This is a genomic window from Cysteiniphilum litorale (genome assembly GCF_003428165.1).
Classification (GTDB): Bacteria; Pseudomonadota; Gammaproteobacteria; order Francisellales; family Francisellaceae; genus Caedibacter; species Caedibacter litoralis.
This window is the reverse complement of the sequence record NZ_QLIQ01000027.1, coordinates 1-43,582: the sequence shown is the minus strand read 5'-3', so window position 1 is coordinate 43,582 and position 43,582 is coordinate 1. Positions and strand designations below refer to the sequence as shown.

Here is a 43,582-nt window from a genome sequence, read left to right as displayed (position 1 = left end):
TTGATTTTTATAATAACCGTAGATTTCATGAAAGTTTGGGATACAAAAAACCAATGAACGTGTACAAAGAAGGTGCTATTGACTTTAAAAGTCAGGCGCAAAAAACATTGCAGGTTGCATGACATGTGTAGGAATAAGAATTTTTAAAAAACTGTATTGACACTTTGGGGTAGAATAGTGTACACGATGATTTTCTCATTTGACTGGTTACTGTAAGGCAATATTTTGCCTGAGCCTTGACACTTTTCACCATTCACAATTTTATTTTTTTGTCATTCTAAAAAGTGTTGTTAAATTGTAACAAAACCAATCAAGCGATATATTTCCTTATCATCGCTGTGTTGAGGTATTGGTTAATAACGCCTGCCAAAGATGTTAAATATTTGTAAAAAATAGCTCATATAAACACTGAAATTTAAACATTTTAACTAAAGTTTTCTCTCAAATCTCTTATTACAATAAGACCAACTTATTTAGCTAAACACTAATTAAGTAAATCCATATGAGATCTATCGGGATAGTCATCCTTGATGTCAGCAACTATGGGTTAAGCATCAATCATGAAAAATAAAAATATGAAAAACACAAAAAAGGAGTTTAGTATGATAAAAACATCTTTGAAATCACTCGTCATATGTCTTGGAGTAACTAGCACACTATTATTGAGTGCTTGCGGAGGAAATCATGGTGGATCAGGCTCTCGGGTCAATCCAGCACCTACTCCAACACCTACTCCAACACCTACTCCAACACCTACTCCAACACCTACTCCAACACCTACTCCAACACCTACTCCAACACCTACTCCAACACCTACACCGCCAACCCTTGAAGTAACTGAGGCACAAACACCAGGTGATACTATATTACCTTACAATAGCAGCTATAACGCATCTTACTGGATCTATCTTGCACCAAATAAGGATAGTTTGAAATCTATAGGTGACGAGCCCATCAAATACCAAATAACGGTTACATCTGATAACGATGTCATTAGCGCCGAACACATGACATGTGATGATAATCCAACTGATACGATGACTACCGGGCAACGCTGCAAAATTGATATCACATTCTCGACACCTGCCGCGGCTATCGATGACGTGAAAGCCTATAAAAAGCTTGACACAAATAACCTCATATTTTCTCTGTCTCAAACCGATCAGAAAGTGACACAATCATTTAGTTATTTGCTTTCTGAAGTGACGCAGCCTGCTGTTCTTTTTATCTATAAATATAACTATGCTTCTATTTACGATACCACAGCAAATAATGATCCGTTATCCTCAAACAGTAATCTGATTTTTAATTATCTTCCTGAGGATATAAAGTATGCGCGACTAAAAAACAATAATGACCTCATTGGCTTTGATAGCACAATGAATAAATTCACGCTATCGCAACTTACAACAAAATACACAGAAAATACCAATGCTGAGATTATGATTAGTAATCCACAACCTTTAGAAAGTGTAGGGTTTCCAAATGAAGCAGACTTTACAATCTATAAAGCACCACAAGCCGCTATTGTCGATATGCATACCAAAGACAATCAAATTGCCTTTTTGGTTTCCTCAGCAGATAATAAACAGCTGTCTATTTATATTGCTAAAGTTGATGATATAAAAAAGACACTAACATTTCAGCGTAGTATACAAAATGTATTAAGTGCAGAGGGCAATGATAACATTGGTCTGTCATTTTTAGATGATGGTTATTTTGTTTTAAGCTATCGCTCAGCGATTGATAGCAAAACAGACAATGGATCATTATTGGCGACTGAGATCTCAGCAAACGCCACAGATGGTAGTGCTGCAAAAACAATTACTCTCTTGAAAAATGGTGACAAGATCCCAGGAACGGATCAAACAAGCTATGCTATTAGTGATTTTGATTATGTTAATAGCAATAATAACAGCATTGTTTACGCCTATGTTGAGGATCAATCAACAAACTCAGAAAGTCATACTTATGTCACTAATCTCTTAAGCTACTCCTTTGATGATAGTGCAGAACCAAAATATGCTTTTATGAAAATTGCTGATAATCAAGAAACTTCTCCAACACCTACTATTACTAAGCTTGCTGATGGCAACCGCTTTTTAGTAAGTTATGAGGTAGCGTCTGAAACCTATGCCAGTAAGCTTGCACAGTACGCTAAGTATATTGATGTATCAACTTCAATGATGTTTGATGCGATAACTAATAAGGAAATTGGGATGGATAATGGCGTAAATCCTAATATAAATACTGAGCTATTAGCCCTTTAGTTTTGATGCATTAATGATGTAAGCTACGCCGATTGTCATTTGTAATAAAAACACACTTAGTTTATGGCTGCTTCTTCCGTTTAATACATGCCATAAGCTGAGCATATACATTAAATAACTACAACTTTGAAACAATTAGGGTAAATCACCCCCTATAAATCTACGCACTCAATGGAGGCTTCATGCTAAAAAAGGTAATTTCAAGATGAAATCAATAGAACAAAACAGTGACATTTTACATATAATATGTCAGCACTTGCAAATAAAGGACATCACCAACTTGCTTCTGACTAACAAAGCAATATATAAAGCAATTATTACAGAGAATAAATACAGACCCCTAATCATGAAGATGCTAGTACTCGACTACATCGCATCAGCATATACCAATACGAGTCAGGCACTTAGCGATATATGTGAAGAGCTTCACGTTAGCGCTGATATTAAAGATAATGCTAATCAGATGATAAATAATTTTTTTGCCATGTATCGATTGCAACATACTAAAACCAATGAATGGTGCTTGCATGAAGCGACACACAGCATAAAACAACTATCTTATGCAATCATGAAAAGCAAACTGGAGTTTCTTATGATGGACAATTTTGATACTCGGCTTTTTGACGGTAGGAAATACAGTAAGCACAGGGACTATCTAACTAATTTAAATAACAGGGTCCTCTCGCGACAAGAGGTCTATGATGAGTACTACTTACGTCCTATGCAAACACTTACTGATATAAATCAAACACCCCTAGCAATTCAGCAGATAGAGCAATTCAAAGTATTATATTTTGACATCAATACTACTCCGAAACTACTAAAAGTGACAAAGCTACGAGAAGCATTGATATGTCTGATCAATCTATACCATAAACACTATGGTACAGAGGCTACTGCAGAACTTACAAAAATGTTTAGCCAATGTAACAGTGCCAACTATCTTATTGATCTTCTTAATCACCCTAAAGAGAGTGTATTAATGATTCCTCCTGCCGAAGTAGATGAGGACATGATCAGAAAGGCAATTGACACAACGCTAAATATACCTAATTTTTCTAATGGAAATTACAGTTACCTACACCTCTTCAATAAAAAATAAATTTAAGTAAGGAGCACCCTAAGCGGCTTCGCCGCAACTAAACATGGGAATAACGAGGTCATCAGTGAAAAAAGAAGAAAGTTTAGAAGGTAATAAAAAAATGTTTAAACAATTAAGATCTAGTCATTTCAGAGAATTGGTTGCACCTTGGCTAGAAGATCCAACCGAATTATATATGATTTTAGTTGCTGATTTTAAAAAACTATTCTACCCCATATACGTCAAAATAGTTGACTCTAAAATTAGCACAATTAGTTCTTACGTTAATTGAATACCACTTAAGCGATGTGTTTGCTGACAAAAAAACAAATAAATAGCCGTCATAAACATGCCTAGTGCACAAAAAATCATAACATAACTAAACGCATGAAGCGTAATCGTAGAATGGGCACTAAGCTCAAACACATTGGAAAACGTTGCTAACAAAGTTGCCACCCACGCAACCGCAAAGGCACTTGATAACTGAATAACCGCACTCATAATGACACTACTAACACCGACCTCATCGTCACTTACTGTGCTATAAATACTGGAGTTAGTCACCATCGTAAAACAACCAAATGAAGCACCAATAACTGCTAACAAGCCTAAATACAGTGCAAAATCAAAATGACTAAATAACCATGCTAACCCTAGATAGCTAAAACACATAAGACCAATGATAATAAGCATATAACGATATAGCCCAAGCGCTTTTAAAATCGCCTTAACCACACGCTTAACAAGCCATGCAGGGATCATAAACGCCATAAAAGCAAGTCCTGCCTCAAAGGCACTAAAACCATGATGAATTTGCAAATACAATGGCAGCATAAACATCAGTCCCATCGTTGATAAGCGTACCATAACACTGACTAACACTAAGGCATTAAAGCTTTGATGACGGAAAATATTAAGGTTCACAATCGCACCTTGCCTTTTATATCGCGCATAGATCAAATACAACAGCAATAACACAATAGCAAAGATTAGAACCACGCCTTTCAGGCTATTTGAAATCGAATGATCAATAACGGTATCTAATACAAACATGAAAAATGCGATAGCTATGCCAAGCAAGATAAATCCCAGATAATCAAATCCAAAATCTTGTTTTTTGCCATCGATTTTAGGGATAAAGCGCCAAGCAAGTACTAATGCAAATAAGCCAATAGGCACATTGATAAAGAAAATATAGCGCCAATTAAGGTAAGTCGTAATCCCGCCACCAATCAAAGGGCCAAGCATAGGTCCTATGGTTAAAATACTCCCCATAATCGTCATTGCGTATAACAGATTTTTCTTATAGACACGCACCAGTATCATCCGCGCTACTGGCATCGTAAATGCACCAAAAAAGCCTTGTAATGCACGGGAGACTACAAGCATTGGCAAATTGGTCGATAAGCCACAAAGTACAGACGATAAAATAAACCCTATAGCTGAGATGAGTAATATTCTTTTTGTACCAAAGCGCTCAGCCACCCATGTTGATGCTGGCACAAACAGACCCAAAGTTAACAAATAGACGGTAATAGCAACTTTTAAACTAATCGGGTTCACATCAAATGACGCCGCCATTTGTGGCAAGGAGGTATTTAACGCACTGCCATCAACGAGCTCCATGAGCATAACAATAGCAACTGCATACGCCACAAAAGACTTTTGATCGCTCATAGTGCGCCTTCAAATCCTAATTGTCGCCATGCTTCAAACAGCATAATTGCCGTAGCATTAGATAGGTTTAAACTGCGACTATTTGCTAGCATCGGCAATTTGATTTGCGTTTGATGCAACTGATCCCTGACTTCTTGCGGTAGTCCTCGACTTTCAGGTCCCAAAAGTAAGATATCATCTTTTTGAAACTCAACTTGATGATAGTATTGATTGGCTTTTGTTGTACATGCCCATATTCGTTTATCAGCATGTGCTTCAACAAAACGTTGAAAATTCTTGTATCTAAGCACTGCGGCAAACTCATGGTAATCTAATCCAGCACGACGCAACTTCTTATCATCCAGATCAAAACCCAACGGCTCAATCAAATGAAGCTTTGCCCCAGTATTGGCGCACAAACGAATAATATTTCCAGTATTAGGCGGAATCTCAGGCTCATATAGCGCAATATGAATCATTTTTCAAAACTCTAGAGATGCATTGCGCAGTATTGTATACCAGACACAATACTTTTGCAGGCTTTACATGCTCTAAGCAATGATATACTGCTGGTAGCTGCCATTAGCTGTTTAGGCGTAGGCAGAAAATATGATACGATAGCCAAGTTTTATATATTTTGATAACAAAATTTAAGGATAGTGATTATGACAATAATGGTCATTGGTAGTGCCAATATGGATCTGATTATACAGGTTGAACATATTCCAAGTCCAGGAGAGACAATTTTAGGTGGACAATTTTTAACAGCCTCAGGTGGCAAGGGCGCTAATCAAGCGGTTGCAAGTGCACGCCTAGGTAGTGATGTGTGCTTTGTCTCTTGTGTCGGTGAGGATAGCTTTGGCGAAACACTTATCAATAATTACCGCAAAGATAATATTAATATCAAACATATCAAGCGCAGCTCTGAACCCTCTGGTGTCGCAATGATTTATGTTGCCCAAAATGGCGAGAACTCGATTGCTGTTGCCCCTGGCGCTAACACTTTATTAACACCTCAAGATTTAGATAAACTCACCACGCAATTTGCGCATAGTCAAATTGTCCTGACACAGCTAGAAACGCCCTTAGAAACCATTATGCGTGCTGGCGAATTAGCCAAAAGCAATCAATGCTTATTTGTACTTAATCCAGCACCTGCGCAAAGCTTACCTGATACGCTTTACCCACTGATTGATATCATCACACCTAATGAAACAGAAGCTGCATTACTCACTGGCATTGAGGTTAAAGACGAATCATCAGCGCTTATGGCTGCTAAAGTGCTCTTTAATCGAGGTGTTAGTAACGTTATTATTACCATGGGCGCACAGGGTGCTTTCTTCTATGATGGCAATACTGCAAAGCTTATTCCCACACACAAAGTAGCTGCCATTGATACCACGGCAGCAGGGGATACTTTTAATGGTGCTTTGGTCAGTGCGCTTGCTCAAAATAATACCTTGCTAGAGGCTATTGCATTTGCTAACAAAGCAGCAGCGCTCTCCGTCACTAAACTAGGGGCGCAAAGCTCTATTCCTTATCTTGATGAAATCACACACTCAACGAGTCACATATGATTGATCAAAAAGAGCTTAAAGCATATCTCAATCAACTATTAAATGTTGATATGATCAAGGATTATTGTCCTAATGGTCTACAAGTTGAGGGCATGAAAAGTATTCACACCATTGTCACAGGTGTTAGTGCCAGCCTTGAGCTAATAGAAGCCGCTATTTTAAAAAAGGCAGATGCCATTCTTGTGCATCATGGCTATTTTTGGAAAGGCGAGAACCAAACCATTGCCGGCATAAAATACCAACGCATCAAATCACTGATCAAGCATGATATCAATTTATTTGCGTATCATTTGCCGCTTGATGTTCATCCAACACTGGGTAATAACGCACAATTAGCTCAACTTCTAGATCTCAATGTGAGCGCTGAGTTTGATACAGGCACCACACCTAATTATGGGATTCTCTGTGATCATCACACGACATTAACTGAGCTTGCTCATCTTATTACTGCCAAATTGAAACGCACCCCTCTTATTGTCGGCAAGATGAATCAAAAAATTCAAAAAATTGCCATCTGCACAGGGGGGGCGCAAGATTTTATTGAACACGCCTATCATGCTGGTGCCGATGTTTATATCTCAGGTGAAATCTCTGAACGCACCACCTTAATTGCACGTGAGTTAGGTATCACCTATATCGCTGCAGGTCACCATGCCACCGAGCGCTATGGCATAAAAGCCCTTGGTCAACATCTTGCTGAGCACTTTGATTTAACACATCACTTTATTGATATTGATAACCCAGTTTAAGTCTTTTGCTTTTTTACTTTTTTCTTTCTCTGTCTTTTTAGATATTCTGCCAACATTGCCTAAAAAATAAAAATAGTGTAAATTCGCGGACTTAACCGATGAGAAACACGATGGATTTCACTTATGAAATTAGGACGCATTTTTTTTGGCGACCCTATTCCCAAAGCCCAAGCTGAAGAGCATGCTTTATCAAAAAAACATGCATTAGCTATTTTTTCTTCCGATGCACTATCCTCCGTAGCATATGCAACTGGTGAGATTTTAACTGTGCTTATCTTAGCAGGTACCGCAGCCCTAGCGATGTCGATGCATATCGCTATTTTTATTGCCATCTTGATTGTTGTCGTTGGCGTATCCTACAAACAAGCTATTGATGCTTACCCTGAAGGCGGTGGGGCATACATTGTGGCACGCGAGAATTTAGGCACCTTTATGGGGCTTCTTGCCGCAGGCGCGCTCATGCTTGATTATATTTTAACGGTGGCGGTGAGTGTCTCGGCAGGCATTTTAGCGATTACTTCGGCTTTTCCTGAAGTACAATCACATGCTGAGCTCATGGCTGTTATCGCGATTATTTTTATCATGTGGATGAACCTGCGCGGCATGAAAGAATCAGCTTCTGCCTTTATGTGGCCAACTTACGCTTTCGTTGTCGTTATATTATCGATGGTTGGCATTGGACTTTATCGCTATCTCACTGGCAATTTACCTCCTGTTGATTACTCACATGCGACAGACCTTATGGCGCCATTAACAGGGGTCTTAACCTTGACACTCATTCTGCGCGCCTTTTCATCAGGATGTTCAGCAATGACAGGGATTGAAGCCGTTGCTAATGGTGTGATGTCATTTAAACAGCCACGCGCTAAAAACGCATCGATCACCTTAATGGTATTGATCGTACTCTTGATTTCGATGTTTTTAGGAATCTCATTTCTTGCATCTAAACTAGAGTTACAGCCTTTAACCGATCAGAGTTTATTATCGCAAATCGGACACAATATTTTTGGTGGAGGCGTATTTTATTATCTATTGCAAACAGTCACTTGTTTGATCTTATTACTCGCAGCCAATACTTCTTTTGCGGGCTTCCCACTCCTAACCTCAATGATTAGTAAAGATGGTTATCTACCAAGACAACTACAAAACGTTGGTGATCGCTTAGCCTTTAGTAATGGGATTTTGGCACTTGCTGTTTTTGCTTGTGTGTTAATCATTGTCTTTCAAGCCAATACCAGTGCGCTTATTCCGCTATACTCCATTGGTGTATTTTTAGCCTTCACCCTCTGCCAAGCAGGTCTTGTGCGCGTATGGTATAACCGTCGTCGCACGGTCAAAAGCTGGTGGATCAAAGCAAGCATCAATAGCTTCGGTTGTCTTTGTACCTTCATTGCTGTAATTGTCGTTATTGAGTCTAAATTTTTTGAAGGTGCGTGGATTATCATCATTGCTTTGCCGCTATTAATTCTGATGTTTTATCGCATTGCTCACCATTATCGTTTAGCGGATCAAGAACTATCTTTAAGTGCTGATACCGGTTTGATTGAGACCTCATTACAAAAAGACACACAATTAAAAGTAATTGTGCCTGTGTCAAAATTACATAAAGGCACGATTGCAGCGCTTAGTTTTGCGCGCAAGATATCGCCTGATATCACACCAGTGACCATCAATATAAATCCTGAAAAAACCGCACGCTTACAGAAACAATGGAATGAATTAAACTTCCCTGAAGAGTTAGTTATTCTGGATTCACAATATCAATCGCTATCAAGACCACTTATCAAGTTTATTCGTCGCACGGATTTAACTGAGCCTGAGCGAGGATTGGCTGTCTTGGTTCTTCCTAAAGCAGAAACCACCAAACTATGGCATACATTCCTGCATAATCAAAAAACCGCTCTTTTACGTTGGGGCTTAAAAAGTGTCAGTAAAACCGAGACCAAAGGTCAAGCACGAATTATTGTTGAAGTTCCTTATCAACTAACTGTTTAGCACAGCTTTCTGTAGGGGCGTATTGTATACGCCCAGATATATTATTAATCTTCAATCACTCGATTTAAATCACCATGCTCTTTGCACATTGCAACATAAGACTTAGTCGTGATTAAGATATAAAAAATGACAGATATAATCGCAACAAACCAGATATTTGGCACGATGTATAATAACCATAGGTAAGCAATAAATGGCAGGATAAACAATAATAGTTTTTGCACGCCAACTTTGTGCTGTACGAAAGCATAGATAATCAACAAGATAGTTAATGAGCTATTAACTAACATCAGATCATGACTTGGAATCGTCAGCATGATAAGCCCTAAAATCACAAAGACGACCAACCCTAACCAACGTGTTTTAGGCGCAATTGCTCCCATACTAATCGGTGCTGCCATATATCCAACAACATGATAACCAGTGACCACAACCATCAACGCTGCCCAGCTCTCGGCATTAAATAAGACAATTGCTGCTAATACCCAGTTAATCATCATTGAGCGCTTTGAGAAGTTGTATACTGGATCAAGCTTCGCAATCCAACGCGGCATTTGCCCTTCTGCTGACATTGCATAAAGCATGCGCGATGAAGCACCAAGATAGGTATATCCCGTGCCCGATGGACTGACCACACTATCAGCCAATAACAAAATAGCTAAGAAATTCAAACCTAATAGCATCGCTAAATTTAATAATGGTGATGAAAAATTCATGCCTTGCCAACCACCATTTTTAACCAAAAGCTCATGTGGAACCGCTGCCATAAACGCATATTGTAAGCCCATATAAACGATCAAAATAACAAAGATCGACAAGATAATGGACAACGGCACATTACGTTTTGGATTTTTAATCTCACTGGCAAACGAGACACTGATCTGAAAACCATTAAATGAATAAATTAATCCCGCACCAATAATTGCCATCACAGCACTGCTAAAGCCATAATCACCATTTGTTGGTAAATTAAAGTTGTTACTCAATCCTGAATGATCAAATGCGGCAATTAAAAAAACAGCGATGGCAAATAATGGCGTGAAAACCTTAAGCACAGTGACCACATTGTTTACTCGTGTTAACAGCTTAATGCCATAAAAATTGACGATCAAGTAGACAAACAAAATACCTAAAGCTAAAAACTTACCACCATAAGTTAATACATGATTCTGCATCAACGCTTCAGATCCAATCGCTGCAGATAAGTACTGTGTTGTTGCTTGTGCCTCAGTGGCAATCACCACCATAATGCCAAACCAGTTAGCAAATGCAAACGGCATACCAAAGATGCCATTGTGTGATAACGCGCTTGATCGTGTTGTCGCACCACGCACTGGATAAACCGCAACAACCTTTGCCAAACATAAGCCAACCAATAAGACTAAAATAGCGGCTAGAATCCATGCAAGAAACGCCCAGTTTCCTGCGATTTTTGCGGTTAATTGCGCACTAAAAAGCCAGCCTGAGCCAACCATACAAGTGGCACTTAATAAAGTCGCACTTAATAGTGATACGCCTGATTTTTTTGGTGTGAACTCTGCACCCATATTCCTCTTCCCTCTTTTAATTCTATTATTTACATTCGTTTTTATACCTTATAAATATCACAGTGCTACAAACCTCCTTTAACGAGCATTGACGATAGATATATGTTTTAAAATACAGCATTATTTTTGTCAAATACACGCCGCCCCAAGCCGACAGACTATAGCGTTATTTTTATGGGTTGTAAATATGTAACAATATATAATAGATAAATTAACTATTTCAAAATGATTAACTTTAAATCAAATTGATTATTTATGAATCAGGATTATGCGAATTGACCAGCAGCCCACCCTGATGCCCATGCCCATTGAAAGTTATATCCACCAAGCCATCCGGCGACATCAACGACCTCGCCAATGAAATAAAGCCCTTTAATTTTGTGAGTTTCCATTGTTTTTGAAGATATTTCATCACAACTCACCCCACCTTTGGTGACTTCAGCTGTGCGATATCCTTCCGTACCACACGGTTTTATCTGCCATGATTGTAAGCATTGCATCATCTGCTCGATCTCACTATTAGCAAGATCTGCGAGCTTCTTGTTAAGTAATAATTCATCCACAAATAAAGGCAATAGCCTTTTAGGTAGGTAATTTTCTAACAGTGATTTTAAGAGTGTGGCACCTTGTGATTTTTTGTGCACATGAAGCAATTCACTTAACGAGGCTATTTCTGGCAATAAATTGATGTGCAAATAGTCTCCAAGCTGCCAATAAGATGAGATCTGCAGCATCACAGGTCCACTTAAGCCGCGATGTGTAAAGAGTAAATTCTCACGAAAGCTCTGATTATTACAACTGACCTCAGAAAATACAGAAACGCCTGAAAGCTCAGCATATTTTAATTTATCATGCTCACCAAGCACAAAGGGCACTAATGCCGCTGAAGTTGACAGCACGTGAAGACCAAACTGGCGCGCAATCTCATAGCCAAAGCCTGAGGCACCCATCGTTGGGATTGAGAGCCCCCCTGTAGCAATAACGACAGACTCGGCATGATAATCCCCTGCGGTTGTTTTAACATAAAACCTAAGCTCAGCTGGTGCAACTTGATCACATTGGCACAGCTGATTAACTGTCGTATTTAGTTTAATTTCAACCTGATATTTACGGCATTCATTTAGCAGAATATCAACAATTTCATGTGACTTACCATCACAGAAAAGCTGACCCAACGTTTTCTCATGGTAATTCAGCTGATAAGTGTCAACTAATGCGATAAAATCCCATTGCGTATAACGCGTTAAGGCAGACTTACAAAAATGTGGGTTTTGTGATAAAAAGCGTGCCGGTTCAACATAGTAATTTGTGAAATTACAGCGACCGCCACCTGACATGAGTATCTTTTTACCAACTTTATTAGCATGATCAAGAACCAATACTTTGCGCCCTCTTTTCGCCGCTTCAATGGCACACATAAGTCCTGAGGCACCCGCCCCAATAACAATAACATCGACTTTCATTATGACGCTTTAAATACTTGCTTAATCTGAAAATGCTTATCAACAACGACCAAATCAGCATCAGCTCCTTTTTTGATATCCCCTTTACAATGATGCATATTAAGACTCTTTGCGGCATTATAGCTCGTCATCTTAACAATTTCTGGCAAACTGCAGTCACTATATGTGAGCATGTTTTTTAATGCATTATTCATCGTCAACACACTACCGGCTAATACACCATTTTCTAATCGTGCTTCATTATTTTTGACAATTACTTTCTGCCCACCAAGATCAAACACACCCTCACCATGGGCTTGTGCTGACATCGCATCAGTGACCAACAAAATACCATCAGCCCCTTTTACGCGATAAACCATATCAACAATTTCAGGTGCTAGATGCACGCCATCAACGATCAGCTCGGCAACAACCTTCTCTGACATTAATAAAGCGGTTGCGGCTCCTGGTTTACGGTGATCAATGCCACTCATCGCATTAAATAAATGCGTCGCTTGAGAGCAACCTCGATCAATTGCTACTAGTGCTTCTTTTGCTGTGCAATTGGTGTGTCCAATCGAGGCAATCACTTGCTCACTAACACACCAATCAATCACATGATTAGCACCTAACATCTCTGGCGCAAGTGTGATTTTTTTAACAAGATGATTCGCCTTATGTTGCCAGCTCTTAAGCTTAGCAATCGAAGACTCCTGCAAAAATTCAGGGTTTTGCGCACCAATTTTATCCAGTGAAATAAAAGGCCCCTCTAAATGCACACCTAAGATATTGGCAAAGTGTCGACCATGAGCATGCGACTTATTAAAGTCAGCGACATTATTAAGTGCTTTACTAATTGCGGCTTCAGTTTGGGTCATTGTCGTTGCCAAAAATGAAGTAACCCCTTGGCGATACAAGGATGATGTAATCACTTTTAAGGACTCAATTTCACCATCCATCACATCACAGCCACAACTGCCATGAATATGGGTATCAATAAATCCCGGAATCACCTTATCACTTTGGTGGTATTCGACGATGGGCAAATGTGAAAAGCTCGAGTGTGGCTCACCAACTGCCATGATTTTGCCACATTCAACGGCAATTTCGCCTTCTAGGACAGCATCTTTAGTGACGATTTGGGCGCCTGTTATTCGATAACTTTGCATCACTTACACCGTTTGTGTCACTTTATTGAGATTCTCTGGCTGATCTGGATTTAAGCCGCGTGCTGTAGCAAGTTTTGCTGCCATGGTATAAAAGCTTTGAATCAATAAAATCGGATCTAACAACGGATGCAAGCTTTTGGTTGTTTCAAGGTTATGCGTAGTATCAACATGCTGTGATCCAGGCATCGCAAACATCACATTAGCACCCATTTGATGCATTTTTTGCGCCAACTCGATTGTGCCCTTAGCTGATGCATCATTTTGTGCAAAAACCAAGGTTGGGAATGATTTTTTAATCAAAGCAAATGGACCATGCAGCACTTCAGCCGAACTAAATGGCTCTGAGTGCAAGCATGCTGTTTCTTTAAGTTTCAAAGCGGCTTCTTGTGCGATTGCATAACCGTAACCACGACCAATAACATAGGCATCTTGTTCATCTTTTAACGCATCAATCACCACTTGCCAATCAAGATTCGCCGCTAAGGACAAATACTCAGGCAATGCATTAAGTGCTTCTTGCAATATCTTATCTTCCGTATAAATAGCGATAAACTGTGCCAATGCAGTCAAGGCACAAATATAGCTTTTGGTTGCAGCAACCGCCTTTTCTTCTCCTGCTAAAAGTGGCACGACAAATCTTGCTGCATTTGCCAGTGGTGAGCCTTCGACATTAACTAAGGCGACTGTCGTTGCCTGATTTTTTACACTTAAGAATGATTGCACTAAATCAGGGCTTTTACCTGACTGTGAAATACCTAAAAAAAGACTATTCGCCACCGCTGTTTGACTTTGATAAATCGTATAAATAGATGGCGCAATCGATGCCGTAACCAATCCTATTTTACTTTCTAGCAAGTATTTCGCATAGGTTGCTGCGTGATCCGAGCTGCCGCGAGCAACGGTTGCTGCAAATGCTGGCGGATATTTCTTAAGATGCGCGCATATTTCTTGCCAAATTTTTGTATTGTACTTTAATTGCTCGGCAACTTTTGAAGGCGCTGACAACGCCTCTTGATACATAATTGTTTTAGACATAAACCTTCCCCCTTAATAATAAGAGAAACTATTGTAGCAATTTAAACATAGCCATCACAAAACATTTTACAGAGTTTTTTTGTATGGCATTTTTCGCGCTTTTTAAAACGGTCTTTTAAGCATCTTTTCAACTTCACCAATATGCGTCTCTTCCTCAACGATAAGACCACGTGCATACTCTTCCAAAATGATGGATTTTGCTTCTTCTGCCAATGCTAAAAGCTCACGATATAGTTTTAACGCACCATGCTCGTGCTCTAAACTTTCCGTTAAAATCTCATCAATATTATGCTTATGTGTTTCGGTTAAAGGTGCGATTTTAAGTGATGGGTGCTCACCAAAATGGGTAATCATCTCACCGGCTTGCGTTGCATGCGTTAAGCTCTCTTGCGCTTGCGCACGCATCCAACTGACAATTGGAATTCTGCCATGACCAATAATCATTAATGAATAATGCGTATAACGAACAACACCTGCCATCTCATGCTCAAGGATTGCGTTTAAAGCTTGAAAAATTTTATCCTTTTTTGCAGCAATTAATTCCATTGTGTTTCTCCTGTGTATTTTAGTTGTATTCTTGCACTTTCAAAGTCTGCCACAAGCTGATTGCTAAAAACAAGTTAAAATAACTTAAAAATAATTGCCGTAGCAAGTTTACATATAATGCCATATGCATTTATCATTTGTGCCGTCATTATACATTAAAGAGGATACCTAGATTGGACGTTCCGCTGGAACTTATTACAAGCTTTTTAACCATCACCGCACTTGAGACTATCTTAGCGATTGATAATTTATTGTTTATTTATCTTGTAACTGCCAAACTTCCCGTTCACCAACAACGTAAAGCGCAAATAACTGCTACTTCATTGGCAGCAATAATGCGTATCGTCTCGTTGCTTTTTATCAGTCTAATCATGCAATGGACAATACCGATTTTTTCCATTTTTGGTAATGGCATTAGCATTAAAGATATGATTTTGATCATCGGTGGATTGTTCTTACTGTGTAAAGCACTACATGAAATCTATCTGTTATACCGCCCCAAAACCGTCTCAACACAGGTTGCCAAAAACATGCTAAGTGCAATTGCGCAGATTATTTTAATCGATGCAGTTTTTTCAATCGATAGTGTGATCACTGCGATTGGTTTAAGTGACAATATTTTTGTGATCGCAGCATCTATTCTTGCCTCATGCGCGATTATGTTATTGGCTTCACGCTTTTTAATAAAATTAACACATTCACTACAACTGAAATTAATCGCGTTGACTTCACTTATTTTTATAGGCTTGATCCTAATGGCAGCAGGCATAGACATCGTCATCGACAAATCATATCTTTTGGTAGCGCTTGGCTTTTCTATTGTTATTTTCATTTTTCAAACATCACTTAAAAAGAAAACTTAAGCCAAATGCCTATATATTTACCTTATATCTCTGCAGAGTATGCGCTGATCTCTTATGGCTAATCAGAAATCAACGGCTTGCATTAAGCTTTTAAACACTATAGTATTAGCTACCGTAGGTGCCAGAGAAAAACAAGCAGTAGCGCACTCCCCCTAGCGTGATTCACACGGATGTTTTCTGACTTGCTGCACCTACACAACTTAAACACACTTCCCATAAAAACATTCCATGACACAAGTATGAAAGCTATTTATAATACGTCTACATTAGATCCTCGGCTCAATGCAAACCAATAAAATGGCGTATAACTTAACCTACAAACAAATTCAAATTTTTTTACAAGTGGTTGAAACAGAAAACCTAACGGAAGCAGCCAACTTACTCCACTTAACGCAACCTGCCGTCACCAAACAAATCAAAAGCTTAGAAATGGACGTTGGCAAGAAGCTCTTTTATTTTAATGGGCGCAAGTCACTCTTAACCGCCGAGGGAGAAAGCTTTCTGCCCTATGCGCGCGAAATTCAAGCGTCATTTAAAAAGTTGCTATATCATTTATCGCATGAAAACAAAGACTATAAATTGAACCTTGTTGTCTCACCTATTTATGATGAATGGATTATTCAGATATTAAAGCAAGTGAAAAAATCACACCCTAAGTTAAATTATAATATCAACTTTACAACCCTTGATTACACGGCATTGTATGAGCGTTACGATGGTGATTTAATCATTGCCTCACGTGATATTTTGGATAAAAAATATTACAACGAAAAAGTCTGCAATTTAGAAAACTCGCTAGTCTGCTCAAGTGACAATCATGAATTATTAAACAACTTAAACATTGATAATATCTTCAAACAAACCTTTATTACGCTTAAACTGCAATCGCTACTTTATGAGCAAACAATAAAGTCCGTACCCAAAAACACAGACATCTCGATTTTCTCAAATGCGCAAGTTGCCAAAAAAGCCATTGTTGCTAATTTAGGTATCGGTTGGTTGCCTGACTTTATTTTGCAAAAGGAAATTAAAGATGGTCGTTTGATTCGTATTGCTGACGCATTAAAAGCCAAGGGTGCCTCTACCAATGATCTACAAAAAGTCACCATGAAGGGATTTACTGCCTATTTGGCATATCACCTGGATAAACCGATCAATAAGGTGATGCGTGAATTTATTCAAGCGCTGTTTGAGTTATCAACTTCGGCTAATTTAAATTTGAGTAAGACAAATATTTAACATTCGTCTTAAGGGCTCAGCCGCCCCCCACAATAGCTGATCACCCACAGTAAAAAGCTGAATATGTCGATCTGAAAGATTCGTCTTTTTCAAGCGCCCAACCGCAATATCCAAGGTATTGCTCACTGCCATCGGCGTTAAATGCTTCGCAGTTTGTTGAGGATCATTATCAACAAAACGCACCCACTCATTAGCACTTTTTATTTTTTGCTCTACTTCTTTCAAATCAATCATTTGTTTAAGTTCAATCGTCAGCGCCTGACTATGCGCTCTTAACACAGGGACGCGTACACAAATGCCATCAATTGGCAAGGTGGGTGATCGCTGTAAAATCTTGTTCATTTCTGCTTGCGCTTTCCACTCTTCTTTGCTTTGCCCATTTGCCAATGGTGCATCAATAAAGGGCAGAATATTATATGCCATCGGGGTCAAGAACTCCGTACATGGAAAATTACTAGCAGTCACTTTAGTGTGAATATTACGCTCAAGCTTCAAACTATCTGTCATATCAACATTATTAGCTAAAGACGTTTGCTTAACAAGCTCAATCATCGCCTTAGCACCGGCACCAGAAACCGCCTGATAGCTCATGACGGAAATCCAATTAATGAGATCTTCTTGAAGTAAGCCTTGAATCGCTAGCATCATCAAACTCACGGTGCAATTACCACCAACAAAGTTTTTAACTCCACTTGCTAAAGCGTGATCAATCACATCACGATTAATAGGATCCAATACAATCACACTATCCTCATCCATGCGCAGATGAGAAGCTGCATCAATCCAATACCCCTGCCAACCGTTAGCTCTCAATTTAGGTAGAATCTCAGCGGTATAATCACTACCTTGGCATGTGACGATAATCTCCATTTGCATCAAGCTATCCATGGCATATGCATCTTGTAATCGTTGAGTGCCAACACCAAGGACATCCACTTGTTGATCTTTTTGTGATGTGCTAAAGAAAACAGGATTGAATGACGCAAAGTCATTATTTTGATGCATGCGTTCAAGCAACACTGACCCAACCATACCACGCCAACCGATAAAGCCAACGCTCTTCATTTGTTTTTTAATCATATTTCCCTCATCAACTTTATCTAAGTAACTATGCGAATATTATCAGGTATTTTTTGGATTCTCGGATCAAGTCAGAGAATGACAATGAATCGTCATATTCGAGCTTGACTCGAATATCCATGATTACCAATAAACTATTGTTTAAGCACGTATTTCCGTACTCTACTCCCCATTATTTTTATACCAATTAAACTGCCAAAATGCACTGTCTTGTTTAAGGTTATTATCAAACTCGTCATAAACCCACGCTAAGAATACAAGAGCAGGTGGAAAGACAGCAGTTTGCGCGGCTATGTCTTTCTTTATTTCGGCTTTAGTGCTTGGTGATAAGTCCAAGCGACAGGTGAAGCCCTCTTTTGTTGTATGCGCATAATTATCCATCACAAAAGCACAAGCATATTGCTGATCATAATCACAGTTATAGGATTTGTAGCTCTCTGCCAATGGCTCATCATAGATTACCAGTAAGACTCGTGAATGCGGATTAAGCTGTAAATAAGTCAATGCTTCAATAACAGCCATAAAAAAGGTATCTTTGCCACCAGCAATTGAGTTGATATTGGTTTTGATCCCCTGAGATAATGACAAAAGACCGGACGCGGTATTATGCACTGATTGCGAAAAATCCATAGGGGATAACAGCTCTTTTTGGGCAATCTGCCTAAGTAGCGACTGCACACGATTAACCTCACCATGTTGTGAGGCAAACACCGTATAATTAATCTCGAGATTTTCTTCAGATTGCGCAAAACAAGCTAAAGCCACCTCTAGTGCTTGCTTGACACCCAAGCTTGAGCGACGCTTTAAGCTAGCAGGTATATGCGTCGTTGCAATCTCACCTGAGTTTGGCAGGTCTTGTTTACACGCATGCCATTTCTGCCATTCATCTACCGTGTTAAGTGTCGGTGCCATTCCACTAAAATGGCGCAGGTTAAAAGTAAAGCTGGTCATAAATTCTTAAGACATATTCTCTGTTTTTCGATAGTCTACACGATGTAGAATCAAATCTTTAACACAACTTTCATCTGCCAACGTCGAGGTATCACCGATTTGTTGCTCTTCAAAATGGGCGATCTTTCTTAAAATGCGGCGCATAATCTTACCTGATCTTGTTTTAGGCAGCATTGGCGCCCATTGAATTACCTTAATACTGGCAATTGGCCCATAGGTTTTCCTAACCCACTGAATAATCTCTTTTTTAAGTGAATCATCCGGATTAACACCCTTCTCTAGGGTGATATATGCATAGATCACCTCACCTTTGATACTATCAGGAATACCAACAACCGCAGTTTCAGCAACCGCTGGATGTGAATCGATGACGCTTTCAACCTCAGCCGTACCAATTCTATGTCCAGCAATACTAATCACATCATCTAAACGTCCAGAGATCCAATAATGATTATCTTGATCGCGATAAGCACCGTCACCAGGGAAATAATACCCAGGATAAACATTAAAATAGCTTTGCATATAGCGCTCATGGTCTCCCCATAAGCTACGCATCATGCCAGGCCACGGCTTTTTAATTACCAATGCACCATAATCATGCGCCTCTAATGCACCTTTGACTTCTTTAGCTGAGGTTTTATCTAAAATAGCCACATCAACACCCCAAAATGGCGTCATTGCTGAACCTGGTTTCTGCTGATGACTAAAATCAGGGCTAATCATAATTCCACCGGTTTCAGTTTGCCACCACGTATCGACAATAGCGCATTGTCCTTTGCCGACTTGTTCATGATACCAATGCCACGCTTCGCGATTAATCGGCTCACCGACACTGCCTAAAATACGTAAAGAATCACGCGTAGTCTGAGCTAAAACAGCATTATCACCTTCGGCTTGTAGTGCACGGATCGCCGTTGGTGCCGTGTAAAAAATACTGACTTTATACTTATCAACCACATCAAAAAACCGTGATTTTTGCGGATAACTTGGCACACCTTCAAATAACACACTCGTAGTCGCATTAACAAGTGGTCCATAAACCACATAGGAATGCCCTGTAATCCAGCCGACATCTGCCGTACACCAATAAACATCATTATGTTGAAGGTCAAAAATATGTTTGTGTGTTGTCGCTGCATAGACCAAGTAACCAGCGGTAGTATGCACCACACCTTTCGGCTTACCTGTTGAGCCTGATGTGTACAGAATAAACAATGGATCTTCAGCTTTCATCACTTCAACAGGGCAGATGGCAGGCACTTTATCAAGAAGCGCTTTGTAGTCAACATCCAGCGCATTATTCCAGTTGATTGGATTATTGGCGTATTTAATAACTAATACTTTTTCAACACTTGGGCAGTGCTTCAATGCTTCATCAACATTGGCTTTAAGTGCCACGGCTTTACCACCTCTAAAACCACCATCAGCGGTAATGATAAATTTTGATTGAGCATCATTGACTCTATCAGCAATAGCAACCGGTGAAAAACCACCAAAAATAACGGAATGTATCGCGCCAATGCGCGCGCATGCCAACATCGCAACAGGGGCTTCAACAATCATCGGTAAATAGATACAGACCACATCACCTTTTTTAACACCAATCGACTTTAAGACATTGGCAAAACGATTCACCTGCTCATAAAGCATTTGATAGCTTATCGATTTGCTATGCTCAGGGTTATCACCCTCCCAATAGAAAGCAACTTTATCGGCATGTTTTTGCAAATGGCGATCAACACAGTTGTAACAGGCATTTAATTCGCCCTCTTCAAACCATTTGATATTTCCCTCTTTGAAGCTACCACTACTAACAGTTTGCCACGGGCTTATCCAATCGATAATCTGACTTTTCTTTGCCCAGAAATTTTGCGTTTGTTCAATACTTTGTGCGTATTCTGTCAACCAGCCTTTTGACATAATCTATGATTCCTTAACCTTCCAATTTAACTCCTTAAAAAGAGTATCAAAAAAGCCATCGATTTCCTAACACTTATGCATAGAATGTCTCTTGTCATAGTACGGGCTAAGACTAAATACTCACCCACAGTGCCCACCGTTCCCTGAGCATCAGTCGAAGGGAAGCTTGGGGAAATCACACTCCATAGAGGCTTCGACTTACGCTCAGCCAACGCTTACACAATCAAAGGGGCAGAAATATAGTCATAGCCTAATTATGCTTAACCTACCATTGGTCAACAGTGCAGCTCTCATTAGCATATCTTATATCCCCATAACAACGCTTGATGCTCATTTTATCGCCTAAATACATCTTTTAACTTATGCTTTCCTTGTCGAGAAAACTAATTTAACCATCTATCGAGGAAAGCATGAAAAATAAAAAAACCTTATCGAAAGTCATTATTGCTAGCATTATGAGTGCGGGATTAAGTGGTGTTGCTCATAGCGCACATTTTACTTACCCTGAAAATATTGCCAATTATCAAATGGGCGATAGCGTAACGAATAACGGTAAAACCTATGAGTGCATTGGTGGCGCTTGGTGTACACAATCACATAATGAACCAGGTGTTGCCGGACTTGAACATTGGTGGCAATCTGCGTGGCAAGAAACCAGCACACCAAGCCCAGACCCAGAGCCAACACCTGATCCACAACCTGAACCAACACCTACACCAGAACAATGTATAGGTGACATCCCAGTTAATCCACAAGTATACAAAGGCGCTGATAGTGGATATTGGGGCGGATATAGCAAAGGTGACTTTGTCCTACACGATGATCAAATATGGCAAGTCGCTAGTAACTCTTGGTGGACAAATGACGTGCCTGGCACCTCAAGTGCTTGGCAGGTATGCGCAGGTCACATAGTGGCTGATCTTAAAGTTACGATAAGTGGAGACACCCACGGCATTGCCGATGATCATCAAATTGCTTTAATGATCGGTGATAAGCTGCATATGATTCCACTCTCAGGCACAACCATTGGTTTAAGCAAAGGAGAGCATGACTTTAGCGTTAATGATATTATTGATTTTGAAGATGGACATATCTACGTTGCACAACTAAGCACATCAAGCATTGATGCCAAAGACAAAGAGCACTACGCACTTGATATTCACTTTGATGTTCAAGAAATACCTTACAGTACACTTAATATCGATGTTGATTTTAATGGTGCCGCACCAATGGCATATCCAAAGGCATCAATAGCAGGCACTAATGGCAATCAATACCAATCAGATGCACAGCATTTACAGTTAGGCAATAATGCATTTAAAGTACCGAGCATTGGTAGCTATCAAATCAAAGGCGAAAGCTTCACTATGGATGGTCTAAAATACAGTGCAACACCGATTAGCATTATTGATGGCGTTATCCAAGGAGATGCCAAATTACAATATCAAGCAAAAGCAGATAAGCCACTAATGGTTGGTTATTTAACGCCTTGGAATACGCAAGTTAAAATAAGTGACGCCGTTGAACGTGGTTATAATACAATTGTACTTGCCTTTGCTGTAGTGAATGATGCTAATCCACTAACTATGACAGATCCTTGGAACATTTATGCCGATTGGCAAAATGGTGGTAACTGGCAAAACAATATGAAAAAAGATATTGAGCAAGCTAAACAAAGTGGCAAATTAAAACATGTGATCTTATCGGTTGGTGGTGAGCATAATACCTTTAAACCAAATGGTGCGGATCCAGCAGTTGTTGCACAAAACATTGTTAACTATGCTAAATCTCTAGGTGCTGATGGAATTGATTTTGATCTTGAAAATTTAGGCGGCATTGATGAAAAGAAAATGGAGTCCGATATCTATAGAACCATCCAAGCCATTAAACAAATTGATGCTGATTTTGTCATTACTGCTGCACCTCAGTTTAACCTAATCAACAATGGTGAGGTACATCTTGTAAATACTGGAACACAGCGTATTTATGAAAAATCTGTCGCGGCTGGATTGTTTGATTATATCTTTATTCAAGAGTATAACACCGGACACTACTGCATTGATCAATTTGGCATTGGCTCGATATGCAGTGGTGCCAGTGAAACAAATATTAACCAAATGCATCCTCAATTTGTGGTTAATAGCTTTGTGCGCTTAAAGCAAATTATTCCAGCTAGTACTAAAATTATCCCAGGTCAACCTTCGGATAAACCCGCAGCAGGACTCGCTACTGTTTACAATGGTGTTTACAAAGATCGTGCTTATAGTGAGCTATGTAAAGCATACCAAACATCCAGTGTCTTTAATGACCCACAATTTGGTGGTGCGATGAGTTGGAGCATTAATCAAGACGCTGCTAATGGTTACAAATTCGTTAATGCAATCTTTGCGGATAATTGTGATAGCGTGCAAAATTAAATTCTGACAAACAAACTGTGATCATGGATGATTTCTAACACGATAAGTGCTAATGTTAATGCGGTAATTACAGCAACAGGAAGGAAACACAACATGGAAGGTAAACGGCTATTTCAACACTATTTACAAATAACCAAGATAATCGTGCTTGGTATCTGCGCCATGCCAGCACTAAGCCGAGCACAAGAAAGTCACTCAACACTCAAGTTTTGCGCTGAGCCTTGGCCTCCTTATGACTACAAACACAACAATACTGTACTTGGCTCTGATGTGACGTTAAATAAGCAAGTACTAAAGAAACTTAATGTAACAACACAAGTCTATATCATGCCATGGAAGCAATGCTGGCAACTTGTCAAACAAGGTAAAATGGATGGTGCTTTGATGGTTTCTAAAAAGAAAGCTCGTGAGCCTTATGTCTATTATCCAGAGACAGCGACAGCACATCTCAAATACACTTGGGTTACCAACCAAAACCATCAAAAACAATATTTTGATCTATGCCCAAATCTCAGCACACTTAATATTACCATTGGACTTGTCAAAGATAACAGCTACTCAAGTGAATTATTAAGCTGTCTCGCCAAATCATATAATGCTAAGCACATCCAAACATATAACACACTTGAGCAGGCCTTAAGAATGTTAATTATGAACAAAGTCCAACTAATCCCAGCCATTCCCGAGGTTGTAGAACACTTAGATAAAGACATTAAACTTGAAGGGATTGTTATTCATCCGACACCGATTTTTAGTAAAACCTATTACACTGTATTTTCTAAAAAATCTAAATTTAGTAATGACAAATATCAAAATATAGAGGGATTGACTAAAGACTTCGCTAAAATGTTATCCTTAGTCAACAAAAAGCAGACGGTGTAGTCTTAAAAAAATCACAAAGTGCATAACCCTATTATTTAACTGGAGTTACGCACTTTTGCTATTTCAACACCCCACCTCGCAAGCTCGGCACCCCTCTTGCAAAGAGGGGAATAAAATCACCGTTGCCTAATTCCCCTCTTTGCAAGAGGGGTGGCAGCCGTAGGCTGACGGGGTGTTTATAAAATCATAGTTTTTCTAAAGTGCGTAGCTTCAGTTATTTAACGCGTGGGTCTAATTCACCCGTTTGATACATTTGATACATTTTCTCTAAAGAGATTGGCTTGATTTTATCTGCCATACCCGCAGCACCAAAAGCCTCATAACGCGCCTGACAAATATCACGCATTGCATCTTTTGCAACTGCATTATACTTACGTGGATCAAATTCCGCGCGATGTGTTGCCATAAATTTGCGAATTGCACCAGTAGCTGCCATACGTAGATCGGTATCGATGTTGACCTTTCTGACACCATATTTGATCGCTTCAACGATTTCAGCAACAGGCACACCATAGGTCTCACCCATATCACCGCCGTATTCATTGATGACTTTAAGCCAATCTTGTGGCACTGAAGATGAACCATGCATCACCAAATGGGTATCCGGAATACGTGCATGAATCTCTTTAACACGTGAGATTGCTAGGACATCACCTGTCGGTGGTTTGGTAAATTTATAGGCACCATGACTCGTACCAATCGCAATGGCTAAGGCATCCACTTTTGTTTCTTTGACAAATTGTGCTGCTTCTTCTGGATCAGTTAACATTTGATCATGTGATAAGGTGCCAACAGCACCTACACCATCTTCTTCACCTGCTTGCCCTGTTTCAAGCGACCCTAAGCAACCAAGTTCCCCCTCAACGGATACACCACAAGCATGCGCCATTGCAGCGGTACGTTTGGTAACATCAACATTATAGGCATAATCTGCTGGCGTTTTGCCATCTGCTTTTAATGAACCATCCATCATCACTGATGAAAAGCCTAATTGAATGGAGCGCTGACAAACATCTGGCGATGTCCCGTGATCTTGATGCATACATACTGGAATATCTGGATATTCTTCAATCGCAGCTAACACAAGGTGGCGAATAAATGGTGCCCCTGCATATTTTCTGGCACCCGCTGAAGCTTGTAGGATAACCGGTGCTTTAACCTTGCTTGCAGCTTCCATCACCGCACGGATTTGCTCTAAGTTGTTAACATTAAATGCAGGAATGCCATAACGATGTTCTGCTGCATGATCCAATAATTGACGTAATGATACTAATGCCATTTTCTTATCCTTATTTTTTATTTACGGAAGTTACGCCATTTTTTTCAGTTCAACACCCCACCTCGCAAGCTCGGCACCCCTCTTGCAAAGAGGGGAATGTACACTACCCTTGCCTAATTCCCCTCTTTGCAAGAGGGGTGGCAGCCGCAGGCTGACGGGGTGTTTTATTTCGCTAAAATGCGTAACTCCAATTATTTATACCACATTACCGGCTTGAATAACCTTAATCTTATTGGTGCCACCATGAACACCCATGTGATCACCACTGGTTAATACCATCCACTCACCCGCCTTGACAATACCACGCTTCTCAAGCTCAAGCGATGCCTCACGGTTCACATAAAAGCGCGCCATACGTGTTGAGTCAAACTCAATCGGTACAACCCCACGATAAAGCGTCATTTTGCCCAAAGTCATGCGATTACGTGATAACGCATAAATCGGTAGATGAGTATTAATACGTGACATCCATAACGCAGTAGAGCCTGATTCAGTTAATGAAATAATCGCTTTAGCATCAACATGATTTGCTAAATAAACAGCAGCACTCGCTACGGCTTCATCGACTCGATCATGGTGACGCGTCACATTATCTTTAGAGACGATATGCACCAAGTTGCTATTCTCAGCAGCTTCACACACACGTGACATTGCAGAGACCGTTTCAACAGGATAATCGCCTGCTGCAGACTCAGCTGAGAGCATAACTACATCTGTTCCATCTAATACGGCATTAGCAACATCAGATACTTCAGCACGCGTTGGTGTTGAGCTTGTAATCATCGATTCCATCATTTGCGTTGCGGTAATAACGACTTTATCTAATTCACGCGTTAAGCGGATAATCATCTTCTGAGCTGCTGGCACATTCTCGTCGCCGATCTCAACGGCTAAATCGCCACGCGCGACCATTATCGCATCGGATGCTTTAATGATCTCTTCGATATTAGCCACCGCTTCAGTGCGCTCAACCTTAGCAACAACGCCTGCTTCTGAGCCTGATTCTAGCAATAACTTACGCGCATACTCCATGTCCTTGGCATCGCGTGGAAAAGACACCGCCACATAATCCACTTCAAGTGCTGCAGCGGTTTTAATATCTTCTTTGTCTTTTTCAGTCAATGCTGGTGCGGTTAAGCCGCCACCTTTTTTGTTAATGCCTTTATTGTTAGAAAGCTTGCCACCCACAGTCACTTTACAATGCACTTTAGCACCTTCAACCTTGGCAACCGTTAACACAATCTTGCCATCATCTAACAGTAGAACATCGCCTTTTTTAACATCATTTGGTAACTCTTTATAATCAATCCCAACTGATTTCTCATCTCCTGCTGCCTTATCCATTTCAGCATCAAGGATAAATGTGTCACCATTTTTTAAGAGCACTTTGCCATCTTTAAACTTAGCCACACGAATCTTTGGCCCCTGTAAGTCCGCTAGAATACCGATATAAACGCCTTTTTCTTTGGCAACTTCACGAATCAGTTGCACACGTTTACGATGATCATCCGCCGTACCGTGTGAGAAATTACAACGCACCGCATTTAATCCGGCATCGACCATTTTACTTAGCACTTCTTTGGACTCGCTTGCAGGACCTATGGTTGCTAAGATTTTCGTTCTTCTCATGCTTTCACCTCTTGTGCACGTTCGCATAATACTTCAACACCAGGCAGGGTTTTGCCTTCAATAAACTCTAAAAAAGCACCCCCTGCGGTTGAAATATACGATACTTTATCTTTGATATTAAACTTCTCAATCGCAGCAATGGTATCGCCACCACCTGCAACTGAGAAAGCATCTGAATCAGCAATTGCTTTGGCAATCGCCTTGGTCCCTGCTTCAAACTCTGGAAACTCAAATACACCTACCGGACCATTCCATAAAATGGTTTTGGCTTTAGCAATTGTTGCTGCGAGTTTTACCTCTGTCAAAGGACCGATATCTAAAATCATATCATCCGGTTCAATCGATTCGATGGTTTTAATCTCAGCTTTAGCCTCTTCACTAAAGCTTTTTGCAACTCGCACATCAATAGGTAATGGAATATCAGCCCCCTTTGCGCGCGCCTTGTCGATCAAGGCACGTGCCGTATCAACAAGATCTGCTTCTATTAATGATTTGCCAACATTAAAGCCAGCGGCAACTAAGAACGTATTAGCAATACCACCACCAACAATCAATTGATCAACCTGATCAATTAAATTCTCAAGCACGGTTAATTTAGTTGATACTTTTGACCCACCAACAATTGCTGCTAATGGCTTTTGTGGATTTTTTAGTACTGCTTTAAGTGCGTTTAATTCCTCAGTTAATAAAAGACCAGCACAGGCAACTGGTGCGTATTTAGCAACACCATAAGTCGAGGCTTGCGCTCTGTGCGCTGTTGCAAAGGCATCCATCACAAAGACATCACATAAACTCGCGAGCTTCCGTGATAATGCGTCATCTGATTTTTTCTCGCCCTTGTTAAAGCGTACATTTTCACAGATCACCACATCACCGGCATTAACGTTAACACCAGAGAGATAGTCTTTGATAAGATTTACCGACTGACCTAGCTTTTGTGTTAAGCATTCCGCTACGGGTTTTAGTGAGTATTCTTCATTATACTCACCTTCCTCAGGACGCCCTAAGTGTGACATCAATATCACACTGGCACCTTGATTTAATGCGTATTTAATAGTTGGTAATGCGGCATCAATGCGCACGAAACTGGTGACTTTGCCATCTTTGACTGGCACGTTGAAATCAACGCGCATCAAGACTTTTTTGCCCTTTAGTGGCACATCCGTTATTGATAAAAAGTTCATTATTAATCCTTAAAAACAAAAAAGGCGTCTTCACGCCTTAAATACTTTTTTACTTATTTTACTTAGCTGCAAACCACGCTTTTGTCGTTCTTAGCATCTGATTTGAGAAGCCCCATTCATTGTCATACCAAGAAAGGACTTTCACAAGATTGCCAATCACACGCGTTTGTGTGGCATCAAAGATCGATGGATGCGGATTATGGTTAAAGTCCATAGAGACTAATGGCTCAAGATTATAGCCTAACACACCTTTTAAATTACCTGCTTCAGAAGCGGCTTTTAATAAACCATTAACTTCTTCCACAGAAGTGTGCTTTTTAGCAGTGAATGTCAAATCAACTACTGATACGTTAATCGTTGGCACACGCATTGCAAAACCATCTAAACGCCCTTTAAGATCAGGCAACACCAAACCTACAGCAGCAGCGGCTCCCGTTTTAGTTGGGATCATATTGTGCGCAGCAGCACGTGCGCGATGTAAATCACTGTGATAGCTATCAACAATTTTCTGATCATTAGTATACGCATGAATCGTTGTCATCAAACCTTCTTGAATACCGATACTATCGTTTAATACTTTAGCCACAGGTGCCAAACAGTTTGTTGTGCATGACGCATTAGAAATAACCGTCATATCAGAAGTTAATACATTGTGATTCACACCATAAACAATCGTTGCATCAACATCATTGCCACCTGGAGCTGAGATAACAACCTTTTTAGCACCCGCTTGAATATGTGCGCCGCACTTCTCTTTTGATGTGAATAAACCAGTACATTCAAAGACCACATCGATATCCAAATCTTTCCATGGCAAATCAGCTGGGTTACGCTCAGCTAAGATTTTAATGCGATCGTTATTGATCACCATTTCGTTATTTTGTAAAGAAACATCTGCGTGGAAGCGACCATGTGTTGTATCATACTTTGTCAAATGAACATTAACCTCAGGGCTGCCCAAATCATTAATGGCAACGATTTTAAAATCGTTTGTTAAACCCGCTTCATAAATCGCACGTAATACACAACGACCAATGCGCCCATAACCATTAATTGCAATTTTAATTGCCATCTTTTATTTCTCCTTTTTTAAATTAGCCGTATATGGCTTATAAACTTTCAACCGTTGTTTTAGATAGAAGCGTTTTGGCTTTAGCCACAGCGTTTTGTGCGGTTAAACCAAATGCCTCATATAATTTTTCAGCCGGTGCTGATTCACCAAAGTGATTTAAGCTAATCACATCCCCACCTGTCTTTGGCAATAAACGATACCATAAATCACCTTGTGCCGCCTCCATCACTACTGCAGGAATATTTTGTTTTATCACGGACTGTTGATATACATCATCTTGTTGCATGAATTTCTCAACGCAAGGCATAGACACAACGTTTACAGCAATGCCTTCTTTAGCTAATGTTTCCGCTGCCTCACACATGATACTTACTTCAGAGCCTGTAGCAATCAAGGTAATCTCAGCATTTTGGGCTTCTCTTAATAAATAACCACCCTTTTTAACCAGTTGTGCTTGGCTATTGCTCGCCACTAAAGTTGGTAGATTTTGACGAGAAAGTGCCAATAATGATGGTGTGCTCTGCTCTTCAACAGCACACTGCCATGCAATCGCTGTTTCAACAACATCTGCCGGACGCCAGACATTTAAATTAGGCATCACACGCAAGCTTGGTACGTGTTCAATTGGCTGATGTGTTGGACCATCTTCGCCCAAACCAATTGAGTCATGTGTCATCACATAAACTACTGGTTGCTTCATAATCGCACTCATACGAATGGCGTTTCGTGCGTAGTCACTAAACACCAAGAAAGTACCGCCATACGGTCTAAAGCCACCATAAAGCGACATGCCATTCATCATCGCTGCCATACCAAACTCACGCACACCATAAGATAAGTAGTTGGCATGCTTTTCATGATTATTAAGCCATTTGCTGCCTGACCAGTTGGTTAAGTTTGAGCCTGTTAAATCTGCTGAGCCACCAAACATATCCGGCAATACTTTACAGATTTCTTCTAATGCCATCTGTGATGCTTTGCGCGTTGCTACTGTTGGCTTGTCATTAAGTAACTTATTGATATAGTCATTTATCAATCCACCAAAGTCTTGCGGTAAGCTTTTGCTTAAGCGCACATTTAATTCATTAAACTCATTAGGATACGCTTTTTGATATTGAGCGAACTGTTCATTCCAGCTCTGCTCTAGTGTTGAACCCTTTTCAATACCTGACCAATCTGCATAAATATCACCTGGAATCTCAAAAGGTGAGTAATGCCAATCAAGCGCTTTACGCGTATTTATAATCTCATCATCACCCAAAGGTGCACCGTGCACACTATGGCTACCTGCTTTATTTGGTGAGCCTTGACCAATCTTGGTTTTGCAACAAATCAATGTTGGCTTTGAGCTTTCCGCTTGTGCCTTAGCAATGGCAGCATCAATGGCATCAAAATCATGCCCATCAACATGGGTAATAACCTGCCAGCCATAAGCTTCATAGCGCTTAGCAACATCTTCGGTAAACCAACCCTGAACGTCACCATCGATCGAAATACTATTATCATCCCAAAAAGCGATTAATTTGCCTAATTTCAACGTGCCCGCTAAAGAACTTACTTCATGTGAGACACCTTCCATTAAACAGCCATCACCCATAAAGACATAGGTAAAGTGATTAATAATCTCATGTTCAGGCTGGTTATAACTGTCGGCTAATAGCTTTTCTGCCAGCGCCATACCAACTGCGTTTGCAATACCTTGCCCCAAAGGACCAGTTGTTGTCTCAATACCTGGTGCGTAACCATATTCAGGATGACCTGCCGTCTTTGAATGTAATTGTCTGAAATTCTTCAAATCATCAATTGATAACTCATAACCTGTCAAATGCAATAACGAATATAACAACATCGAACCATGACCATTTGATAACACAAAACGATCGCGATTAAGCCAATGTGGGTTTTTAGGGTTATGTTTTAGATATTTACGCCACAGTACTGTCGCGATATCTGCCATGCCCATCGGCATGCCTGGGTGTCCTGATTTTGCTTTCTGTACAGCGTCCATTGAGAGAAAACGAATAGCATTTGCAAGAGTTATGTTTGAATTCATCTGCCTTCCAAAAGTTAATAATGTTTGCGGGCAAAAGTGTAACATAACTATTTGCTAAATGCAGTGACCTTCCGCCATTAAATATGCTTCGCTATCGCGGTTAATCGAACATTATGCACGCGCAGATAATCAACACCTTTTTTTATCAAATCACGAGAAATCATTGCTGTAGCGAGATCTTTTTCGGCATTGTCTTTGGTTGCAACATATGGCATGACAGATGATTTACGTGAATGTCCGACGAGTATTTTAATACCAAGAGACTCTTTAATTTCAGCAACGCCATCAAGTAGTTGTTGTGCTTGATAGGCTGTTTTACCAAAACCAATCCCAATATCAAAAATGAGTCTTTCCTTGCGTATGCCCGTATCTAAAAGTATTTGTATTTTTTCTTTAGCAAAAGCAATGACCTCAGATACGGGATCACTATCACTTGCCAAATACTTACCTCCGGCAACACCTAATTGATGCATAAAAACATAGTCAATCATTTTACCTTTAATTAAAGCGACAATACTTTTTACTTCAACTCCATAAATATCATTAATGATGTTGACACAACTGTAATTCAACGCCTTTGCTACCACCTCAGCATGATAAGTATCAATACTAACCTTAAGATCTAAAGGTAACACGTGCGCATTCACCAATGACTCGACAATCTCTAAATAAGGCTTTAATCTCTGCCAATACACCTCTGCAGTTATTGGCTTTACACCCGGCTTGGTGCTCTCAGCGCCTAAATCAATCACCTCAGCACCTTCATTGACAAGCTCAATAATATATTGTTCAAATTGCTCAAGTGGTATTACCTCTTCACCTTGTTGCGAGAAAGAATCACTCGACAAATTGACAATCACCATAATTTGACTACCTGCTAAGGTAAAGGGTGCTAACTCAAGCATTGGCATTTTTTTTATATTTTTTATATATTGATACAGATCACCCGAATACTGAGGATGGCGCCAACAAGGATAAACATCCAACAAAGGTTTTAACGCAAAGTTACGTTTCAATAATTCCTTATGCGGAATCGTTAAATACTCATTTTGATAGCTTAAATCTTCATAGCACAAAATATCAATATCGATTTCACGTGGCGACCAAAAGGCATGCTCAGGGTCTCGCCCTAGCGTTGTTTCAATCCTTTTTATTTCACTTAACAGCGCATCAGGCGCTAAATCCGTCTGTACCAAAACGGCTAAATTATAATAATCAATATCCCAACTTAGTGGTGCATTAGCTGGCAAAAGCGCTTTAGTTTGATAGATGGGTGAGATTTTTTGCACCTGACCAATACGCTTTGCAATCCAATCAACCGCTTGACGCAAGTTTGATAACTTATGACCAACATTGCTGCCTAGCCCCAAGACTACCTCGCACATACATACTCCACACAAAAGCTTGCCAATGCGACATTATCTAGCGGTGGCTTTTTATGTAACTCAAGATAAATATCCACTTTATATGCTTCGAGCATCTCTTTTAGCACATCAAGCAGCGATTGTGCTAAATGCTCGATTAATTGATAGCGCTTTTGTCGTGCAGTTTTTAACAATAATTCATTGATACTTGCATAGCAAATCGTCTCGTTAAGATCATCACTGACACATCCTACTGGTGCTTTATGATAACTAATGATCAGATCTAATTTAACTTGCTGCAATTGTTCTTGCTCAAAATCATAGACACCCAGATAGACATCCAAGATGACTTCAGTGAGTTTTAGTTTATACATAATATACCACCCAAAAAATATCAAAAATCTCTTCGACACGTAATACCGCAAAATTAATTTACAAACGGTATATGCCAATTCAGTAATGACATTCGCTTCCAAAAGTTGGTATTATCGACGACATCGTTAAAAATCGATAGTTTTAAATAGCGTTCACTGTGAAAAAATTTATTTTACTAGGTTATGCTTTAATAAGCACCATTACGTTTGCGCATGCTTCCGTGCGCAGTGAAATTCAATCCCTTGTTAAGATGTACCGCTTATCTGACGTCTCTATCGGCATTGCCGTTGAGCGTGTTAACTCAGGGCAGCTACTCTATCAATATGCTAAAGACCGCCCCTTCACACCTGCAAGTAACAACAAAGTTTTCACAGCAGTTGCTGCATTAACGGCATTACCAAAAAACTTTCAATTTACAACCTCTGTTTTTTATCAAAAATCACAATACAAAAATGGTACCTTAAATGGTAATTTGTATATTGAGTTCACCGGTGATCCAAGCCTTACCGGTGCCGCGTTATATAATCTGATCTCACAAACCAAGCAACATGGCATCAAACGCATCAATGGTGATGTTGTGTTAATAGCCAATCACTTCTCTGGCGATTATGTGCCTAACGGTTGGTCCAAGAATGACACCCCTTACTGCTTCGCTGCACCTGCGTCAAGCTTAAATATGAATAAAAATTGTTTTGTGATTAAGCTTATCAACACGAGTGGCACAAATACCAAAGTCAAAGAACTTTCTAATACCAGTAATATCACGATTAACAATACCACTCGATTAGCCACAGCCCAAGATCGCGGCAAATGCAAGTTTGACATTGACATGACTCGAAACAATGTCCTTAATCTCTCAGGCTGCATTCCAGCAAAAGCTGAGACTTACCTTAATCTTGCGATTGCTAACCCTGCCTTAAAAACAAAGCAAACGATTGATGATTTCATCTCACAAGTTGGCATCAAACATCGTGGTAATACTTTATTTGGCAACTTACCTAGTAAGTCAAGCCTAATTGAAGTTGCGAGTATCTCATCCGACTCTATCGATGCTTTGCTTACGCATATGCTATTGAAGTCTGATAACTTATATGCCGAAAGTTTTATGCGTACCATTGGTTATACACAAGCAGGTCAAGGCAGTAATGATGCTGGTACTAAGGCTATTGAATCCCTTATCCGCAAAACATATAAAGTGGATACTGGAGAGCTACACATGGAAGATGGCTCGGGTCTTTCCAAGCTTGATTCGGTAACGCCTCAGTTTATGGTAAGCTTATTAACCAACGTTTATAACAGCAGCATTGGCAAACGCCTATATAATGCCTTACCTAGCTCAGGCGAGGATGGAACATTGGCTTATCGCATGGGTGGTAAGCTACAAGGTCGCGTTCATGCCAAAACTGGTACATTAGCAGGTGTCTCAACGCTTTCTGGCTATCTTTTAACAAAACGTAATCACCTATTGAGTTTCTCGATTATGATAAATGATCTGACGCGTTCACAGCGCATTAAAGCGCGCATGCTTGAAGATGGCATTATTAAAGTGTTTTATGAAAATCTTTAAAAGATATTTAAAAACGCGGTAATCATTCCGGCATTAAAGAAGTCAATCAATACAGAGCCGACAATTGGCACCACAAAAAACGCCTGTGGTGCTGGGCGATTTTTAGCAACAAAAGCATCCATATTAGCAATCGCATTTGGCGTTGCGCCCATTCCTAAGCCCACAGTGCCACAAGTCATCACAACCGCATCATAGCTTTTGCCTAATAATTTATAAATCACAAAAATGGCAAATAGCACCATTAATACGACTTGTGCAAGTAAGATCACTAACATTGGAATCGCTAAGTTCACAAGTGCCAATAGCTTCATTTGCATCAATGCCATCGATAAGAAAATAGAAAGTGAAATAGCACCTAATACTTGCAACTCCGTGTGACTAATCTCATACCAATCGGTCATATCTGAGCAGTTACGCAAAATAGCCGCTGCCAACATCGCACCAATATAATCCGGCAAAATAATATTAAGTGACTTAAACCACGCCGAAAAAATACTGCCAAAACCAATGGCTAACGCAATCATAATCACCGCATTAAAGATACCCTCTTGAGAAATTTTACTTGGTTTATGTAGTTGCAGTTTCTTTAGACTTTCTGCATCCATTTTTGCACCCGTGACTTCTGGCTTATATTTACGCATCAGAAACTTTGCCACAGGCCCACCTGATAAACTGCCTGCAATCAGTCCTACCGTTGCTGCCGCTGCTGTAATCGTTGCTGCATTTTGCAAACCAAAGTCATTTTGTAAAGTCCCCGCAAACGCCAATCCTGTACCATGCCCACCGATCATCGTAATTGAGCTATTAGCCAAGCCAAAAGCTGTCGGCATATCAAGCAGCATTGCCAATGATACACCCAGGCTATTTTGTAAAACAACCAGCAAGCACATACAAGCAAATAGGATCAACACTGCTTTGCCACCAATAAATAAAAAGCGCAAGCTCGCGGCAAAACCAATCGTTGCAAAGAATATCAACATAAAATATTGTTGAGCTGATGCATCAAAATTGATATGCATATAATCAAAATAACTAAGCACTGCGACCAATATAGAAAAAAGCAACCCACCAACAACGGGGGCAGGTATAAAAAAACGACTTAATATATTCACGCGCTTTTGAATAAAGATCCCAACCAATAGCACTAAAATAGCAATGGCAACCGTTAATAAATTATTGACTTGTAGTAGCATTTTGCCCCCCTTTATCATTTCCCATTTTTCCCAAACGCATCGAGCATATAAAATACAATTTGATAAAACCAGTCTTTATGGCAAATAAATCGCCAATTCCATTTACAATTACACGGAATGTTTTACCATAGCCTCCTTAAGTTTTGAATAAATAGAATACCGATGACACAACCACTTAATCGCACCCTTTGTATCGCCCCAATGATTGATTGGACAGATAGGCATTATCGTTATTTAATGCGGCTAATCACCAAAAAAACCATGCTTTACACGGAGATGATTACAGCTAATGCGATCATTCATGGGCCTCGTGCGCGTTTATTGCAGTACTCACCAGAGGAAAATCCACTGACATTACAATTAGGTGGCAACAACCCAGATGACCTTATTTTTTGTGCCAAACTTGCTGAAGACCTAGGTTATAGCGAGATCAATCTAAATGTCGGCTGTCCGAGTGATCGCGTCTCACGCGGCGATTTTGGATTATCATTAATGTATAAGCCTGAGCTCGTTGCCGAGTGTGTTAACGCCTTAAAGCAAGCGGTTAACATCCCTATTTCAGTAAAGTGTCGTATTGGCGTTGACGATAAAGATAGCTTTGAAGAGCTTACACACTTTATCCAAGGTATTGTTAATGCTAAGGCTGATTTTATATGTATTCATGCGCGAAAAGGCTGGCTAAATGGCTTAAGCCCCAAAGAAAATCGTACAATCCCGCCCTTACAATATGACACGGTTTATCAAATTAAAAAATTATTTCCCAAGCAGTTAATGGGCATTAATGGTGGTATAACAACCTTAGATGACATCAACCAGCATTTACAATATGTGGATAGCGTGATGATTGGGCGCGAAGCTTACCACAACCCGATGTTATTTAAAGATGTTGATCAGCTTTTTTATAATGAGAAAAGTCATGACATCACCCCTTTTGACGTTGCTGAGCGTTTAATTCCCTATATTGAAGCAGAACTAAAGTCTCCTGATCGCAAGCTTAATCATATTACGCGTCATACGCTTAATTTATTTAATAGTTACCCTAACGCTCGTCTTTATCGCCGATTTTTAAGTGAGCATGCTACACATCCCGAGGCGGGCGTTCATACCTTTAAAGAAGCATTGAGCTATGTCAAAGGTTAAAACTGATTGTAATGGTGCTATACTCTGGGACATTGACAAAAGTTTAAGTGCCGCACGATGAAAACACTTCCTATCGGAATCTCAGGGTTTGAGAAAATAATTGCTGATGAGTGCCTCTATGTGGATAAAACCAAACACATCTATAACCTGCTTCAGCAAGGTGGCGGTTATTACTTCCTTTCGCGCCCGCGACGTTTTGGCAAGTCATTACTAATTGACACACTTAAACAGGCATTTCTTGGCAATAAGCAATTATTTACTGGTCTATTTTTGGAACATCATTGGAATTGGGACGTGAAACACCCTGTGATTCATTTTAATTTTGGCTCAAGCTCAAGTTTTAATAGCATGGAGCGCTTTTTTGCTGATGTGCATGAAACTTTAGATATCTTTGCAAAAACCTATGAAATTACACTAATTCAAACAGATTATGGTGCCAAATTTGGTGAGCTCATTAGACGGCTACACGAGAAGACACGCTTAAGAGTCGTGATTCTAATCGATGAATACGACAAACCCATCTTAGATCATATTGATGACAAAGCACAAGCCAGACTCATGCGCGATATCTTAGGTGGGTTATATGCCTATATCAAAAAGCATGACAGTGATGTTCATTTTGCCTTATTAACAGGCGTATCACGCTTTAGCAAAGTCAGTTTATTTAGTGATTTAAACAATCTTAATGATATCACACTTGACCCTAACTACGCCGATATCTGCGGTTATACACAAACCGAATTAGAACATTATTTTAATCCTTACTTTGAACAAAAAGATATTGATTATCCCTTACTGAAAAAATGGTATAACGGTTATAACTTTGCTGGAAACGAATCACAAAAAGTCTATAACCCATTTGATATTTTACTTTTTATCAATAAAGGTTTTCGCTATCAAAACTATTGGTTTGAAACAGCAACGCCAAGCTTTCTAATCAAAGCTATTGAAAAAAATCATTACTTCATCCCTGATTTAGAAGATATTGTCGTGAGCGAGACGATGCTTTCAAAATTTGACATCGATAGCATGCCTGTTGAAACTCTGCTATTTCAAACCGGTTACCTGACAATTAAAGAAATCACCATGCGCGGCAATCGTATGGCTTACCGCTTGAGCTACCCCAACTATGAGGTTAAATGCAGCTTAAATGAGAGCCTTGCCGTCATCGCATCAAATGAAAGTGCTAAAAATCAGGTGATTGATCACTTAGTTAATGCCTTTGAGCAGAATGACTTTAAACGCCTTGCAGTGATCCTAAGCAGCCATTTTGCTTCCATCCCACATGACTGGTATCGCAATAATAATATCCACCACTATGAAGGATTCTATGCCAGTATTGTTTATAGCTTTATTGTGGCACTTGGCTATGATGTTATTCCTGAGGACACAACCAATCATGGGCGTATTGACCTTAGTTTGATCATGCATGATAAGATCATTATTATTGAGTTTAAGTTAAACAAATATGGAAGTGCTGAAAATGCATTAAAACAAATTAAAGCCAAAGACTATGCCAAAAAATACGTTCAAGACCCTCGAAAAATTTACCTCTTAGGCATTAGTTTTGATGCTGATAACAAAAATATTGCTGACATTGCTTTTGAGCAATATCGTTCATCATCTTAACAGCTAACAGTAGCAAATTAATATTGGCAAGGATTAAAGGAAGCGACAGCTGAATGATTTTTTTATGCACAATCAGCTATGTTGATTAAAGTGTGTTTTCTAATAGCGGTTGTGATTTAACAATACGATCAATTTGTTGAAGCTGCATTAATAATGACTTCATCTTTTGAATTGGCAACGCATTTGGTCCATCACTTAAGGCCTTGGCTGGATCTGGATGTGTTTCCATAAATATGCCTGAAATCCCAGCTGCGACTGCCGCACGCGCTAGTACTGGCACAAATTCACGTTGCCCGCCTGAGACATTACCCTGCCCACCTGGCAACTGCACTGAATGTGTCGCATCATAAACAACAGGACAGCCTGTCTCACGCATAACCGCTAATGAACGCATATCTGAAACCAGATTGTTATAACCAAAGCTTGCCCCTCTTTCGCATGCCATCACTTGCTTGTTCCCCGTTGATTTGGCTTTCTCCATCACCTGCTTCATATCCCAAGGTGCCAAGAACTGCCCCTTTTTAATATTAACGGGCAAGCCTTGCTCGCATACGCGTACGATAAAGTTTGTCTGACGACACAAAAAAGCTGGCGTTTGCAATACATCAACAACACTAGCAACTTCAGCTAATGGCGTATCTTCATGCACATCAGTTAGTATCGGAACATTAATTTCTTTTTTTACTTTTTGCAAAATCTCAAGCCCTTTGTCAATTCCAGGACCTCTAAAGCTATTAATCGATGAGCGATTCGCTTTATCAAAAGAAGATTTATAAATAAACGAAATACCTAATTCGTCGGTTAACTCTTTGAGATAACCTGCTGTATCCATGGCTAGTGCTTCTGATTCAATAACACAAGGTCCAGCAATTAAAAAAAATGGCTTATCCATTCCCACTTCAAAGTCTAATAATTTCATCATATGATCCAATTTGGCTAAAACTTGAAGTAGTTTAATGCGCGAGAACTTAAATAGAAAGGGCTTTCACAGGATTAATTTACGATGCAATCACCTGAACATCCGCCAAAAATTTATAACCTTTATAGCGAATCGATTGAATCAAATCTTTACCGATCTTATTGCGTAAGCGATAGACATAAACATTAATCGCTTGTAATGACGCATCATCGGCATGACTCTCCAAAGCTTTGTGGATCTGCTCACGCGTGATAATCCGCTCAGCATTCGCGCAAAACAAACTCAATAGCTTCACCTCATACTCAGTCAAATTGAGTTTTTTGTTAATATTATTTTTATCAACCAGATTAAGAGCTGACGGTTCAAAATGCCAACGATCAAATCGGTAGTTTATTTGATCTTCTTGTGTTGATTGAGACAATGCGATTTGTGTCTTGCGACTGCGGCGCAAAATTGCTTCCATGCGCAATAATAATTCTTTTGGATCAAATGGCTTTGCCAGAAAGTCATCGATTCCAAGCTCAAAACTACGTATTAGATTGGCTTGGCTATCATGTGCCGTCACCATCAAAATCGGAACTTGTGATTTTTGGCGCACTTTTTGACATAGACTATGTCCTGTTAAATCTGGCAGTTGATAATCCAAAATAATTAAGCTTGGGATTTTCTGACTCAAATACTCAAGCATCGCCTTGCCACTGTATGCACTGTGCGTCATATAGCCCTTCGACTGCAAAATACTTTCAATCAGCTCGCAAATAACCGGCTCATCATCAACAATTAATATTTCATTTACATCCAGCATCGCACTTGAGTTCCATGGTTATTATTTCCTTGATAAGGAAAGTATAGACCAACAATATACTGATTCAATTATAAATAGCGGACTTTCTAGGTTGAATTTTTTGTGCTTTGCCGCAGAAATCACAGTTAACGATAATGAGGTTGATGATTGATAGAAATATCTGTTCAATAAATAGCAAAACCAGCCAGTTTTAGCAGAATTTTGTTGTAAGTTTATTGCAAATAAGTCACATTTCACTACAATGTCTACTCGGTTGGCAGATGCCATAAATTTAAAGACAGTTTTATAAATATTAATAAGTAAAAACTTAAGGAAACAAAATGAGCGCAATTCAAGAAAAAGTAAACGCTATCATCGTTGAACAATTAGGTGTTAAGCCTGAAGATGTAAAAGCAGAAGCATCTTTTATCGATGATTTAGGCGCTGACTCTCTTGACACTGTTGAATTAGTCATGGCTTTAGAAGAAGAATTTGACACTGAGATTCCAGATGAAGAAGCTGAAAAAATCAAGACTGTGCAAGACGTTTACACTTACATCGAAGCACACAACAAATAATCACTCATCTCTTCTTTAAAGTAACTGATGAATTTATGAGAAATCAGCATTAGTCGTAAGGTTAATGCTGATTTTTTATTTGTATAACCATACCGCTTGTAAATGATTTTGCGGTGTTTAATATCGAAGAAGTTTTTGATACTTTTGGGTGATTGGATTGCAGGTAATAGCTAGGACTATTGCTAAAACCCAATCATTCAAAAGTACGAGAAATTCAATGATAAAAATTTTGCAAAATGGTTTGCGAGCGGTATAAACATTTGGATAATGAAATCATGAAATCAGCAAGACGCGTTGTCATTACTGGACTTGGTGCATTAAGCCCGCTTGGTAATGATGTTAAAAGCACATGGGATGCGATTTTAAAAGGTCAAAGCGGTATTACACAATTACCTGAATTTGATCTTGAGCATGGACCTTCTATTTCTGAATTTAAGGTCACCATTGGTGGCACCATTAAAAACTTCGATCCTTTAGCACATTTTGATAAGAAAGAAATCAAAAAGTATGACCCCTTCATGCAATATGGTCTTGTGGCTGCCGAAGAAGCATGGCAAGACGCAGGCATCACGGTAACCGACGAGAATTGCCGCCGCATCGGTGTATCAATGTCTTCAGGAATTGGTGGACTTGGCGAGCTTGAGGCAACGCGTGTTGTTATCGACACCAAAGGTCCAAAGCGTATATCCCCTTTTTGTATTCCTGCAACAATCATCAATCTTATCTCTGGTAACTTCTCGATTAAACACAACCTAAGAGGACCAAATACCGCAATCGTTACTGCTTGTACAACGGGTGCACACAATATCGGTATGGCTGCGCGTATGATCGCTTATGGTGATGCTGATGTGATGATTGCAGGTGGTGCTGACAAAGCCAATACTGCTATCGGAATCGGTGGATTTGCGGCAGCTCGTGCGTTATCTGAGCGCAACCATGATCCAAAAGGCGCATCACGCCCGTGGGATAAAGACCGTGATGGCTTTGTTTTATCTAATGGTGCAGCTGCTGTTGTATTAGAAGAATACGAACACGCCAAAAAGCGTGGTGCTAAAATTTATGGTGAGCTTATTGGTTATGCCATGAATGCTGATGCATTTCACATCACCAGCCCAAGTGGCGAAGGTGGCTATGAGTGTATGCAATTAGCCCTTGAAGATGCAGGTATCAATGCTGATCAAGTGCAATATATCAATGCGCATGGCACATCAACGCCAGCTGGTGATGTCAAAGAAAGCCAAGCAGCTGAAAAGCTAATGGGTAATCATGCTAAAAATATCGTCATGAGCTCAACCAAGTCGATGACTGGACATATGCTAGGAGCAGCTGGTGCGATTGAAGCCATCTTCTCGCTACTTGCTATTCGTGATCAAGTCGCACCACCGACAATCAACCTTGATAATGTTGATGAAGGCTGTAATTTAGATTATGCAGCACACCAAGCAAAACCAATGAAAATTGACATTGCCATGTCTAATTCATTTGGTTTTGGCGGCACCAATGGTACGCTTGTGTTTAAGAAAATCTAAAACAGACACACCAAACATTTCTGATAAATCTATTTTGTATGTTCTTTGAGCGCCTAAAAAATAGTCTATTAGTAATCATGGATATTCGGGTCAAGCCCGAATATGACGACTTATATTCATTCTCGGACTTGATCCGAGAATCCAAAAAAAACATCGGATAAAATTTGCATAGCTGCTTATATTGAACTTATTTTTTATCTGTTATCCTCTACGTACCTTTAGACAATGACATGGAGAGTGATTGCAGATGTCCTTAAAGCGTTTGTTCCCTATTATCCTTTTAATTATCGGTTTAATCATTTTTTTTGCTTTAGGTGGCGAGCATTATCTGTCCCTTGAGACCTTAGCGATGCATTATCAAAACTTACAAGCGTTTACCCAACAATACTACTTTTTAAGTGTGCTTATTTTTATGCTTAGCTACATCATTATCGTTTCGTTCTCAATCCCAGGAGCGACGATTATGACACTGTTAGGCGGATTTCTTTTTGGTGTTTTCTTTGGCGGTATTTGGACCATTCTTGCTGCTACCATCGGTGCAACGATTACCTACTTAGCCGTACGTATGGCATTTGCTGAAAGTTTAAAACATAAAGCTTCAGGCAGTATTGCCAAAATGCGCGATGGCTTTCAGCAAAATGAGTTTAATTATTTATTGTTTTTAAGACTCTTACCTATCTTCCCATTTTTTATTATTAATATTGCCGGGGGTGTCTTAGGCGTCAGTCTACGCCATTTTTTTATAATACCCCAAGAAATTTAAACAGTATCTTTTGAAATTCATTTCCGATATATTGTTGAAAGTGAAATGAACAGAGGGCGTATTTATGAGCACAAAAAGGACAAGTTACTCATCCGAGTTTAAGGT

General features: G+C 39.7%; 36 protein-coding genes. 16 read left to right on the top strand and 20 right to left on the bottom strand.

The window, feature by feature from the left end:
- The first annotated feature begins 602 nt into the window (after positions 1-602).
- The 3 genes from DNJ75_RS15515 (at position 603) to DNJ75_RS10645 (ending at position 3,643) form a co-directional block, all read left to right on the top strand.
- Positions 603-2,270, top strand: a complete 1,668-nt coding sequence (locus DNJ75_RS15515; RefSeq protein ID WP_188618919.1) for a hypothetical protein — start codon at positions 603-605, stop codon at positions 2,268-2,270.
- 205 nt (positions 2,271-2,475) lie between these two features.
- Complete coding sequence (locus DNJ75_RS10650) at positions 2,476-3,372, top strand: F-box protein (protein ID WP_117003443.1); 897 nt, start codon at positions 2,476-2,478, stop codon at positions 3,370-3,372.
- 64 nt (positions 3,373-3,436) lie between these two features.
- The gene (locus DNJ75_RS10645) at positions 3,437-3,643 is read left to right on the top strand and encodes a hypothetical protein (RefSeq protein WP_150469021.1); all 207 of its coding nucleotides are present in this window, start codon (positions 3,437-3,439) and stop codon (positions 3,641-3,643) included.
- Here DNJ75_RS10645 and DNJ75_RS10640 read toward each other — a convergent pair.
- Both DNJ75_RS10640 and trmL read right to left on the bottom strand, forming a co-directional pair.
- The gene (locus DNJ75_RS10640; protein ID WP_117003441.1) at positions 3,631-5,028 is read right to left on the bottom strand and encodes an MFS transporter; all 1,398 of its coding nucleotides are present in this window, start codon (positions 5,026-5,028) and stop codon (positions 3,631-3,633) included. The two genes, DNJ75_RS10645 and DNJ75_RS10640, sit on opposite strands and share 13 nt — an antisense overlap.
- The gene (gene trmL, locus DNJ75_RS10635) at positions 5,025-5,486 is read right to left on the bottom strand and encodes a tRNA (uridine(34)/cytosine(34)/5-carboxymethylaminomethyluridine(34)-2'-O)-methyltransferase TrmL (RefSeq protein ID WP_117003440.1); all 462 of its coding nucleotides are present in this window, start codon (positions 5,484-5,486) and stop codon (positions 5,025-5,027) included. Before trmL ends, DNJ75_RS10640 begins: the two co-directional genes overlap by 4 nt.
- Positions 5,487-5,672: 186 nt before the next feature.
- On the opposite strand from trmL, the gene rbsK reads away from it, so the two are divergent.
- From rbsK to DNJ75_RS10620, 3 genes are all read left to right on the top strand, one after another.
- Complete coding sequence (rbsK, locus tag DNJ75_RS10630) at positions 5,673-6,584, top strand: ribokinase (RefSeq protein WP_117003439.1); 912 nt, start codon at positions 5,673-5,675, stop codon at positions 6,582-6,584.
- Complete coding sequence (locus DNJ75_RS10625; protein ID WP_373282851.1) at positions 6,581-7,333, top strand: Nif3-like dinuclear metal center hexameric protein; 753 nt, start codon at positions 6,581-6,583, stop codon at positions 7,331-7,333. The genes rbsK and DNJ75_RS10625 overlap by 4 nt, the downstream gene beginning before the upstream one ends.
- Before the next feature lie 123 nt (positions 7,334-7,456).
- On the top strand, positions 7,457-9,328 hold the full coding sequence (locus tag DNJ75_RS10620; RefSeq protein ID WP_117003438.1) for an APC family permease: 1,872 nt from the start codon (positions 7,457-7,459) through the stop codon (positions 9,326-9,328).
- Between the two features lie 44 nt (positions 9,329-9,372).
- On the opposite strand, the gene DNJ75_RS10615 is transcribed toward DNJ75_RS10620, so the two are convergent.
- The 5 genes from DNJ75_RS10615 to DNJ75_RS10595 form a co-directional block, all read right to left on the bottom strand.
- The gene (locus tag DNJ75_RS10615) at positions 9,373-10,875 is read right to left on the bottom strand and encodes an APC family permease (protein ID WP_117003437.1); all 1,503 of its coding nucleotides are present in this window, start codon (positions 10,873-10,875) and stop codon (positions 9,373-9,375) included.
- Positions 10,876-11,141: 266 nt separating this feature from the next.
- Positions 11,142-12,338 carry a BaiN/RdsA family NAD(P)/FAD-dependent oxidoreductase gene (locus DNJ75_RS10610; protein ID WP_117003436.1) on the bottom strand — a complete coding sequence of 399 codons (1,197 nt, stop codon included), beginning with the start codon at positions 12,336-12,338 and terminating at the stop codon, positions 11,142-11,144.
- Positions 12,338-13,486 carry an N-acetylglucosamine-6-phosphate deacetylase gene (gene nagA, locus DNJ75_RS10605; protein ID WP_117003435.1) on the bottom strand — a complete coding sequence of 383 codons (1,149 nt, stop codon included), beginning with the start codon at positions 13,484-13,486 and terminating at the stop codon, positions 12,338-12,340. Before nagA ends, DNJ75_RS10610 begins: the two co-directional genes overlap by 1 nt.
- A 3-nt stretch (positions 13,487-13,489) precedes the next feature.
- Entirely contained in the window at positions 13,490-14,521 is a 1,032-nt protein-coding gene (locus DNJ75_RS10600) for an SIS domain-containing protein (protein WP_224742319.1), read from the bottom strand.
- A 102-nt stretch (positions 14,522-14,623) separates the two neighbouring features.
- Positions 14,624-15,067, bottom strand: coding sequence for a ferritin-like domain-containing protein (locus tag DNJ75_RS10595; protein ID WP_117003434.1), 444 nt, complete (start codon positions 15,065-15,067; stop codon positions 14,624-14,626).
- Between the two features lie 173 nt (positions 15,068-15,240).
- Here DNJ75_RS10595 and DNJ75_RS10590 point away from each other — a divergent pair, with 173 nt between their 5' ends.
- On the top strand, positions 15,241-15,930 hold the full coding sequence (locus tag DNJ75_RS10590) for a TerC family protein (protein ID WP_157968305.1): 690 nt from the start codon (positions 15,241-15,243) through the stop codon (positions 15,928-15,930).
- Between the two features lie 282 nt (positions 15,931-16,212).
- Positions 16,213-17,169, top strand: coding sequence for a LysR family transcriptional regulator (locus DNJ75_RS10585; RefSeq protein ID WP_117003432.1), 957 nt, complete (start codon positions 16,213-16,215; stop codon positions 17,167-17,169).
- On the opposite strand, the gene asd is transcribed toward DNJ75_RS10585, so the two are convergent.
- The 3 genes from asd to acs form a co-directional block, all read right to left on the bottom strand.
- The gene (asd, locus tag DNJ75_RS10580) at positions 17,143-18,234 is read right to left on the bottom strand and encodes an aspartate-semialdehyde dehydrogenase (RefSeq protein WP_117003444.1); all 1,092 of its coding nucleotides are present in this window, start codon (positions 18,232-18,234) and stop codon (positions 17,143-17,145) included. The two genes, DNJ75_RS10585 and asd, sit on opposite strands and share 27 nt — an antisense overlap.
- Positions 18,235-18,411: 177 nt before the next feature.
- Complete coding sequence (locus DNJ75_RS10575) at positions 18,412-19,200, bottom strand: beta-ketoacyl synthase chain length factor (RefSeq protein WP_117003431.1); 789 nt, start codon at positions 19,198-19,200, stop codon at positions 18,412-18,414.
- Between the two features lie 6 nt (positions 19,201-19,206).
- Positions 19,207-21,120, bottom strand: a complete 1,914-nt coding sequence (acs, locus tag DNJ75_RS10570; RefSeq protein WP_117003430.1) for an acetate--CoA ligase — start codon at positions 21,118-21,120, stop codon at positions 19,207-19,209.
- Between the two features lie 410 nt (positions 21,121-21,530).
- Between acs and DNJ75_RS10565 the strand changes: the two genes are divergently transcribed.
- Positions 21,531-23,537, top strand: a complete 2,007-nt coding sequence (locus DNJ75_RS10565) for a glycosyl hydrolase family 18 protein (protein ID WP_117003429.1) — start codon at positions 21,531-21,533, stop codon at positions 23,535-23,537.
- Positions 23,538-23,630: 93 nt separating this feature from the next.
- Positions 23,631-24,419 (top strand): substrate-binding periplasmic protein, encoded by a 789-nt coding sequence (locus DNJ75_RS10560; protein WP_206609104.1) that lies wholly within the window; start codon positions 23,631-23,633, stop codon positions 24,417-24,419.
- Positions 24,420-24,633: 214 nt separating this feature from the next.
- On the opposite strand, the gene fba is transcribed toward DNJ75_RS10560, so the two are convergent.
- The 7 genes from fba to DNJ75_RS10525 all read right to left on the bottom strand — a co-directional run bounded on the left by fba (position 24,634) and on the right by DNJ75_RS10525 (position 33,374).
- Positions 24,634-25,698, bottom strand: coding sequence for a class II fructose-bisphosphate aldolase (gene fba, locus DNJ75_RS10555; protein WP_117003427.1), 1,065 nt, complete (start codon positions 25,696-25,698; stop codon positions 24,634-24,636).
- Positions 25,699-25,893: 195 nt separating this feature from the next.
- Positions 25,894-27,327 (bottom strand): pyruvate kinase, encoded by a 1,434-nt coding sequence (pyk, locus tag DNJ75_RS10550; protein ID WP_117003426.1) that lies wholly within the window; start codon positions 27,325-27,327, stop codon positions 25,894-25,896.
- A complete protein-coding gene (locus DNJ75_RS10545) occupies positions 27,324-28,511 on the bottom strand; it encodes a phosphoglycerate kinase (protein ID WP_117003425.1) in 1,188 nt (395 codons plus the stop codon). Before DNJ75_RS10545 ends, pyk begins: the two co-directional genes overlap by 4 nt.
- A 58-nt stretch (positions 28,512-28,569) precedes the next feature.
- Complete coding sequence (gene gap / locus DNJ75_RS10540; RefSeq protein WP_117003424.1) at positions 28,570-29,583, bottom strand: type I glyceraldehyde-3-phosphate dehydrogenase; 1,014 nt, start codon at positions 29,581-29,583, stop codon at positions 28,570-28,572.
- Positions 29,584-29,620: 37 nt separating this feature from the next.
- Positions 29,621-31,636: a transketolase gene (gene tkt / locus DNJ75_RS10535; protein ID WP_117003423.1), complete on the bottom strand. Its 2,016-nt coding sequence runs from the start codon at positions 31,634-31,636 to the stop codon at positions 29,621-29,623.
- Between the two features lie 77 nt (positions 31,637-31,713).
- Positions 31,714-33,021: a dihydropteroate synthase gene (gene folP, locus DNJ75_RS10530; RefSeq protein WP_117003422.1), complete on the bottom strand. Its 1,308-nt coding sequence runs from the start codon at positions 33,019-33,021 to the stop codon at positions 31,714-31,716.
- Positions 33,009-33,374 (bottom strand): dihydroneopterin aldolase, encoded by a 366-nt coding sequence (locus DNJ75_RS10525; protein WP_117003421.1) that lies wholly within the window; start codon positions 33,372-33,374, stop codon positions 33,009-33,011. The genes folP and DNJ75_RS10525 overlap by 13 nt, the downstream gene beginning before the upstream one ends.
- A 158-nt stretch (positions 33,375-33,532) precedes the next feature.
- Between DNJ75_RS10525 and dacB the strand changes: the two genes are divergently transcribed.
- Positions 33,533-34,942: a D-alanyl-D-alanine carboxypeptidase/D-alanyl-D-alanine endopeptidase gene (gene dacB / locus DNJ75_RS10520; protein ID WP_224742318.1), complete on the top strand. Its 1,410-nt coding sequence runs from the start codon at positions 33,533-33,535 to the stop codon at positions 34,940-34,942.
- On the opposite strand, the gene gltS is transcribed toward dacB, so the two are convergent.
- Positions 34,939-36,135 carry a sodium/glutamate symporter gene (gene gltS / locus DNJ75_RS10515; RefSeq protein WP_157968304.1) on the bottom strand — a complete coding sequence of 399 codons (1,197 nt, stop codon included), beginning with the start codon at positions 36,133-36,135 and terminating at the stop codon, positions 34,939-34,941. The two genes, dacB and gltS, sit on opposite strands and share 4 nt — an antisense overlap.
- A gap of 162 nt (positions 36,136-36,297) precedes the next feature.
- On the opposite strand from gltS, the gene dusA reads away from it, so the two are divergent.
- Positions 36,298-37,275 carry a tRNA dihydrouridine(20/20a) synthase DusA gene (dusA, locus tag DNJ75_RS10510; RefSeq protein ID WP_117003418.1) on the top strand — a complete coding sequence of 326 codons (978 nt, stop codon included), beginning with the start codon at positions 36,298-36,300 and terminating at the stop codon, positions 37,273-37,275.
- 57 nt (positions 37,276-37,332) lie between these two features.
- Positions 37,333-38,904: an ATP-binding protein gene (locus tag DNJ75_RS10505; protein ID WP_117003417.1), complete on the top strand. Its 1,572-nt coding sequence runs from the start codon at positions 37,333-37,335 to the stop codon at positions 38,902-38,904.
- Positions 38,905-38,989: 85 nt separating this feature from the next.
- On the opposite strand, the gene kdsA is transcribed toward DNJ75_RS10505, so the two are convergent.
- Positions 38,990-39,823 carry a 3-deoxy-8-phosphooctulonate synthase gene (kdsA, locus tag DNJ75_RS10500; protein ID WP_117003416.1) on the bottom strand — a complete coding sequence of 278 codons (834 nt, stop codon included), beginning with the start codon at positions 39,821-39,823 and terminating at the stop codon, positions 38,990-38,992.
- Positions 39,824-39,902: 79 nt separating this feature from the next.
- A complete protein-coding gene (locus DNJ75_RS10495) occupies positions 39,903-40,628 on the bottom strand; it encodes a response regulator transcription factor (RefSeq protein WP_117003415.1) in 726 nt (241 codons plus the stop codon).
- Positions 40,629-40,948: 320 nt separating this feature from the next.
- On the opposite strand from DNJ75_RS10495, the gene acpP reads away from it, so the two are divergent.
- The 3 genes from acpP (at position 40,949) to DNJ75_RS10480 (ending at position 43,477) form a co-directional block, all read left to right on the top strand.
- Positions 40,949-41,185: an acyl carrier protein gene (acpP, locus tag DNJ75_RS10490; protein WP_117003414.1), complete on the top strand. Its 237-nt coding sequence runs from the start codon at positions 40,949-40,951 to the stop codon at positions 41,183-41,185.
- Between the two features lie 275 nt (positions 41,186-41,460).
- Entirely contained in the window at positions 41,461-42,714 is a 1,254-nt protein-coding gene (gene fabF / locus DNJ75_RS10485) for a beta-ketoacyl-ACP synthase II (RefSeq protein ID WP_117003413.1), read from the top strand.
- Positions 42,715-42,961: 247 nt separating this feature from the next.
- On the top strand, positions 42,962-43,477 hold the full coding sequence (locus DNJ75_RS10480; RefSeq protein WP_117003412.1) for a TVP38/TMEM64 family protein: 516 nt from the start codon (positions 42,962-42,964) through the stop codon (positions 43,475-43,477).
- Positions 43,478-43,582: the final 105 nt, after the last annotated feature.

Excerpts from the sequence above, each read along its gene's own strand:
- DNJ75_RS15515 (WP_188618919.1), top strand. The coding sequence starts at position 603 with ATGATAAAAACATCTTTGAAATCACTCGTCATATGTCTTGGAGTAACT.
- DNJ75_RS10650 (WP_117003443.1), top strand. The coding sequence starts at position 2,476 with ATGAAATCAATAGAACAAAACAGTGACATTTTACATATAATATGTCAG.
- DNJ75_RS10640 (WP_117003441.1), bottom strand. The coding sequence starts at position 5,028 with ATGAGCGATCAAAAGTCTTTTGTGGCGTATGCAGTTGCTATTGTTATG.
- trmL (WP_117003440.1), bottom strand. The coding sequence starts at position 5,486 with ATGATTCATATTGCGCTATATGAGCCTGAGATTCCGCCTAATACTGGA.
- rbsK (WP_117003439.1), top strand. The coding sequence starts at position 5,673 with ATGACAATAATGGTCATTGGTAGTGCCAATATGGATCTGATTATACAG.
- DNJ75_RS10625 (WP_373282851.1), top strand. The coding sequence starts at position 6,581 with ATGATTGATCAAAAAGAGCTTAAAGCATATCTCAATCAACTATTAAAT.
- DNJ75_RS10620 (WP_117003438.1), top strand. The coding sequence starts at position 7,457 with ATGAAATTAGGACGCATTTTTTTTGGCGACCCTATTCCCAAAGCCCAA.
- DNJ75_RS10615 (WP_117003437.1), bottom strand. The coding sequence starts at position 10,875 with ATGGGTGCAGAGTTCACACCAAAAAAATCAGGCGTATCACTATTAAGT.
- DNJ75_RS10610 (WP_117003436.1), bottom strand. The coding sequence starts at position 12,338 with ATGAAAGTCGATGTTATTGTTATTGGGGCGGGTGCCTCAGGACTTATG.
- nagA (WP_117003435.1), bottom strand. The coding sequence starts at position 13,486 with ATGCAAAGTTATCGAATAACAGGCGCCCAAATCGTCACTAAAGATGCT.
- DNJ75_RS10600 (WP_224742319.1), bottom strand. The coding sequence starts at position 14,521 with ATGTCTAAAACAATTATGTATCAAGAGGCGTTGTCAGCGCCTTCAAAA.
- DNJ75_RS10595 (WP_117003434.1), bottom strand. The coding sequence starts at position 15,067 with ATGGAATTAATTGCTGCAAAAAAGGATAAAATTTTTCAAGCTTTAAAC.
- DNJ75_RS10585 (WP_117003432.1), top strand. The coding sequence starts at position 16,213 with ATGCAAACCAATAAAATGGCGTATAACTTAACCTACAAACAAATTCAA.
- asd (WP_117003444.1), bottom strand. The coding sequence starts at position 18,234 with ATGAAGAGCGTTGGCTTTATCGGTTGGCGTGGTATGGTTGGGTCAGTG.
- DNJ75_RS10575 (WP_117003431.1), bottom strand. The coding sequence starts at position 19,200 with ATGACCAGCTTTACTTTTAACCTGCGCCATTTTAGTGGAATGGCACCG.
- acs (WP_117003430.1), bottom strand. The coding sequence starts at position 21,120 with ATGTCAAAAGGCTGGTTGACAGAATACGCACAAAGTATTGAACAAACG.
- DNJ75_RS10565 (WP_117003429.1), top strand. The coding sequence starts at position 21,531 with ATGAAAAATAAAAAAACCTTATCGAAAGTCATTATTGCTAGCATTATG.
- DNJ75_RS10560 (WP_206609104.1), top strand. The coding sequence starts at position 23,631 with ATGGAAGGTAAACGGCTATTTCAACACTATTTACAAATAACCAAGATA.
- fba (WP_117003427.1), bottom strand. The coding sequence starts at position 25,698 with ATGGCATTAGTATCATTACGTCAATTATTGGATCATGCAGCAGAACAT.
- pyk (WP_117003426.1), bottom strand. The coding sequence starts at position 27,327 with ATGAGAAGAACGAAAATCTTAGCAACCATAGGTCCTGCAAGCGAGTCC.
- DNJ75_RS10545 (WP_117003425.1), bottom strand. The coding sequence starts at position 28,511 with ATGAACTTTTTATCAATAACGGATGTGCCACTAAAGGGCAAAAAAGTC.
- gap (WP_117003424.1), bottom strand. The coding sequence starts at position 29,583 with ATGGCAATTAAAATTGCAATTAATGGTTATGGGCGCATTGGTCGTTGT.
- tkt (WP_117003423.1), bottom strand. The coding sequence starts at position 31,636 with ATGAATTCAAACATAACTCTTGCAAATGCTATTCGTTTTCTCTCAATG.
- folP (WP_117003422.1), bottom strand. The coding sequence starts at position 33,021 with ATGTGCGAGGTAGTCTTGGGGCTAGGCAGCAATGTTGGTCATAAGTTA.
- DNJ75_RS10525 (WP_117003421.1), bottom strand. The coding sequence starts at position 33,374 with ATGTATAAACTAAAACTCACTGAAGTCATCTTGGATGTCTATCTGGGT.
- gltS (WP_157968304.1), bottom strand. The coding sequence starts at position 36,135 with ATGCTACTACAAGTCAATAATTTATTAACGGTTGCCATTGCTATTTTA.
- dusA (WP_117003418.1), top strand. The coding sequence starts at position 36,298 with ATGACACAACCACTTAATCGCACCCTTTGTATCGCCCCAATGATTGAT.
- DNJ75_RS10505 (WP_117003417.1), top strand. The coding sequence starts at position 37,333 with ATGAAAACACTTCCTATCGGAATCTCAGGGTTTGAGAAAATAATTGCT.
- kdsA (WP_117003416.1), bottom strand. The coding sequence starts at position 39,823 with ATGAAATTATTAGACTTTGAAGTGGGAATGGATAAGCCATTTTTTTTA.
- DNJ75_RS10495 (WP_117003415.1), bottom strand. The coding sequence starts at position 40,628 with ATGCTGGATGTAAATGAAATATTAATTGTTGATGATGAGCCGGTTATT.
- acpP (WP_117003414.1), top strand. The coding sequence starts at position 40,949 with ATGAGCGCAATTCAAGAAAAAGTAAACGCTATCATCGTTGAACAATTA.
- fabF (WP_117003413.1), top strand. The coding sequence starts at position 41,461 with ATGAAATCAGCAAGACGCGTTGTCATTACTGGACTTGGTGCATTAAGC.
- DNJ75_RS10480 (WP_117003412.1), top strand. The coding sequence starts at position 42,962 with ATGTCCTTAAAGCGTTTGTTCCCTATTATCCTTTTAATTATCGGTTTA.